Source organism: Xanthomonas dyei, from assembly GCF_002939865.1.
Lineage (GTDB): Bacteria > Pseudomonadota > Gammaproteobacteria > Xanthomonadales > Xanthomonadaceae > Xanthomonas > Xanthomonas dyei.
In genome coordinates, this window is sequence record NZ_MDEE01000039.1 from 1 (window position 1) to 46,049 (window position 46,049).

The 46,049-nt window shown below is 65.1% G+C and carries 38 protein-coding genes and 4 pseudogenes; 21 read left to right on the forward strand and 21 right to left on the reverse strand.

The genetic code is table 11. The annotated features are described in order from the left end of the window. The first annotated feature begins 491 nt into the window (after positions 1-491). Positions 492-1,415: a retron St85 family RNA-directed DNA polymerase gene (locus tag XdyCFBP7245_RS19200; protein WP_104617045.1), complete on the forward strand. Its 924-nt coding sequence runs from the start codon at positions 492-494 to the stop codon at positions 1,413-1,415. 69 nt (positions 1,416-1,484) lie between these two features. Here the strand turns inward: XdyCFBP7245_RS19200 and XdyCFBP7245_RS19205 are convergent, their stop codons facing one another. The 3 genes and pseudogenes from XdyCFBP7245_RS19205 to XdyCFBP7245_RS19215 all read right to left on the reverse strand — a co-directional run bounded on the left by XdyCFBP7245_RS19205 (position 1,485) and on the right by XdyCFBP7245_RS19215 (position 4,693). Then, a complete protein-coding gene (locus XdyCFBP7245_RS19205) occupies positions 1,485-2,318 on the reverse strand; it encodes a restriction endonuclease (RefSeq protein WP_104617046.1) in 834 nt (277 codons plus the stop codon). Between the two features lie 234 nt (positions 2,319-2,552). Beyond that, positions 2,553-2,945: pseudogene (locus XdyCFBP7245_RS24945) on the reverse strand (XVIPCD domain-containing protein); the annotation flags it as partial. Between the two features lie 1,256 nt (positions 2,946-4,201). Continuing rightward, entirely contained in the window at positions 4,202-4,693 is a 492-nt protein-coding gene (locus XdyCFBP7245_RS19215) for a hypothetical protein (RefSeq protein WP_104617047.1), read from the reverse strand. 385 nt (positions 4,694-5,078) lie between these two features. On the opposite strand from XdyCFBP7245_RS19215, the gene XdyCFBP7245_RS19220 reads away from it, so the two are divergent. Further along, entirely contained in the window at positions 5,079-5,957 is an 879-nt protein-coding gene (locus XdyCFBP7245_RS19220) for an RluA family pseudouridine synthase (RefSeq protein ID WP_170068714.1), read from the forward strand. 26 nt (positions 5,958-5,983) lie between these two features. Here XdyCFBP7245_RS19220 and XdyCFBP7245_RS19225 read toward each other — a convergent pair whose 3' ends face one another. Next, on the reverse strand, positions 5,984-6,229 hold the full coding sequence (locus XdyCFBP7245_RS19225; protein WP_014509625.1) for a helix-turn-helix domain-containing protein: 246 nt from the start codon (positions 6,227-6,229) through the stop codon (positions 5,984-5,986). Positions 6,230-6,340: 111 nt separating this feature from the next. Here XdyCFBP7245_RS19225 and XdyCFBP7245_RS19230 point away from each other — a divergent pair, with 111 nt between their 5' ends. Then, positions 6,341-6,634, forward strand: a complete 294-nt coding sequence (locus XdyCFBP7245_RS19230) for a hypothetical protein (protein WP_104617048.1) — start codon at positions 6,341-6,343, stop codon at positions 6,632-6,634. 47 nt (positions 6,635-6,681) lie between these two features. Here the strand turns inward: XdyCFBP7245_RS19230 and XdyCFBP7245_RS19235 are convergent, their stop codons facing one another. The 3 genes from XdyCFBP7245_RS19235 to XdyCFBP7245_RS19245 form a co-directional block, all read right to left on the reverse strand. Next, positions 6,682-8,016 carry an XVIPCD domain-containing protein gene (locus XdyCFBP7245_RS19235; protein ID WP_104617049.1) on the reverse strand — a complete coding sequence of 445 codons (1,335 nt, stop codon included), beginning with the start codon at positions 8,014-8,016 and terminating at the stop codon, positions 6,682-6,684. A 28-nt stretch (positions 8,017-8,044) separates the two neighbouring features. Continuing rightward, positions 8,045-8,803 (reverse strand): hypothetical protein, encoded by a 759-nt coding sequence (locus XdyCFBP7245_RS19240; protein WP_104617078.1) that lies wholly within the window; start codon positions 8,801-8,803, stop codon positions 8,045-8,047. A gap of 200 nt (positions 8,804-9,003) precedes the next feature. Next, a complete protein-coding gene (locus XdyCFBP7245_RS19245) occupies positions 9,004-9,435 on the reverse strand; it encodes a hypothetical protein (protein ID WP_211287747.1) in 432 nt (143 codons plus the stop codon). 231 nt (positions 9,436-9,666) lie between these two features. Here XdyCFBP7245_RS19245 and XdyCFBP7245_RS19250 point away from each other — a divergent pair, with 231 nt between their 5' ends. Then, positions 9,667-10,068 (forward strand): antitoxin Xre/MbcA/ParS toxin-binding domain-containing protein, encoded by a 402-nt coding sequence (locus XdyCFBP7245_RS19250; RefSeq protein ID WP_055852415.1) that lies wholly within the window; start codon positions 9,667-9,669, stop codon positions 10,066-10,068. A 403-nt stretch (positions 10,069-10,471) separates the two neighbouring features. Here the strand turns inward: XdyCFBP7245_RS19250 and XdyCFBP7245_RS19255 are convergent. Continuing rightward, a pseudogene (locus tag XdyCFBP7245_RS19255) lies at positions 10,472-12,078 on the reverse strand (alpha/beta hydrolase). A gap of 609 nt (positions 12,079-12,687) precedes the next feature. Between XdyCFBP7245_RS19255 and XdyCFBP7245_RS19260 the strand changes: the two are divergent. Then, the gene (locus tag XdyCFBP7245_RS19260) at positions 12,688-13,248 is read left to right on the forward strand and encodes a hypothetical protein (RefSeq protein WP_104617052.1); all 561 of its coding nucleotides are present in this window, start codon (positions 12,688-12,690) and stop codon (positions 13,246-13,248) included. A 125-nt stretch (positions 13,249-13,373) separates the two neighbouring features. On the opposite strand, the gene XdyCFBP7245_RS19265 is transcribed toward XdyCFBP7245_RS19260, so the two are convergent. From XdyCFBP7245_RS19265 to XdyCFBP7245_RS19280, 4 genes are all read right to left on the reverse strand, one after another. Continuing rightward, positions 13,374-13,790 (reverse strand): PIN domain-containing protein, encoded by a 417-nt coding sequence (locus XdyCFBP7245_RS19265; protein WP_104617053.1) that lies wholly within the window; start codon positions 13,788-13,790, stop codon positions 13,374-13,376. Further along, positions 13,787-14,041 carry a FitA-like ribbon-helix-helix domain-containing protein gene (locus XdyCFBP7245_RS19270; RefSeq protein WP_104617054.1) on the reverse strand — a complete coding sequence of 85 codons (255 nt, stop codon included), beginning with the start codon at positions 14,039-14,041 and terminating at the stop codon, positions 13,787-13,789. Before XdyCFBP7245_RS19270 ends, XdyCFBP7245_RS19265 begins: the two co-directional genes overlap by 4 nt. 138 nt (positions 14,042-14,179) lie before the next feature. After that, the gene (locus XdyCFBP7245_RS19275) at positions 14,180-15,292 is read right to left on the reverse strand and encodes a type II toxin-antitoxin system RelE/ParE family toxin (RefSeq protein WP_104617055.1); all 1,113 of its coding nucleotides are present in this window, start codon (positions 15,290-15,292) and stop codon (positions 14,180-14,182) included. Continuing rightward, entirely contained in the window at positions 15,279-15,485 is a 207-nt protein-coding gene (locus tag XdyCFBP7245_RS19280; protein WP_104617080.1) for a hypothetical protein, read from the reverse strand. The genes XdyCFBP7245_RS19275 and XdyCFBP7245_RS19280 overlap by 14 nt, the downstream gene beginning before the upstream one ends. A gap of 249 nt (positions 15,486-15,734) precedes the next feature. Here XdyCFBP7245_RS19280 and XdyCFBP7245_RS19285 point away from each other — a divergent pair, with 249 nt between their 5' ends. Continuing rightward, positions 15,735-16,259, forward strand: coding sequence for a CcdC protein domain-containing protein (locus tag XdyCFBP7245_RS19285; protein ID WP_104617056.1), 525 nt, complete (start codon positions 15,735-15,737; stop codon positions 16,257-16,259). Between the two features lie 33 nt (positions 16,260-16,292). Here the strand turns inward: XdyCFBP7245_RS19285 and XdyCFBP7245_RS19290 are convergent, their stop codons facing one another. Both XdyCFBP7245_RS19290 and XdyCFBP7245_RS19295 read right to left on the reverse strand, forming a co-directional pair. Next, positions 16,293-17,558 (reverse strand): phospholipase D-like domain-containing protein, encoded by a 1,266-nt coding sequence (locus XdyCFBP7245_RS19290; RefSeq protein ID WP_170068715.1) that lies wholly within the window; start codon positions 17,556-17,558, stop codon positions 16,293-16,295. A 168-nt stretch (positions 17,559-17,726) separates the two neighbouring features. Then, entirely contained in the window at positions 17,727-18,275 is a 549-nt protein-coding gene (locus XdyCFBP7245_RS19295; RefSeq protein ID WP_104617057.1) for an RNA 2'-phosphotransferase, read from the reverse strand. A 141-nt stretch (positions 18,276-18,416) separates the two neighbouring features. Here XdyCFBP7245_RS19295 and XdyCFBP7245_RS19300 point away from each other — a divergent pair. Together XdyCFBP7245_RS19300 and XdyCFBP7245_RS19305 are read left to right on the forward strand one after the other, a co-directional pair. Then, a pseudogene (locus XdyCFBP7245_RS19300) lies at positions 18,417-18,629 on the forward strand (YdeI/OmpD-associated family protein); the annotation flags it as partial. Between the two features lie 114 nt (positions 18,630-18,743). Then, on the forward strand, positions 18,744-20,105 hold the full coding sequence (locus XdyCFBP7245_RS19305) for an MFS transporter (RefSeq protein ID WP_104617059.1): 1,362 nt from the start codon (positions 18,744-18,746) through the stop codon (positions 20,103-20,105). A gap of 265 nt (positions 20,106-20,370) precedes the next feature. Here XdyCFBP7245_RS19305 and XdyCFBP7245_RS19310 read toward each other — a convergent pair whose 3' ends face one another. The 5 genes from XdyCFBP7245_RS19310 to XdyCFBP7245_RS19330 form a co-directional block, all read right to left on the reverse strand. Then, positions 20,371-22,542 carry an FUSC family protein gene (locus XdyCFBP7245_RS19310; RefSeq protein WP_104617060.1) on the reverse strand — a complete coding sequence of 724 codons (2,172 nt, stop codon included), beginning with the start codon at positions 22,540-22,542 and terminating at the stop codon, positions 20,371-20,373. Then, positions 22,539-23,999, reverse strand: coding sequence for an efflux transporter outer membrane subunit (locus tag XdyCFBP7245_RS19315; RefSeq protein ID WP_104617061.1), 1,461 nt, complete (start codon positions 23,997-23,999; stop codon positions 22,539-22,541). Before XdyCFBP7245_RS19315 ends, XdyCFBP7245_RS19310 begins: the two co-directional genes overlap by 4 nt. Beyond that, positions 23,996-24,919 carry an efflux RND transporter periplasmic adaptor subunit gene (locus XdyCFBP7245_RS19320; protein WP_170068716.1) on the reverse strand — a complete coding sequence of 308 codons (924 nt, stop codon included), beginning with the start codon at positions 24,917-24,919 and terminating at the stop codon, positions 23,996-23,998. The genes XdyCFBP7245_RS19315 and XdyCFBP7245_RS19320 overlap by 4 nt, the downstream gene beginning before the upstream one ends. After that, positions 24,916-25,134, reverse strand: a complete 219-nt coding sequence (locus XdyCFBP7245_RS19325; RefSeq protein WP_074052590.1) for a DUF1656 domain-containing protein — start codon at positions 25,132-25,134, stop codon at positions 24,916-24,918. The genes XdyCFBP7245_RS19320 and XdyCFBP7245_RS19325 overlap by 4 nt, the downstream gene beginning before the upstream one ends. Positions 25,135-25,235: 101 nt before the next feature. Further along, positions 25,236-25,691, reverse strand: a complete 456-nt coding sequence (locus XdyCFBP7245_RS19330) for a MarR family winged helix-turn-helix transcriptional regulator (RefSeq protein ID WP_104617063.1) — start codon at positions 25,689-25,691, stop codon at positions 25,236-25,238. A gap of 130 nt (positions 25,692-25,821) precedes the next feature. On the opposite strand from XdyCFBP7245_RS19330, the gene folE reads away from it, so the two are divergent. The 7 genes and pseudogenes from folE (at position 25,822) to XdyCFBP7245_RS19360 (ending at position 35,453) form a co-directional block, all read left to right on the forward strand. Further along, positions 25,822-26,424 (forward strand): GTP cyclohydrolase I FolE, encoded by a 603-nt coding sequence (gene folE / locus XdyCFBP7245_RS19335; RefSeq protein WP_104617064.1) that lies wholly within the window; start codon positions 25,822-25,824, stop codon positions 26,422-26,424. 197 nt (positions 26,425-26,621) lie between these two features. Then, positions 26,622-28,091: a DUF3375 domain-containing protein gene (locus tag XdyCFBP7245_RS19340; RefSeq protein ID WP_104617065.1), complete on the forward strand. Its 1,470-nt coding sequence runs from the start codon at positions 26,622-26,624 to the stop codon at positions 28,089-28,091. Next, positions 28,078-28,788, forward strand: coding sequence for a DUF4194 domain-containing protein (locus tag XdyCFBP7245_RS19345; protein ID WP_104617066.1), 711 nt, complete (start codon positions 28,078-28,080; stop codon positions 28,786-28,788). The genes XdyCFBP7245_RS19340 and XdyCFBP7245_RS19345 overlap by 14 nt, the downstream gene beginning before the upstream one ends. A gap of 58 nt (positions 28,789-28,846) precedes the next feature. Beyond that, on the forward strand, positions 28,847-32,245 hold the full coding sequence (locus tag XdyCFBP7245_RS19350; RefSeq protein ID WP_104617067.1) for an ATP-binding protein: 3,399 nt from the start codon (positions 28,847-28,849) through the stop codon (positions 32,243-32,245). A 4-nt stretch (positions 32,246-32,249) separates the two neighbouring features. Continuing rightward, the gene (locus XdyCFBP7245_RS19355; RefSeq protein WP_211287745.1) at positions 32,250-33,431 is read left to right on the forward strand and encodes a Wadjet anti-phage system protein JetD domain-containing protein; all 1,182 of its coding nucleotides are present in this window, start codon (positions 32,250-32,252) and stop codon (positions 33,429-33,431) included. A 178-nt stretch (positions 33,432-33,609) separates the two neighbouring features. Then, positions 33,610-33,813: pseudogene (locus XdyCFBP7245_RS24585) on the forward strand (TonB-dependent receptor plug domain-containing protein); the annotation flags it as partial. A gap of 107 nt (positions 33,814-33,920) precedes the next feature. Next, positions 33,921-35,453: a TonB-dependent receptor gene (locus XdyCFBP7245_RS19360; protein ID WP_244907859.1), complete on the forward strand. Its 1,533-nt coding sequence runs from the start codon at positions 33,921-33,923 to the stop codon at positions 35,451-35,453. Between the two features lie 25 nt (positions 35,454-35,478). Here XdyCFBP7245_RS19360 and XdyCFBP7245_RS19365 read toward each other — a convergent pair whose 3' ends face one another. Beyond that, on the reverse strand, positions 35,479-36,252 hold the full coding sequence (locus tag XdyCFBP7245_RS19365) for a sulfite exporter TauE/SafE family protein (protein WP_211287746.1): 774 nt from the start codon (positions 36,250-36,252) through the stop codon (positions 35,479-35,481). 85 nt (positions 36,253-36,337) lie between these two features. On the opposite strand from XdyCFBP7245_RS19365, the gene XdyCFBP7245_RS19370 reads away from it, so the two are divergent. The 6 genes from XdyCFBP7245_RS19370 to bphP all read left to right on the forward strand — a co-directional run bounded on the left by XdyCFBP7245_RS19370 (position 36,338) and on the right by bphP (position 44,285). Further along, complete coding sequence (locus tag XdyCFBP7245_RS19370) at positions 36,338-36,727, forward strand: YchJ family protein (RefSeq protein ID WP_104617069.1); 390 nt, start codon at positions 36,338-36,340, stop codon at positions 36,725-36,727. Positions 36,728-37,060: 333 nt separating this feature from the next. Next, positions 37,061-37,267 (forward strand): hypothetical protein, encoded by a 207-nt coding sequence (locus XdyCFBP7245_RS19375; RefSeq protein ID WP_104617070.1) that lies wholly within the window; start codon positions 37,061-37,063, stop codon positions 37,265-37,267. Positions 37,268-37,592: 325 nt separating this feature from the next. Then, positions 37,593-39,755 carry a lytic murein transglycosylase gene (locus XdyCFBP7245_RS19380; protein ID WP_104617071.1) on the forward strand — a complete coding sequence of 721 codons (2,163 nt, stop codon included), beginning with the start codon at positions 37,593-37,595 and terminating at the stop codon, positions 39,753-39,755. 730 nt (positions 39,756-40,485) lie between these two features. Further along, positions 40,486-41,745, forward strand: coding sequence for a TCR/Tet family MFS transporter (locus XdyCFBP7245_RS19385; protein WP_104617072.1), 1,260 nt, complete (start codon positions 40,486-40,488; stop codon positions 41,743-41,745). 105 nt (positions 41,746-41,850) lie between these two features. Beyond that, positions 41,851-42,444, forward strand: coding sequence for a biliverdin-producing heme oxygenase (locus tag XdyCFBP7245_RS19390; protein WP_104617073.1), 594 nt, complete (start codon positions 41,851-41,853; stop codon positions 42,442-42,444). Next, positions 42,441-44,285, forward strand: coding sequence for a bacteriophytochrome BphP (gene bphP, locus XdyCFBP7245_RS19395; RefSeq protein WP_104617074.1), 1,845 nt, complete (start codon positions 42,441-42,443; stop codon positions 44,283-44,285). The genes XdyCFBP7245_RS19390 and bphP overlap by 4 nt, the downstream gene beginning before the upstream one ends. 223 nt (positions 44,286-44,508) lie before the next feature. On the opposite strand, the gene XdyCFBP7245_RS19400 is transcribed toward bphP, so the two are convergent. Continuing rightward, the gene (locus XdyCFBP7245_RS19400) at positions 44,509-45,684 is read right to left on the reverse strand and encodes a benzoate/H(+) symporter BenE family transporter (RefSeq protein ID WP_104617075.1); all 1,176 of its coding nucleotides are present in this window, start codon (positions 45,682-45,684) and stop codon (positions 44,509-44,511) included. Positions 45,685-46,049 lie beyond the last annotated feature (365 nt).

Here is a 46,049-nt window from a genome sequence, read left to right on the forward strand (position 1 = left end):
CAGCGCTTGATCTGTTCTTCGTCCATCACTGCACTCATCGATGTCTCCTCTGAAAACTAACACCTGAGCAGAGTTTCAGTGGGTCATTACATTTCAGCGATTCGGGGATATGTTTCTCCTACGGGGCGCGAGCATATTTTTCGCAGGTCTGAGCCATCGCATGTTATGAGCCTAATATGTGAGTTATGCGATCTGTTCGGTGCATTGAGTGAGACAGATATCAGCGATTTTCTTTCTTTGCTCGATATCCCTGCAGAATCGACTGATCTGTCGCGCTATCTATTTCTTCTCCACAAGTGCGAACTTTTGTTCATTAAAGCTAAGGGGCACGGTCGCTACTATTATGCAGATGAATGGATTTCACGAGTTTCATTCGGACACAGCGCCGGCGCAAAGTTCAACAGGGAGCGAATAAAGATTGACACTGTGGCTTTTTATGAGGCAAGAATCCCGAGTAGAGCAAGTGTCGTGAAATCAATAAGGATAGCCAAATGATTGGCTTGGTTTCTAAGGTTTCTTCGCTAGTCGGGGTGTCAACATCGAGTTGCCGAATAATAGCGAGAGGCGCCTATCGCAGGTACAAAATCTTCGCCATTCCTAAAAATAATGGTGGCAGGCGTGTTGTGGCGCAGCCAGCAAGGGAGGTTAAGGCCGTTCAAAGAGCAATTTGCCAAATTCTCAGTGATAAGCTTGAGATCCATCAATCAGCGACGGCTTACAAGCCTGGAAGCTCCATCCTCGCTAATGCAGCGGTTCATAAAGGCGCGAAATACTTAACAAAGTTGGATTTTACAGATTTTTTTGGAAGCATTGACGGAGAGTCGATATTCCACTTGGTTGAATCAAGATGCCCTGATTTGAGTGCCGCTGAGCTCAAGTTTATTGTCGACGCCTGTACATGGAGACCGCAGGGAAGGGCTGTGCTTTGCATCGGTGCTCCAAGCTCACCATTTCTTGCCAACGCCATCATGTTTGAATTTGACGCGAAAGCGTTTGATTTAGCAAACCGCGTTGACGCGAAGTACACGCGATATTCTGATGATATTGCGATTTCTTCGTTAAAGCCAGACTTGCTGAAAGGATTGGAAGAGAACATTAGGAATTTGGTCAGGGGGTCTCGCCTGCCTTACATAAGGTTGAATGACCAAAAGCGAGTAGCGGTAGGTCGCTCTACATCAATGTCAATCACAGGCTTAACGCTCACAAATCAAGGTGGTGTGAGCGTGGGGCGTGAGCGAAAGCGAGGTGTCCGCGCAGGAGTATCTCGTTTTTTCAACGGTCAACTAAGTCCCGCTGAGATAGCTAAACTTAAAGGTGAAATCGCTTTTGTTTTAAGTATCGAGCCGAATTTTAGAGGGGTCCTTATAAATACATATGGGCTCCGTGCCTGGGAACTGCTGCCAAAGTCACAATAATGGTCTCAGATTCATGCAGCAGTTTCTGAGGACAACGGTGGCTGTTCTTACTAGGTGGCCCTGCACTTATTAGGTGGCCCTGCACTTAGGGAACTGGCTGCAACCTAGGAAGTTCTCGCTGCTGCGCCGGTTCCTTCTCTGCACAAGCGCGCTGCCGCAGCGCGGGCAGCTTGGTGTGGCGATAGTTGTAGAGGCAGTGGACTCAGTGGAAGCAAAGATAGGTTCGACGCGTGCTGCTTGTGGTGTCGGCTGCGCTGCAGCGTGTAGTTGCACCGCTCGTATCATTTCCAGCAGCTGTTCGCCGCTGATCAGTTCAATCGGCTTGCCTTGAGCAAAGCGCTCCGCGTCTTTTGTGTAGCTGCCGATACAGACGATCTTGGCCGCGTCAGCCTGGTGATGGGCGAGCAGGCCGAACATTTCTCTCACGACGCTGACGCCGACCTGCTGGCGTTTCCATTGCTTGCATTGCACCAGCGTGCGGCGGCCGTCCTTGCGCAGGATCAGGTCGATGCCGCCGTCTGCGCCGCCCAGGCCGGTTTCCTCGACGCGATAGCCTTGTCGGCGAAAAGCGTCGCCCACCAATTGTTCGAAGTGTCGCCAGCCGCCGGCCGCCAAGCTCTCCAGCGTTGTGCGTGTTTCCAGAAAGCGTCGCCGGCTGCGTGTGCCCAGGTAGGAGAACAGCGCGGCGAGCCAGCAGATGCCGAGCAGCATCCACGCCAAGGGCGCGAACATGCCATCTGATTGCTGGGCAATACCTTGCGACAGCATTCCGCCGTGCTGAGAGAACCACCAGCTGATGCCGTAGCGCACTGCGAGATACGCGGCAATCCCCGCAACGAAGGCGGCTGGCCACGGCAATGCGGCCAACGCTTCAAACCCGCTTTGCTTCTTTCTGCGTCCCATGCGAGAACCCCCGTTCCAGCTTCGACCATAGCCGCTGCAACAGGTTTTGTCAGTAGAGCATCTGCGTCGTTGCGAGCAACGTCTCACCAGATATCAGCGTCACGCGCTCGAATGCAAGAAGCCCAATTCTCGCTCCAGCGCTTGAGGCCGCTTATACATCAATCAGCGCGCCTGCTTGCATGGGCGTATCAATGCCATCGCGAAACCTCAGCGCCAGGGTCATTTCGTGCCATCTCATACCATCCGAGGCGGCGGAGCGATCGACTGGTCGCGCTGCTGCTCTTGTTGCTGGGACTGTTGCTGCCGCTGCGTCTCGCCTAAGGACTGCAATTGCGCCAGAGACTGTTCAACCGGCTGTGCGATGGCGTCGTTCGTCTTCATGTGCGCCATCTTGTGTGCGGGATCGTTCAACGCCCCCTCTACAACGAACAGGTTCTCGCCTTGTCGCACAGACTTATAGTTCTCGCTCAGCACGACATGATCGATTCTTGTCAGCCCATTCTCTTTAGCTAAGTAGGCGCTACTTGCTGCCAGCCGTGCGCTGTTGTCGTCGTACTCCCTGCCGAGACCTTGCTCAAGGCGGCGAACGGCATCTTCGGCTTGGCGATGGAGCGGATCCTGTGATGGAAGTAAAGAACCATGCCTAGGCACCACGGGCTGCTGATTATTCGGCGCTGGCTGCGCTGGTTCTTCAGTCCCGCGCAGTGGATTTGTACGTGGATCGACATGCAGCAATCTACGCGTCTGACCATTTTCGCTGATGTTCAGATCTGTAGTGCCGTCATCGTTGCGCACTCGCGCAAGATTTTGCCGCTCAACACCGCTCCAAACACCATTCAAGAATGCGTGACCCTGACCGGTCTTGTCCCAGGTCACCAAGTCGTTACCGGCAGCATAAAAGCCGGCACCATTGAATCGCGTTGGATCTGTCCGGTCTGTTGCCGCATTTTGATAGGTCGCGCCACGATCCAGCGCGCCCACGAATTCCTCTGCACGGTTGTAGTGCAGAAACAGGCTTTTCACCGCAGGGTATTCGTGCGCCAAGTTTTGGCCTGCCTGCGGCGCGTTGAGTGTTGTCGGGTCCACAAGCGGGTTGGCGACCACATTGGTCCATACTGTTGCAAGCGGGCTACGCGAATCCGCATTGCGCAATGCATTTACCACATCGGCGCCCTCCAGCGCCTTGTCTCGCCCAGCTTCCAGATAGTCGCCACGTCCAGTCGCCCTAGGATTCAGATCATCAATGGCGGCACTCACATCCGCGAGCGAATGGTACTGATTTGCCTCAATGTTGCGGATCATCGGTGCTGTGCGCGTTTCGTTCTGGTTGTAGGCTTTCCCAACCATCGTCGCCAACCTAACTTGGTCGTCCAGAGACGCATTCTGGTAGAGCTCACTCCGCTGCAAGGGCGCGATAGCGCGATCCATCAACTTGTCGATTTGCGCCACATCGCGTTGATGTACCCAGCTGATGCCTTCGTTAGAAGAAAGGAACGTGTCTAGCTTGGATTTCACTTCCGCATCGAGAGGCCGACCGGCATCAGCGCGGATAGCGCGGCCGTTACGGCCAAGATCGGCGATTGTCTGATCAACCTGCTGTTGACTGAGAACAAGATCTTGCTGCTGCCCATGCGCCCATTGTTGATAGGCATTCACGAGGTCCCTTGGAACGTTCTCCCCGTTAGGCATGTTCGGCTGATAGTGCTGCCCCAAGTCAGTTTGGATAGTGCCGATCGTGTAGCCACTGTTGTCGGCCGGCTCTAGCAACGGTGTCCTGAGATTGTCGCCAGCGACCTCCAATTGATAAGCGGCATATCCGCTTTCGGATGACACGCCGACAGCAAAGTACAGCGTGGCCCGCAATTCCTGATCTGTCAGCCTGCTCATGAGTCGCTCTCCGTGTCTGCACAGGTTTCGGATGGAATCTGCTTACCCTTGATATCAGGGTGCAAGGCGACATCTCGCTTATATGTATTGCCGAACTTCTGGTAGCGAACCAAGGCCCCCTTTTCAAGAACGAAGTAATCTTCTTCCCCCGAGAAGTTGGGGCATGCCTCATAGCCTGTCTCGCCATCATCGCTGCAGTAGCGAACGTAGAGCTTTCCGCTACGCACATCCCCTTCCAATTTTCCGCCACCTCCACGCGCGTTGGTTCCTTCGCTCCACTCTCCCGTGACCTGGCTCTTTTGCTGATTGAGGTCAACGCTGAGAAAGTGGCCAGAACCGCAGGCTGTGGCATACGCCCACTTGTTTGCAAAGTCACCGACCGTTGCACCAGCCGGTGGCGAAGCATTCGAGCATGCTGCACTCAGCGCGACTACGGTGAGTGACATGCACCGCATGATCTTCTTGTTGAATTTTCTTTGAGCTGTCATTGAACGCTTCCTTGATCTGCGCTATCGGCGACTCGGGCGTAGGACACAGCGACTTTACTGCAAGTCGCAATTTCTGAATTTGCCGACGGTCCAAAGAATCGCAGGTACGCCGTTGGCAAAAGGCACTACTGGGAAAACTGACGCTTTTCCGTGCGCCGATCACCAGTTGGTGTCTGGGAGCAACAGCGCATTCACATCTCCCTGGTGTAGAGCTGCAGCATTGACTAACGGGGCGTCATACCTATCGCCTGAAAGACCTGTTGTCGCTGAGGCGTTTCTGTTCACTTTGCAGAAATGAGGAGGAAACGGCAAACACGGGCAGGGTACGATTCCAGCCCTCTCCGTTTGAGCGCGCCTCGTTGTGGTCATACTTCCAGCACGCCCGATGCTTGATGGCCTCCCCGCCAGCCAGTTCCAGCTCCCGCCCGGACCTTGGCACACGGTGTGGGAGGCGCTGTGTACGTGCTTTCCGGTCGTTGGCGCTGACAAGTGGCGTGATCGCTTCGCGCGTGGGCGCGTACTGGATGCGCAGCAGCAGGCATTGGATATCGCTGCACCTTATCGGCTTGGTGCGGAGATCTATTACTTCCGCGAAGTAGCGGATGAGTCGATCATCGCGGCAACGGAAACGGTGGTGCATGCCGACGCGCATATCGTCGTGGCCTACAAGCCGCATTTCCTGCCCGTGGTGCCTGCCGGTGCGTATGTGCGCCAGACGCTATTGACGCGGTTGGTGCAGCGCTTGGATAACCCGGCGCTGGTGCCGCTGCACCGCATCGACCGCGATACCGCTGGGCTGGTGCTGTTCTCGGCCAATCCGGCCACGCGCGGGATCTATCAGGCGCTATTCCGCGAGCGACGCATCCGCAAGCACTATCTGGCGGTAGCGCCGCCGCTGCCGGGACTGGCGTTTCCGTATGTGCATCGCAGCCGGCTGGAGCCGGGCGAGCCGTTCTTTCGTATGCGCGAGGGCGTGGGCGAGCCGAACAGCGAGACGGTGATCGATGTGGTTGCGCGCGGCGCAGACGCGTGGACCTATCGGTTGGAGCCGGTCACCGGGCGCAAGCATCAGTTACGCGTGCATATGGCCGCGCTGGGCGCGCCGATCCTGCATGACCGCTTCTATCCCGATCTGGAAGATCAGCGGCCCGATGATCCCGAGCGGCCGTTGCAGCTGTTCGCGCAGACGCTGGCATTCGATGACCCGATCACGGGCGAGCCGAGACACTTCACCGCAACTGTCGGGCCAATGAAGCAGGCATAAAGCAACTGCGCCACGTTTCTCGGGTGCTACTTCAGCTCCTGCTCGAAGTCGGCCACGAACGTGCTGACCGATGCGCCGCACGCGTTGCAGAAGTCGCGCAGTTGGAGAAGATCCATCCGCCGTTCCCCCCGCTCGACATCACTGACATAAGACTGGGGACGGCCCAAGGCGGTACTCAATTCGACCTGGGTCAACCCGGCGGCCAGACGCAGCTCGCGCAGCTGCCGTAGCAGAATCGCGTAATCCTTCTTGTGGATAGACTTGGTGGGCATGGCTGCAAACGTGAAAGTCTGCCGCAACGCTATATCCCCTTTTCAAATATCCGAAAAAGGGATAAATTTGAGCGGCGGATATCTCATCCGCTCACGTCGAGGACGGATGCCATGACGACCACGAAAACCCGCAAGACGACTGCGCCAGAGGGCAGAACGCAAACGCGGGAGGAACACTTCACTTTCGGCGTCACCATCGAGCAGATGGATCGGTTCCACATGCTGTTGCGCACGATCACTGCACAGAGCGACATGGTGGCGGTGTGCAGCGGCAAGCCGCTGGACGCCACCAGCCTGTCGATCCTGGGTGAGAACATCTTCAATGCCGCCCGTGCGGTGCGCGCCATCGTCGATGAGATCGACGCGCAGCGGCTATATGATGGCGGGGCAGACCCAACTGACTGACGTGGCGCGGCAGGAAGGCATGCGGGTACCGGCTCCAACAACCAACATCAAACGCCCAGTGTGCGCGCACCGTGCGTTGGTGCATCTTGCTGTTGCGCCAGCGTCTGCGCGTTCTGCTGCTGCAACTGTTGGCGCTGATCGATCTGCGCCAGTTCGCGAAACGAGGTTTCCACTGGCGTTGTAACCGCCTGGTCGGTTGGCATGTGTGCGCGCAGATGCGCTGGGTTCTTTGGATCGCCTTGCACTACGAACACGTATTGGCCTGCCTGCGCATCGCTGCCGTCTTTGCTTAGAAACACGTGGTCCACACGGTCGAGCCCATTGGCTGCCGCCAGTGTGGCCAGGCTGGCGGTCATGCATGCGCTGCTTTGATCGGGTTGGCGCCCGAGTTGGCGGTCCAGCGCATCAACGCCTGCGCTGCATTGCTGATGCAACGCGAACCGTGGGTGGCCGGGTTGGTCGGGCGTGGCAACGGATGCGGCGGCCGCTACCTGCGTCGCCTGTTCCTGCGCATTGGACGGTGTGTTGTCGGACAACAGGTAAGGGCTGCGGACGATGGGCAGGTTGCGATACGGGTCATCGGGATGGAACTCGCGCCTTAGTTCCTGTCGCTCTAACCTGAGTTGGCGCGTGTCGTTGAGCTCCTGCAGTTGGTGGGGATCTCGAATCGGTTGAGATGTGGGCATTTCCCCTGTTGAGGTCACCTGGGTCCATTGTTTGGACCGCGCGTCGTATAGCGCATAGGAACTGACTGCCCCAATCCGGTCTGAATCCGTGTTGGGCAGCGCCTGGGTCGCCAATGTTCTTGCCCCAGCCATGTGCCCCATGTATGCCGTCGCATCCAGGTCCTGATCGTTGTAGGTGTGCATGGTGTCCCAGCTGGTCGTGCGCATGCGCGACAAGCCAAGGGCCGTGTTGTCCAGCATCATCGTCCAGGCCTGTTCTGCCTCACCTTCGCCACCATTGCGCCGTGCGGCTTGCAGAAACTCGCGTGGCGTCCAGGCGTTGGGATCGATCTGGTGCGCTTGGAAGCTGCGGTCATGCACGTCTTGCACGTCACGGACGGGGAGATTGAGCGCAAGATCCGGGCGCCCTGCATCCAGTTGGCCCCTGCGTTCGTCCAGATCGCGGCGCATGAGGTCAACGCCAAACTGGTTCCATTCGCGCTCGCTCATCCTGATGCCGCCCTCGCGTGCGCGGTTGTCGGCAAAAATGTTTGCGGTCGCTCCAGGCGCGTTGTCGTTGCGCACCACACCTAACGCAAGCAGGCCGTAGCCGTCGTTGCCATCCTTGTGGGCGAGGTAGTTCCAATACAGCTCGCGATTCTCCTCCCGCGCATAGGCAGAAAGAATCCTAAGATCGTCTTGCGTCAGTTCTGGCATGCATCACCTCCTTGTCGTTTGAAAGAACTCAGGTGCCGGTGCGGGGCGGCATGAAGTCTTTCAGTGCGTTCCGTGCGCGGTCCTGGATCTTCTTCCAGTCCTTCAATGCGACGCGCACATAATTGATCTCCACTGCGACCTTCAGTTCCGGAATGACGAACATCTGCTCGCAGGTGGGAATTTCCCGCTCCTTGCTGCGGACAAGCTTGCCCTCGCGGAACTCCACGCCGGAGTGTTCGACCTCGCGCGAGGTGCACTTGATGATGGTGTCGATGTTTCCTTGTGCATCGCGGCTGACATACCAATCCTTGTAGTAGCTTGCCTCCATGATGGAATTGGATGGTTTGAGCCCTTGCGCTAGATAGTGCGCGCGGTACGCAGCGACGTTGGCGTAGTACGGCGTGAGCCCGTCCTTTTCTTCGCCCTTGATGCGCGTGTTGATGTCCGCTTCGGGAGTGTCCTGCGTTGCGCTGTCCGGTGTGTATTGCCGCCGAAGGAATGCATCGGGGTCCACGCGGTCAAGATAGCGATAGCCGATATTGACGGTGCGGGTGGCCACATCCAGCTTCAGGTGGGCACGCTCGCCAGGAGCGAACGCATTCAACTCCGGGTATTCCAGATACAGCCCGAAGCTGCCATCGAAGTTCGGCCCCATCTGGTCATCGAAGTAATTGGCGGGAATCTGCAGCTTGTATGGGCCCAGGCATGCTTCCATCACCGGCGGCGGCTGGGTGCCGGGGTCTTGCGGGCCGCCACGTTGCCTCACGCATCCTTGTTCGTTGGTCATGGTGCTGGCGCTTTTCTGTGGTGCGCTGCAGCCCGGGATGGAGAAGCCCAATGCCATGAGCGCAAGGCCGGCCAGGGCCAATGGGTGTCTCATGCATCCTCCTGTGCAGCGTGCTGGAGTCGAGTCCAGGCAGAGCCCGGACTGCAGGCGACGGCGTTGCGTGCAGCCGGGCGAATCGGTACCGCTACCGCGCGTCAGCCTCAACGCACCTTGTACAACACCGCCGCACCCGGCCGGGGCTCGAACATCGGCACGGTCTGCTGCTTGAGTGCGGTGCCCTTGGCGTCCCACACCAGCGTTTCGACCGGGTAGTCGTCCTTGCGGGTCATGGTGTCGATCTGCTTGACGATCACGGTCTTGCCGGCGGGCACTTCCGGGTTCCAGGCGAACACGCCCAGGCGCCCGTAGAACACGGCCGGAGCGGTGGCATCCAGGCGGCGGTCGGGGCACATCACCAGGCCACGCTCCAGCATCACGCGCAGCGCGCCGACAGGCACGGCCTTGACGGTGGGGCTGGTGCGCTCGGTGCTGTGGCCGGGGCAGACATTGGCCGATCGGGTGATCATGTCTTCGGCGACTTGCCGGTCGGATTGCGCCAACGCCGGCACGGCGGTGGTGGACAGGGCAAGCAGGGCAACGGCGGACTTCCAGTTCATCGGCGACTCCTCATGAAATGACACTCCAGAAACGACGGCCCGGGTCACCCGGTGCCGCCAGCAACGCGCCCAGATGCTAGCAAGGCGGTTGTTAAAGACTGCCGATGGCAATGCCGGCTGACTGACGCAGCGGCTGTCGGGAGACTCCCGATTGAGCGCGGTCAGCCGCACCGTTAGCGTGCGCGCTAGACACTGCCGGACTGCACCGTGGAACGCGCCGACCTGATTGACTCATTGCTCATTGGCATGCGCCGGGCCGAAGCCCTGCGCGCGCAGCCGTCCAGCTACAGCACCGCGCACAGCGCGCAGATGGCAGTCGATCACGGCAAGGCCGCCGACGCCGAGCTGGTGCTGTCGCTGTTCAAATTCAGCCCGGAGCATCTCAAGTTGCTGGGCGGTGCCGGGATCGAGGCGCTGGGCGAGATCGTGTGCCACGCCTGGGCACTGCACGGTGGCAATAACGAGGCGCTGATTCGCTGGTTTCGCGAGCCGATGAACGCGCTGGATGGCCAGACCCCCGCCGCATTGGTCCGCTCCGGCAGCCTCAAGGTGCTGCTGCTGGTATTGCGCCAGCAGATGGAGTGGGAGCTGCCCAAGCGCTCGGCGTGAGCAGCTGAGAAACCGACTGTATTCACCGCCTGGCGGGCGTGGCCGGTGCGCGGTGCGCGCGTGCACACCGGTGATGGGTGCATCGTCCGGAGTCACCTGACGACTGCTGGATACGTGTTGTTAGCCGCTCTCAGTGGTAAGGCGACGATGCACGCGGTGTCGTCAGTGCGCGGTGTGGTCAGTGCCAGGCATCTTGCGCGTCGTGCGCTGCACGTTGGCGCAGGTATCGCGATGCGCAGCTGCGTTGCTGCACACAGCAGCCCTGCATGCGGTTGCACGAGCGCGCTGCTGGGCCGTGCGGTGTTGCACCGCAGGCGCAGATATCGCGTTAATCAACCGCGCGAAACCCCTCACGCACACCGCCGGGACGCCACGCGGCGGCCCCGGCAGTGCGTGGGCGCACTTACTGCTTCGGTCGCGCCACTGCGTACATTTCCGCGGCGATCTTCTTCATCAGGGCGTTGCCGTCGTCGCCTTCCTTGTACAGGTCGAAGTGGCTGCGGCCTTCCAGATAGCGGAAGTCGCTCTTGGCGCCCAGGCCGTCCAGCACCGACTGGAATTTATGCGCCGCGCCGTCCAGGTAGAACGTGTCGGCGGTGCCGACAATCAGGTGAATCTTGCCGTCCAGGTCCGGCTTGAGCGTGGGCCACTGCGCGGCCACGCGGGCGGCGATGTCGTAATGCGTGCGCCAGTAGGCTGCCACGGCCGGGTCGACCTTGCCGGTGTCGCGGTCGAACATCGGCACCGGGCGGCCGTCGGCGCCGCGCGGGGAGAACACCCATTCGAATGAGGTGAGCTGGCCGCCGTACGGGCCGAGCACGCGTTCGAGCTTGGCGAAGGTTTCCAGCTCGGCCACCACCTTGCCCCCATCGCGGACCAGCGGGAACTGGCTGCCGTCGGGGCGCCGGTAGACGTTGGCATTGGGCGCGTACAGATCCGGGCCGGTGAAGTCGCGGAAGTCGCTGGAATCGGGCGAGGTGGACCAGGTGCCGCCGAACAGTTTGGGGTAGCGCGTCTGCAGCCACAGCGTGGCCCAGCCGCCGGACGAGTGCCCGGTCAAGATCGGCCGCTGGCCTTGCCGTCCATCTTGTACTGGCGCTCCAGCGCCGGGAGCAGCTCTTCGGTCAGCGCGGTGCCCCAGGGGCCGTTGTTGACCGAGTCGGCGAACTCGTGGGTGCCGGTGGGCGTGGCCTGATCCAGGAACACCCAGATCATCGGCGGCATCTGCTTGGCCGCCATCGCGCTCCAGGTGGCGGCGATGCTGCCGGCAAAGCGGTTGTAGTTGCCGCCGAAGCCGTGGGTGACATACACGGTGGGGTAGCGCGTGCGGGCCTTGGCGTCATAGCCGGGTGGGGTGAGCACGCGTGCGCGCAGCGAGACCGGCCGGCCCCAGAACGCACTCAGCGACGGGCTGACCATCGAGGCATCGGTGGTGTGCAGCTTGGCCTCGGGCACGGCGTCGCGCACAGCCTGCGGTGCGCGTGGCGACACCTGCCACGGGTCGTCGGAGACAGGCAGCTGTGTGCTCAGCGTCAGTGCCGGCAGCGCTGCGCCTTTGCCCAGGGTGACCGGCGTCACCGCGCTCAGCAGATCGCCGCCATCGCGGCCGCTGTAGCCATAGCTGTGGTCCGCGTCCAGCACGGCCTGGAACAGATAGGCACCGGCCGGCAGCGCAGAAAACCCGTTCGGGTAGGCGATGTTGTCCAGATCGATCTGCACGCTGGCCCCCGGCGCAAGCCCGGCGACTTCCTGCGCTGCCACCGCGGTGGCACTGGGACGGAACGGGTTGGCATCCACCGCCTCCACCTTGCCGTCCTTGGCTTGCGCTTGCGCGTCCTTGGCCAGGGTGGCGAACACCAGCAGCCGCCCGGAAACGGGCTGGTCGGTGGCGCCACCCAGGGTGACGCGCAGCAGGCGATGCGCGGCCTCCGGCTCGGCGGCGTGCGCGGCGCAGGCGCACAGCAGGCCAACGGCCAGCCCAAGGCGAGGTGCAAGACGATGCAGGGACATGCGGATCCTTTGAGACGCAGATGGATGGAGTGGGCGTGGCAGCCCTGGGCGGACTGTAGCCAGTTTGCAGCGGGCTGCGGGCTCTTGGTGCGATGTCAGGTCAACGGATCCGATCTGCCTGCCCTGTGACCCTGTCCGGCCGCGCTGGCCAGCGTCAGCAACCGGGTGGCCTGACTGGCGTGTACGCAGGTTGCGCCGTGCAGTGATTCCATTGCTACGGCCGTGGATTTTCAGTATCGGTGGATCACTGAGATTGAGAACAGATCCGACCTTCTGTCGGGTTGAAAATAGGCGATGCATCACGCATCGAAGTGAATGAGACGATTTGTCGGGTTGTGAAACGACCGCTCTCCAAGATCGCTATATCAAGCGTTTCTCAGCGTGCCGAGTGACATATTCGTTAGAGCATGCGTTGGCGAGAATCGTGAGATCGAGATTGGAATCAAGCGAGAACGTAAACCGACGGTTTTTATTTGGATGGCTGAGTGAGACATATCACTTGTGCGGGATGCGCAGGAAACGTCGGGATGAACATGTTCGTCATGCCAGGCAACGCCGCCAATGCGCGTCCAGTGCCATTAACCCGCTTCAGACTCAGGAGTTTTCGACATGCATCAAACACTCAGCCTTTCTCGCCAACTCGTCGCATGCAGTGCATTACTGCTGACGACGGCGGTGTGCATGGAATCGACTATTGCGGCCCCGGTCAGCAACACCGAGCGGGTTACCTTGAGCCATGTCTTCGCCACGCTGCAGAGCGGGCAGGAAGACAAGAAGCCGGAAGACATTGCCGCATGTCGCAAGCAGGTTGCGGCGCCGAGTTCCAAATACCTGGGCGTGGTGGTCACCACCAAGTATTCCATCGATGCGCAGTCCATGATCATGACCGCCTCGTCGTCGCTTCCCTCACCCGTCGCGACACAGCCGCTGATGCTGACGGTGCCGCTGTCCCCGTTGGGCTTGTCTGGCGAATATGCCTTCGGTGCGTTTCGCCCGAGCGCGTTGCCCAATACCTATGTGCTGTTTTCGACCGGGCTGAATTTCAAGGGGCCGCAGTCGTCCGTGCTGGTGCTCAACAGCGACAAAACCTACAACTGTCTGGTGACCAGCAATCCGGCGCCGTTCAAGGGAGCACTGGGGACCAAGCTGGGAAAAGACCAGGGGAGCTGATGTCTGCGACCGCCAGGTAATCGACGCACGAGCCGAAGACAGCTTCGGCTCGTGCGGTCGCTGCTTTCAAAGCAGTGCGTTAGAGATCGGTGCCGGAATGACGGTGTATCACCGCACGCTCCAGATCAATTCCACGGGTTGATGACGTCCAACCTCATCGCCGCGAACGGTGCCGTGTCGCGCGTGGCAACGGCCAAGCCTTGCGCGGCTGCCGTTGCAGCGATGTAAGCGCCGGCGCGCCCGAGTGTGAGTCCTACGGTTCTGGCTTTCGATGCGAGTGTCGCGAATGCGTGCGATGCGTCCAGGTCGAACGCCAGCAGGCGCCCGTTGAACAGCGGCAATACATCGCTTTCCAATCTTGCATGCAACGTGGATCGCTTGCGGCCCTTGGGCATCACCGCAATACCAAAACGTAGTTCAGCCACCGCCACGACCGACAGGAACAGCGTCTCAACCGCCTGCGCATCGATCCAGGCGATGACCTTCAGGTTGGGCTGAGGCCGCCAAAGTTCGGAGATGACATTGGTATCGATCAGGATCACTTCAGACCGATTGGCTTGATCGCGGCCTTGTCGCGCAACGAGTCGAACGCGTCTGCCTGTTTTGCTGTCAGGCCAGCGTCGCGGCCGATATCCACCAGCAGGGAGCCGAGTTTGACCCGGTCTGCGGGTTTGGCCGCCGACGCAAGGATTGCGCGGATCTCCGCCTCGGTGCTGCGGCCGTGGAGTGCGGCCCGCGCGCGGATTGCGCGATGCACTTCCTCGGGGATATTGCGGACGGTGAAAGAAGGCATGTTGCCCTCCCGATGACATCAGGGTGCCTGCACTTTAGAGAAGTGCAAGCACTCAGGCAACGCCAACACGCCGGTTATCGATGCAGTCATTCCCGCACTAGCAGGTAAGTGGAATCCGGCCCAACCCAGACCCACCGCTTACCGATACGGCCCCGGCCCGCGCCAGACTGGCTCGCCCTGGCGGTAGACCTCCATCATGTTGATGACCTCGCGGGCGTCGCCGATGTTCTTCAGTTCCGGCGAATCCGGCGGCAGCAGGCGGCATTTGCTGGAGCCGCGTTTGAGCGCGACATCCAGCGGGCAGACCATGCGTTGCTGGGTGCCGGGCAGGATGATGGCGATCTCCTGCATGCCCTGTTCCTTCCACGCGCGCAGCTGGGTTTCGCTGCGCACGTCGTAATAGACCTGGAAGCCGCCGATATCCATGCTGGGCTGGGCGTTGCTGCGGTCGCGGCGGCGGCCTTCGCTGATGGTGGGCGTGTTGGCGCTGCCGTCTTCGGCGGCATCGGCCGGTTCGTCGAGCATGCCCGGTGGGCGGCCGGTCCAGGTTTCGGGGCGGCGCTGCGGCGGCGATGACGGTTCGGCCGGCGGTTGCGGCGGGGTGGGGCGCTGCACCGGTTGTGCACGGCGCTGCTCGGCCAGGCTGCCGCGGCGGGTGTTGCCTTGCGGCGGCACCGGATTTTTGGCGTTCTGCACCAGCGTGGATTGCAGCGGCGAGGCGGCCGGCGGCGGCTGCACCGGCGCAGGGGTCTGCGAGGGCGGTGTGGGCGTCGGCGAGGGCACGGGTTGCTGCGGCTGATCGGTGTCGCCGACAAAATCCACCTTGGTGCGGCCACCGCTGGCCGAGCCTTGCGGCGGGGTCATGCTGGGGGTGGAGGCGGACAGCAGGATCAACAGCATCAGCACATGCAGCAGCGCGCTGATCAGCGCGGCGATCCACGGCTCGATACGTTCGATCAGCGGTTCGCTGCGGGGCAGCCAGTCGCTGGGGTCCAGATGGACGTGCAGCAGTTGCAGCGCGTCGTCGCGCACGCGGTAAACCAGCACGTAGGGCGTGTGCTTGACCACCCACTCGCGGGTACCGGGCACGCGGCCGGCATGGCCACGCCCGGGCTGCTCGGCCAGGGTGCGGGTGGCGTCCAGCACCTGTCGCGCCATCGCCGCGGCAATGGTCGGGTTGAGCGCGTGGTAGTGATCCTGGGCGTGGGCGAGCTGCTTGGCGGCCGGGACGGTCCAGTCACGCCGCAACATCAACGCCCCATCTGGCGAACAGTGCGGTGACCTGGGCCGGTGCGGTGATGTCGCCTTGGTCGGCTGCGGCAATCCCGTCCAGCACCGCGGCCTGGAAGCTGGCCGCCTCCACGACGCGCACCACGTCCTGCCAGCCTGCCGTGTCGGGCAGGGTGTCGATCAGCGTGTGGGCGTGGTGCTTGATGGCGGACATGGCACTGCGGTGGGGGAGTACTGCCGCCAAGTCTACCGCCGCGGCCTTGATCCGCGTGTGGCAATGGCTGGCGTGCGCGTGTGCGGCGTTCACCGGGGGCGATGGCAGCGGCGGTCGGGAGAGCGACGCACCCAGGAGCCGGCCGCCGTGAGGTACGCCGCCGGCCGCAGAAAGTGACACTTGGCACCTTGTTCGCGGTGCCAGCGGGTTTCATCCTGCAGCCGTCACTGCACCCACACAGGATTGGTCATGCCCGCTGCTGCCATCGCACCGTTTACCCCGTACCTGTCGATGGCGGCCATCGCCTTCATTTACTACCGGCGCATCCGCCGCAGCTTCGGTCGCCAGCAGTGGAAGCCGGTCGGCACTGCGGTGCGTGCGGCGGTGCTGGTCATCGCCGCCGCCGCGCTGGCGTTTGCGGTCTACGGATTACCGCAGGTGCGGCTGGGCGTTGCGCTGGGTACGGCGGCCGGCATCGGGCTGGGCGCAGTGTCGCTGCGTTACACGCATGCCGAATGGGTGGACGGCCGCGGCTGGTACGCGCCCAATCCATGGATCGGCGGGGCGTTGATGCTGGTCCTGCTGGGCCGGCTGGCCTGGCGCTGGGGCGCCGGTGCTTTCAGCGAGGGTGCGGCCGCTGCCGGGTCGCAGGCCAGCCCGCTGACCTTGGGCATTGCCGCCGCGCTGGTGCTGTATTCGCTGGTGCATGTGGGCGGGGTGTGGTGGCGCCTGCGTCAGCTGCGGTTGCAGGCCGCGGCTTCCGCAGTGGTGTGAGCGGGTGCGGTGCGCGGCATCGGTGACGCCGCATCACACCTGCGAACGGAACGGGAACACCAGTTTTTCGCCCAGCTTCTGCCGCAGCGGCCGCGCCCGCCAGCGTTCCAGCGTGTACTGCTCGGCGCGTTGCAGGTCGCGCTCGAAGACCTCGGTCATGCGTGCGGCCAGCGTGGCGTCGTAGACATTCAGGCTGGCCTCGTCGTTGAGGCGGAACGAGCGGATGTCGAAGTTGGTCGAGCCCACCGACACCAGCAAGGTGTCGATGATCAGCAGTTTGGTGTGCAGCATGGTGGGCCGGTACTCGTGGATGGCGATGCCGGCCTGCAGCAGCGGCTCCCAGCTGGCCTTGGACGCCAACCGCACCGACACCGCATCGATATGTTTGCCCGGCAACAGCACGCGGATCTTGACGCCACGGCTGCGCGCCTCCAGCAGCGAGCGGGTGATCAGCGCATCCGGCACGAAGTACGCCGCGGCCAGATCGATGGACGTGCGTGCCGCGGCAATGGCGATCAGATACATCAGGTGCATGCTCTCGCTACCGCCGGCCGGCGAGGCCACGAACAGCTGCGCATCGCTGTCGCCGGCTGGCGCCAGCTGCGGGTAGTACTCGGCGCCGTTGAGCACGCGGCCGGTGGTCTTGATCCAGTTGTCGTTGAAGGCGGCCTGCACCTGCGCCACCACCGGGCCTTCGATGCGGTAATGCGAGTCGCGCCAGTGCTCCGGGTCCTGCGCATCGCCCATCCATTGATCGGCCACGCCCACACCGCCGGTAAAGCCGATGCGACCATCGATCACCAGCAACTTGCGATGGGTGCGGTTGTTGACGCGGTGCAGGTTGTACCAAGTGAGGGGACGGTAACGGTGCACTTCCACGCCGGCATCGGTCATCTCTTCGACCAACGACGGGTCCATCTTCAAACTGCCGCCCCAATCGATGGTGACGCGCACCTTGACGCCGGCCCGCGCGCGCTCGGACAGCGCCTGGCTGAACTCGCGGCCGATCTCGCCCGACCAGTAGATGTAGGTTTCGAAGGTGATCGTGTGCTGCGCACCGCGGATGGCGGCCAGCATCGCCGGAAAGATCTCGTGGCCGTTCTGCAGCACCTGGATCTTGTTGCCGGGCAGGATCGCCGGCCCCAGCAACACCGACATCTCACGTTTGAACTGCGGGTCCGAAACGTCGTAGCAATGGCTCGGAATATGCTCGAGCTTCTTCTCAGGCGTGGCGAAGTTGAGCAGCAGCAGCCCCACCAGCAAGGTGATGACGACGGTGGCCACGATGATCCATGTCATGCATCCAACTCCGATTCCCCTGCCACTGCGGCCACAAGCGGCCGGCATTCTGCCAAGGCGCGCGGCATGGGGGTTGTGAAGGCAGGCGCGTGCGCTGCGCTGCGAGGCACTGCCGTGGTGCCGTGCCACATGCCGCTGCGCGTAGCGGCAGTTGCCGGCCTGCGCGCGTCAGCTGGCCTGGGTCAGAAACGCCACCGGTACCGCGTCGATGAGCCACACGCCATTGTCAGCTTCAAAAAACTGCAGGCCCTGGTCATGCATCTGTCCGGCCTGGACGATCAGCAAGACCGGCGTGCCATAGCGGGCGCCCACTTGCATGGCGGTCTGCGGATCGGCCGACAGATGCACATGGTGGCGCTGGCCCGGGCGCAGGCCTTCGCGCAGGATCGCGTCGAGAAACCGCGTGGCGGTGCCGTGGTACAGCAGCGTCGGCGGTGTCTTTGCCACGTGCGCAAGGGCCACGCTCGCCGTCGAATGACCCTGCACTGCACGGATGCGCAGGCCGTCGGCAGACAGCGCAAAGCGCTGCTTGTCGCTGCTGGAGACCACCGCGCCGATCAGCTCCGCATCCAGCGCCTTGCCGTGGGCATTGGCTGCCGCAATCAACGCGTCGATGTCTGCCCAGCCGTCGCGATCCAGCACCAGCCCGATGGATTCCGGTGCATGCCGCAAGACGTAGCTGAGGAATTTACTGGTCTCGGTGTGATGCTTGCTCATGGTGATTGCGCTGGACGATCCGTGTGCCCTGGACGCTGGAGTTTACAAGCGGGGATGGAGGCGGCTGCCTGAGCGCCGGGCAGGCGCGTTTGCTGCTGCGGTTCGGCGGTGCGTCCGTTTCTGGTGCAGCGTCCGCGCTTCCCAAACGCACGTGCCACCTGGGGCGTCATCACCGCAGTGGCGCGGCGAGACTGGATCTTTTGGATCACCTCGGGCAAGAAGGCCGACACGCGGATCAAGCGCGTTGCCACTGCCTGCGACATGCTCGCCTCCGGCAAGCGGCGTGCGTGCTGTTTCGACCGGTCGGGTATGTACAGCACATCGCTTGCGGCGCCAACGCCCAAAGCGGGCTGAAGCGGGCGCGCGGCAGCCGGATCTGCGGGGTGTATATGCGCCGAAATGCTTACATGCGTCACACAAGTGCGCACCTATACTCCCAGGCTGCCCCACCGAAGAGGTTCTGACCGCATGAGCGCACCCCCCTCGTCTCCGATCGCCGCCGGTTCTGGCGCAGCACCCGGTAGCCTTCGCCGCTCGGTGTCCAATACGCTCAAGGGATCGGCCGGCAACCTGGTCGAGTGGTACGACGTCTACGTTTACTCGGTATTTGCCACCTATTTCGAATCGCAGTTCTTTTCCAAGGAAGACAAGAACGCCACGATGTTCGTGTGGGCGATCTTTGCGATGACGTTTTTGATGCGGCCGATCGGTGCGTGGTACTTCGGTCGCTTTGCCGACCGCTACGGCCGGCGGTTGGCGTTGACGATCTCGGTGTCGATGATGGCGCTGTGCTCGTTCGTGATCGCGGTGACGCCGACGGTGGTCACCATTGGTATTGCCGCGCCGATCATCCTGCTGCTGGCGCGCCTGGTGCAGGGCTTTGCGACCGGTGGCGAATACGGCACCAGCGCGACCTACATGTCCGAGGCGGCGATTCCAGGCCGACGCGGGTTCTTGTCGTCGTTCCATTACGTGACCCTGGTGGGCGGGCACGTGCTGGCGCAGACCACCTTGCTGGTGATGCTGCACTTCTTCGATGCCTCGCAGGTGTCCGAATGGGGCTGGCGTGTGGCGTTCGGCCTGGGCGGTATCGGTGCGCTGGTGGTGTTCTGGTTGCGTCAGACCATGGACGAATCGCTGAGCTCTGAATCCATCGCCGATTCGCGCACCGGCAAGGCCAAGGCGTCCGGCTCGATGCGCGAGCTGTTCGTCAATCAATGGCGCCCGCTGTTGCTGTGCTTCTTGATCACGGCCGGCGGTACCATCGCGTTCTACACCTATTCGGTGACCGGCCCGAAGATGATCCAGACCGCGTTCGCCGGTGGCGACGTGATGGCCGGCACCATCATCAACCTGGTTGCGCTGACGGTGCTGATGCTGATGCAGCCGGTGGGCGGTTGGCTGTCGGATATCGTGGGGCGCAAGACCTTGCTGGTGTTCTTCGGCATCGGCGGCGTGCTGTACACCTGGTTCCTGGTGACCGAGCTACCCAAGCAGACCGACTGGTTGACCGCGTTCGCGATCCTCACCGTGGGCTTTGTGATCCTGACCGGCTACACCTCGATCAATGCGGTGGTGAAGGCGGAATTGTTCCCCACCCATGTGCGCGCGCTGGGCGTTGGCCTGGGCTATGCGCTGGCGAACTCCGCGTTTGGTGGCACCGCGCCGCTGTTGTATCAGGCCTCGTTGAAGACCGGTCACGTGAGCGAGTTTGTGATCTACGCAACCGCGGTGATTGCGGTGTCGTTGGTGGTGTACATGTTCTTCCTGACCAACAAGGGCAGCAACTGGCTGGATGACGAAGCGGCGATGCGTGAGCGAAAGCGATGATGTGTTGATGCAACCGCAAGCTTGATAGCTAGCTCCCTTCTCCCTTCGGGAGAAGGTGCTCGAAGCGCGGATGAGGGGCGCCTCAGGCGACTAGCATGCCAGCCATGGTGAACGCGTCGCCACGCGTCGCCAAGGTGAAGCATCGATATTGCGGTCGTGCATTGGGACACCCCAACCCCAGCCCGGGCTCCGGCCCCGCGCCCCGGCCCGCGCCAGCAGCGCGGGCGCTCCAAGGCACGCGCGCCAGTGGCGCGCAGGCAGTGCCTTATCGCCCCGCAGGGAGAGGGGCTAAATCAGGCTTCTGGTGTCTGGCATTTGCGTCCTTCTGAGCCATCTCGGCAAACACGCTGTAACGCAGGCCGATCAAGCCCAGCAGCGCGTCATCGCGATGCGTTCCTGCCGGCACCTTGCCCACGCGCGCCAGCGAGGCATCCAGACGCGTACGTAGGGCATCCGGTGCAGGCAACGGACGCTTGTGCGCGATCTGTTGCCGGTAGTGCGCAGCGACGTCGGCCAGGATGGTGTCCACCGCGTCCACGCTCGATGGCGGCAAGCCGTGCCGCGCGCTGCGCAGCTGCAAGATGTTCAAGCCCACGCGGACTTCGCTGAGCATATCCATCGATGCCAGGTCGCTGCCTTCCGGCGCCAAGGCCAACCTGGGCGCGAGCAAGCCGAGCAGATCCAGCATGCGCGCGGCGAACTGGTGGCGGTCCTGCGCGCCATGGCCATCGGCGGCGTCGGCCAGCGTGCGCCAACCCTGGCGGACCAGGCGACGCGCGCTCCATTCGGCGCCGACCGAGCGGAACACCTTTGTGAGCACCACCGCGAATCCGATCCCCAGCACCATCGCCACGGCGGCGTTGACGAAGCTCTGGATGTTGGCGTTGTAGGTGTTCTGCAGGCTGAGCAGGGCGGTGAGATTCACCACCAGCGGCAGCGCGATCAACATGCTCTTGGGCCGATGCAGCAACGCGCCGATGGGCAGAAACACCGCCGCCAACAGCAGCACCAACATCGGGAAGTCGTGGATCGCAGGGAAGATGCCGAACAGGTAAATACCTGCGACCACGCTGGCGACCACCGCCCAGGTCAGAAACGACACCATGCTGGGTGCGGGGTCGTCCTGCGCGGCAAAGAACGCGGCTGTGACCGCAGCCATCATCGCGCCGTTGCCGCCGCCCTCCCAACCGATGCCGATCCACAACACGCAGTACGCCAGCAGCGCAAGGCCAGCGCTGAGCGCGGAAAACGCCGCCATGCCGAAGTCGATGTGGCGCGCGCTGCTGGCAGGGACGCCTGCATCGGCGGTCTGGGGTCGCGAGATGCCCAGGCGCTGCAGCAGCGAGGGGTGCATGCGCGAACGCACACCGGCATCGCCTTGCGCAGCGTCCATCGATTCGGCTGTTGCAGCCTGTCTCGCCGCCGGCAGCGCGGTGCCCTGCAGCAACGTCTGTTCCAGCGCGCGGCAGTCTTGCCAGAGGTCGAGCAATTCTTCCAGGCGCAGCAGCAAGCTCGCCAGTAGCAGATGCTCGATGTCCTGATCGACCACCGGGCGCAGCGCGGCGATGCGTGCGCGCATCGCGTCGACATCGGCATCGCTGCCTGCGTCCTCGCGCTGATCCACCCAACCGGCGACGTCGTCCAGCAGCGCCTTGAGTGCGGGCGACTGTGCAGACCCGCCGCGCTGCAATGCATCCAGCCGGTCGGCGATCGACGACAGCACCGGCAGCAGCATCAGCATGCGCGCGCGCAGTTGCTCCATCGCCGGCGCCGCACTGGCATGCCGTGGGTCGTCGTGACGCACGAAGGCGATCAAGGCTTCGAACTGCACCAGGTCTGCCGCCAACCGGTTGCGCGGCGTGTGCGAGTCGCCACGCTGCAGCACCTGCCGGCACCATTGCGCAGCGTCCTGCATCCAACCGCCGATGCGTGCGGTGACCATCGGCCGTACCGAAGCGGGGAACACCAGCGAGGCGAACAGCACCGCCATCACCGTGCCCAATACGATCTCTTCGCTGCGCGCTACCACGGTGTCGAAGATGCCTTCCGGCGCGGTCACCGCAGGAAAGCCGATAAACGCGGTGGTGTAGCCAGCCAGCAAAAATGCATAGCCGCGCGGGCCGCGATTGAGCAGCGCCAGAAACAGGCAGGCCGACAACCACAACGCCATCGCCGCGCTCAGCAGTAGCGGGGTTTCGACCAGATTCGGCAGCATCACCAAGGTGGCCGCGCCGGCCAGCACGGTGCCGAGCACGCGGTACACGCCCTTGGCGCGGGTGGGGCCGAGCAGCGGTTGCGAGACGATATAGACGGTGGCCATCGCCCAGTACGGCCGCGACAGATTGCCGGCCAGCGCCACGTACAACGCGGCGATCGAGGCGGCAAAGGTCTTGACCGAAAACAGCCAGGCCTGACGATCGCGCAGCAGTGCGTTCATGGCGCGGCAGTGGAAGCGGTGGCGTCGCTACGGGCATCGGTGTTCCAACCGCCGCCCAGTGCCAGAAACAGTTGGAGTTGATCCTGCGACACCTGTGCCTGCGCAGTGGCCAGGGTCATGTCGGCGGTGGCCAGGGTGCGCTCGGCATCCAGACTGGACAGATACGGGGTGCGCCCGCCCTGATACAGCCGGCGGTTTTGCGCCGACGCCAGTTCGGCCTGTTGCTGCGCCTGTTCCAGCAGGTGCAGGCGGTCCAGATCCTGCGCGTAGCGCGAGAGTGTGGTCTGCACCTCGCGCAGCGCCTGCAGCACAGTGTTGTCGAACTGCGCCAGCGCGGCGTCGGCGCCGGCTTCTGTGGCGCGCACGCGGGCACGCGCACCGCTGGACGGCAGCGTCCAGGAAATCAGCGGGCCGAACGACCAGGCATGTGTGGCCGGCTCACCGAAGTCCGCCAGCAGGCCGGTGGCGCCGATCGAACCGCCCAGGCGGATCTCCGGATACAGCTCGGCGGTGGCCACGCCGATACGCGCGGTGGCCGCGGCCAGCCGCCGCTCGGCCTGGCGCACGTCCGGGCGACGGGCGAGCAGGCTGCGGCCATCGCCAATCGGGATGGGGTGCTGCAAGGCCGGCGCATGCGCGCAGCGGTCGACACCGGCAGGCACTTCGCTGGGCGTCTTGCCGAGCAATGCCGCCAGTTGATAGCCGGCTGCCTGGCGGCGCGCGCGCAGCGGCGGCAGGGCGGCTTGCAGCATCGCCACCTGCGCGGTGGCGCGGGCCAGATCCGGTGGCGTGCCACGTCCGGCGGCGATCAAACGTTGGGTGATCTCACGGCTGCGCTGCTGCAATTGCAGCGAATGCTCGGCCACATGCAGCTCGTGGTTGGCATGGCAGATCTCCACATAGCTGCCGGCGACCTGCGCGGCCACATTGACACGGGCCAGATCGATCGCGGCCTGTGCCACCTGCGTATCGGCGTGCGCGGCTTCGGCGCCGCGTTGCAGCTTGCCGAACAGGTCGAACTGGTACGACACGCCGAACTTGCCATCGGCCAGGTTGAACACCGGCAGCTTTTCTTCCTGCAGGAAGGCTTCGGCCGACACCTGCGCGCGGCTGACGCCGGCCTCCACCTCGTAATCGAAGCCGCCGGCATCCATGGCCTGTTCGTACACCGCTGCGGCGCGGCGCAGGTTGGCACTGGCCACTTTCAACGCGACGTTGTCGCGCAGCGCCTGTTCGACCAGGCCATCGAGCATCGGGTCCTGATACAACGCCCACCAGCGTGCCGGCAGCGGCGCGCCGGGCTGCACCTGGTCGTTGCCGGTGTCAATGAACGCGGCGTTGGCGGCTGGCCGCTGGTATGCGGACTGGTCCGGCAGCGCGTAATTGGGGCCGACCGTGCTGCACGCCGCCAGCAACGTGACGGCCGCGCTCAGGCCGAGCAGACGCAGGCGCTTCATGGCGCGGCCTTTGCCTGCACATGCGCAGGCGAGCCAGCGGACGGCGACGGTGCGGCATCGGGCAGGATCGTCACCGTGGCGGTGCGCCCGGCAATCAGCTGCACGTGCGTGGGCACCTGATCCAGCGCAATGCGTACCGGGATGCGCTGCGCCAGCCGCACCCAGTCGAACGCCGGGGTGACATTGGGCAGTGCGCCGGCGCTACCGCTGCGATAGCGGTCTTCGATGCCGGCAGCGATGCTTTCCACATGCCCGTGCAGGGTCACTGGCTCGCCCATCAGGCGCACGTCCACGCGCTGGCCGGCATGCACGCCATGCAGGCGGGTTTCTTCGAAATAGCCATCGACGCGGAACGAACCGGTATCCAGCACCGCCACCACCGGGCGCCCGGCGCTAACGTAATCGCCCACGCGCACGGTGCGGTCGCTGACATGGCCATCGGCCGGGCTGCGCACCTGCGTGCGCTCCAGATTGAGCTGGGCCAGATCCACCGCCGACTGCGCGGTGGCCACCGCAGCCTGCGCCTTTTGCACGTTCGAGCGGCGCACCTCGGCATCTTCGGCCGCCACCAGGTCCTGCAGGCTGCGGTCGCGTGCAATCTCGCGGCGCAACTGGGTCAGCGTGGCCTGGCGCTCGGCCAGCGCGGCTTGCGCCTGTTCCAGCGCAATTGCATAGCGCGCGCGGTCCACCACAAACAGCAGCTGGCCGCGCGTGATCGCCTGGTTGTCGTCCACCGCCACCGATTCCACCAGTCCGGACACGTCGGGGGCCACCTGCACCACATCGGCGCCCACGTGCGCATCGCGCGTCCACGGCGCGTCCATGTAGTAACGCCACAACTGCTGCAGCACCAGCGCGGCTACCACCACCATTGCCAGGGTCAGCAGCGCCGGCCCCGCGGTCTTGATCAGCTTTTTCACGATTGCATCCAACGGGTAAGGAAAAACAGGCCGCCCAGCAGCGCGATGTACAGCGCCAGGTTGAACAGCGCCGGGTGCCAGACATGGCGATACGCACCGGCGCGGGTCAGCAGCGCGCCAATGGCGCTGTTGAGCAGGTAGGCCAGCGTCATCAACGCCAGCAAGGTGGGAACGAACACACCGTAGAGACTGAATTCGCCGTACATCGGGCACATCCTGGGAAAGGGAAACAACCACGCCCGGCGCAGCGCAGCACGCGCGCGAGGGCCTGCGGAACGTCACAACCGGCGTCGCAGCACGACGCCTGACAGCTGACTCAGTCGGGCTGACTCAGCCGCACATGCGCCTGCGCGATCTGCTCCCACAGCGTCAGCACTGTCTGCACCTGGGCTTCGCTGAGCGCGCCGAAGACCTCGGCGCGCAGCGCATCCAGGCGGATCTCGATGCGCCCGACCAGCGCCTGGCCTGCGTCGGTGAGCCACAACTGGTTGGCGCGGCGGTCGCTGCTGTCGGCCTCGCGCCGGATCAACCCCTGGGCTGCCAGCTTGTCCAGCAGCCGCACCAGCGACGGGCCTTCCATGCCCAGTTGCTGGGCGAGTGCGACCTGGCGGATGCCGCCGCCGGAGCGGCCGACCATCAGCAGCGGGCCGGTGCAGGCGCTGGACAGGCCGAATTCGGCGAACGCCTGGTCGGCCAGCCGCTGCCACTGGCGGGCGGCGACCAACAGGCCGGAGCTGAGCCGGGCGCGAGGTGTGATTGCCTTAGTCGTCATAATAGTTAGCATGCTATCAATTCAACAATGAATCAATAGTCACTGAACCCGGCCCAGCGGCCGCAACCGCCACTGGGGCCGCTGCCCCGTCCTCGGGTACCATGCTTGCCCCCTTTGGGTGCACCTGCGCATGAGCCAGTCCGACCAGCCCGATTCCTCCGTCACCCAGGCCCAGGCCGAAGACGCCGTGCGCACCTTGTTGCGCTGGGCCGGCGAAGATCCCAGCCGCGAAGGCCTGCTGGACACCCCGCGCCGGGTGGCCGAAGCCTATGGCGACTGGTTCAGCGGCTACCGCGAAGAACCGCGCGACTACCTGGAACGCACATTTGAAGAGGTGGCCGGCTACGACGAGCTCATCGTGCTGCGCGACATCTCCTACGAGAGCCACTGCGAGCACCATATGGCGCCGATCATCGGCAAGGTGCACGTGGGCTACCTGCCCAGCGTCAAGGTGGTTGGCATCAGCAAGCTGGCCCGCGTGGTGGAAAGCTACGCGCGCCGCTTCCAGGTGCAGGAAAAAATGACCGCGCAGATCGCCCAGTGCATCCAGGACGTGCTGCAACCGCGCGGCGTCGGCGTGGTGGTCGAAGGCTCGCACGAGTGCATGACCACCCGCGGCATCCACAAGCGCGGCGTCAGCATGGTGACTTCCAAGATGCTGGGCAGCTTCCGCGAAGACGCGCGCACCCGCGCCGAATTCCTGCAGTTCCTCGAAGTGGGCGGCAAGCGTTGAGGCATGCCGTGCCGGCGCGCGCTACACGCTGAGGCAAGCATGCGGGCAGTGCAGCAGACGGTGGGAGACCGCATGAACATCCCGGTGGGAGACCGTAACGCATCCGTCGGCCGGGCAGAGGTTTTGCGCACCCTGCCATTGGCGTGTCAGCGCGCTATTGGCCGGACCCCGCTGAGGCCGTGCCACGGTGAACCGGTATGAAGGTGCGCGCCCGCATCGCCCGCTACCGCAGCTTGCGCGACGAGCCGCTGTGGAAACTGCTGGCCGCCGACCATGCACCGGAGGTAATCGGTCTGTTGCAGGGGCTTTTGCTGGATGGAGAACGCGTGTTGCCGGCTGCGGTGCTGCACGAGCGCCTGCAGCGCCTGCTCGACGACATCAACGCCGAACATCTGGCGCGCGACCTGCCGCGCACCGCGCAAGCCTATGTCGCGCACTGGCTGGCGCAAGGCTGGCTGGAACGGCGCCTGCCCGACGGCGCGCAGCAGGAAGAGTACGAGCTGTCCACGCAGGCCGCGCAGGCGATCCGCTTTGTCGACGGCCTGGAGCACAGCCGCAGCACGGCCACCGAAAGCCGGCTGGCGTTGGTGATGCAGCAGCTCGCCCAGCTGGCGGCACTGACCGAAACCAACCCTGACGCGCGCCTGTCGGCGTTGCGCGACGAGCGCGACAGGATCGATGCGGAAATCGCGCGGGTGTCGGCCGGCAAGGTCGCCTCGCTGGACGGCAAGCGTGCGCTCGAGCGCACCCGCCAGGTGATCGCGCTGGCCGACGAATTGACCGAAGACTTCCGCCGCGTGCGCGACGATTTCGAACAGCTCAACCGGCAATTCCGCGAACGCATCATCGATGACGAAGGCGAGCGCGGCGAGGTGCTGACCAAACTGTTCGAAGGCGTGGATGTCATCGGCGACAGCGAGGCCGGGCGCAGCTTCCAGGCGTTCTGGGCGCTGCTCAACGATGCCGAACAGAGCGCGCAGCTGGATGCGGCGCTGGAGACGGTGCTTGCGCGTACGTTCGCGCGCAAGCTCGATCGCCGCGAACGCAGCTTCCTGCGCGGGCTCACCGGCACCATGCTCGAACGTGGCGGCCAGGTCCACGATGTGATGCAGCATTTCGCGCGCAGCCTGCGCGGTTTCGTGCAGAGCCGTGGCTATCTGGAACAGCGCCGGCTCAACCGGTTGCTCAAGCAGGCGCAGGCCGAAGCGCTGAGCCTGCGCGAGCACATTCCGGCCCAGCGGTTGATCGGCCGCAGCCTGATGCTGACCACCAGCCGGCTGCGGTCGCTCGCGCAATGGCGCCTGCACGACCCGCGCCAGCAGCAGGTCGATGGCAGCATCCAACGCAACGAGGCGGCCGCGATCTCGCTGGACAGCGTGGGCGATCTGGTGGCGCAGTCGGAGATCGATTTCCGTACTCTGCGACGCGATCTGTTCGAGCTGCTGGCCACCCAGCCGCAGCTGTCCATCGCGCAGGCATTGACGCAACGTCAGGCCACCCAGGGCCTGGGCAGCGTGATCGGCTACCTGTCGCTGGGCACGCGCCATGGCATCGTCAGCGCCGATCAATCGGAAGTGGCGCAATGGCGCGGCAGCGATGGTCAATGGCGTCGCGCGCGCATCCCGCTGATCTGGTTTACCCAGGAGAAACGCCATGAACTGGCCTGAGCACGATCCCGATACCGATACCGATACCGACATCGCCCCCGGGATCGCCGACCCCCAGCATCCGGGCGCAGACAGCACCGGCCTGTTCGCCGGCGATACCGGCCGCTTGCCGGTGGAGGCGCGCCGCGTGCTGTGCCAGTTGCTCAGCGGCCCCAGCGTGGACGCGCAACGGCATGGCCGCCTGTGGCCGGCCTTGCTGCGCAGCGAGGCTGGCATTCGCAGCGCCCTGGCCGAGGTGTTTCTGGAGTTGGTGCTCGATCGTGAGGCCGGTATCGCCTTCACCCGTCAGGCCGATACCGGCGAGCTGGAAGCGCCGGTGCTGCTGCGCTCGGCGCCGTTGACCTTCATCGATTCGGTGCTGCTCCTGCATTTGCGTCAGCAACTGGCCGAAGCCGATGCGCGCGGTGTGCGCGCGGTGGTGGAAGAAGCGGTATTGGGCGAGGCGCTGGCCGTTTACGAAAAGAACCTGTCCACCGACCGCGCCGGCTTTTTGCGTCGGGTAGCGACCGCGGTGCAAAAGATGAAGGACAACCATGTGCTGACCCGTCTACGTGGCGAAGACGCACGCTATGAAATCTCGCCCGCGCTCAAACTGCTGTTCTCGGCCGAAGATGTCGCCGCCCTGGGCCAGGTCTATCGCCAGCTGCGCGAAAGCCCGGCTGGCGACGAGGACGAGGCGGACCTGGCGCACGCCTAGCACCGCACCACCCGTTCGAGCGCAGACCTGCGCTTTTCTGGCTTCCCGGACCGTATCGATGACTTCCTCTGCCGCGCCTTCCAGCCTATTTGCCAACGGTCTGCCCGACGCGCGCCTGCAGCAGTTCCGCATGCGTCGCCTGCAGGTGCACAACTGGGGGACGTTCTCGGGACTGACCGAAGTACCGATCGCCGAGCGTGGTTTCCTGTTCGTCGGCCGCTCCGGCTCGGGCAAATCGACGCTGCTCGATGCGATGTCGGCACTGCTCACCCCGCCCAGCATCGTCGACTTCAACGCCGCCGCGCGCGAGGCCGAGCGCAGCGGGCGCGATCGCAATCTGGTGTCGTACGTGCGCGGCGCCTGGGCCGACCAGCAGGACAGCGCGTCCGGCGAGATCGCCACGCAATACCTGCGCAAGGGCGCCACCTGGACCGCCCTGGTACTGGAATACCGCAATGGCGAGGACCGCGTGGTCAGCCTGGTGCGGCTATTCTGGATCGCCGGCAACAGCGCGGCTACCGGCGATGTGCGCAAGCACTACATGGTGGCCGAGCGCGCCTTCGACGTGGCGCAGGACCTGGCCGGCTTCGACCTGGATCTGCGCAAGCTCAAGCAACGGCTGCACGACGTGCATCACTTCGACAGCTTTGCCGGCTACGCCGAACGCTTCCGGCATCAGCTGGGCATCAGCAACGAGATGGCGCTGCGCCTGTTGCACAAGACCCAATCGGCCAAGAATCTGGGCGATCTCAACGCGTTCCTGCGTGGCTTCATGCTCGAAGAACCCAAGACCTTCGATGCGGCCGAACGCCTGGTCGGCGACTTCGCCGAACTCGACGGCGCACACCATGCGGTGGTGACGGCGCGGCGCCAGGTAGAGACTCTGCTGCCCGCGCGCGCGCACCATGCCGAGCTGATGCAGCTGCGCCGCGAGCGCAGCGAACTGGACGAACTCAAGCTCGGCATCGATGCCTACCGCGAGCAGCGCCGGCTTGCCCTGCTGGACGCGCGCCTGCAGGAACTGGACGTGCAAGACCGCGGCCTTGCCGGCGAAGAAGGCCAGCGCCGCGCTGCGTTAGACAACCACACCCGCCACCTGGACGATCTTGAGGCGCAGCGGCGCGCGCAAGGTGGCGAACGCATCGATGCGCTGGAGCGCGAGCAGACCCAGCTGCAGGCCGAGCGCGACCGCCGCGCGGCCAAGCGGGTGCAGGCCGAACAGGCCTGCCGTGCATTGGAGCGGGCGCTGGCCGACAGCGCGCACGGCTTTGCCGAGCAGGTCGCGCAGGCGCGCGCCGCGCTGGAAGACGGCCAGCGTGCCGCCGCCCAGCTCGACGAAGCGATCAGCGAACGCCTGGCTGGCAAACACGACGACACCAAGCGCTTTGCCGAGGTGCGCGCCGAAATCGACGCGTTGACGCGCAACCCGTCCAATATTCCGGCGCCCATGCAAAGCCTGCGCGCGCGCATGAGCGCCGACACCGGCGTGCCGGAAGCGGCGCTGCCGTTCGTTGGCGAGTTGATCCAGGTGCGCGAGGATGCATCCGCCTGGCGTGGCGCCATCGAGCGCGTGCTGCACGGCTTTGCGCAATCGTTGCTGGTGGACGAGCGCCATTACGCCGAGGTCGCCGACTGGGTCAATCGCACCCAACTCGGCACGCGCCTGGTCTATTACCGGGTGCGCAACAACGAGCAGGCGTTGAGTGGGCGCGAGCCCGGTAGCGCTTCGCTGCTGCACAAGCTGGAATTGCGCGATCACCCGTACGCCGCCTGGTTGCGGCGCGAGCTGGGCAAGCGCTTCGATTACGACTGCGTGGACTCAGCCAAGGCCTTGCGCCACGCCGAACGTGCCATCACCCGCGAAGGTCAGGTCAAGCATCCGGGCGAGCGTTACGAAAAAGACGACCGCCATGCCGTGGGCGATCGCCGCCGCTGGCTGCTGGGCTTCAACAACCGCGACAAGCTCGCCTTGTTCGAGCGCGAAGGCCAGGAGCTGGCGCAACGCATTGCGGCCTGCGACGCCGACGTGGCCGGCCTGCGCGCGCGCCGCGAACGCGATGGGCAGCAGCGTCTGGCCCGCAACACCCTGGTCAATCTGGGCTGGGAGGAAATCGATGTGGCCGCAGCGCTGCAACGCCTGAGCCAGATCGCCCAGACCCTGCAACAGCTGCGCGAAGGCGACGCCAACCTGCGCGCGTTGGGCGAGGCGATCGACCGCACACGCGGCGACATCGCGCAGGCCACGCGTACGTATGAGGGCGTGCGTACCGAACGGATCGCGCTGGGCGTCGAACGCGCACGGCTGGAAAAGCAGCATCTGGAATGTGCCGATGCGCATACGCGCCTGGTCACGCCGTTGCAGCAGCAAGGCCTGGCCGAGCGCTTGCTCGGTTTGGGCGAGTTGAGCCTGGATAACCTGCAGGACCGCTTCCGCACTCTGGAGCGTGGTCTGGATGCCCAGCTTGGCGTCAGCAAGGACGAACTGACCCGCCTGCAGCAAGCGTTGATCGGATGTTTCCGCCGCTACTTCCAGCAATGGCCGGAAGACAGCGGTGATTTAAGCCCGACGCTGGAAGGCGCAGACGATTTTCTCGCTCGCCTGCAGCGGCTCGAACGCGACGGCCTGCCGCAACACGAGGCACGTTTTTTCGACCTGCTGCAAAGCCAGAGCAAGAACAATCTGCTGGCGCTGCAACGGCATACCGCCGAAGCGCGCAAGTCGATCTCCCAACGCCTGGACGAGGTCAACGCCAGCCTGGAGCAGGTGCCGTTCAACCACGGCACCTTGCTCACCATCGAACTCAGCGACCGCCGCCTGCCGGAGGTGATCGAGTTCCATCAGCATCTGCGCGATGTGCTCGGCCATCACCAGACCGAACAGCGCGAGGTGGCCGAGCAACAATTTGCGGTGTTGCGCGAGTTGGTACGCAAGCTCGGCTCGCAGGAAGGCGAAGACAAGCGCTGGCGCGAGCTGGTGCTGGACGTGCGCCTGCATGTGGAATTCGTCGGCGTGGAACTGGATGCGGCCACCCGCCAGCAGGTGGAGATCTATCGCAGCGGCGCCGGCAAGTCCGGCGGCCAGCGGCAGAAACTGGCCACCACCTGCCTGGCGGCGGCGCTGCGCTATCAGCTTGGTGGCGAGGACGGCGAACTGCCGCGCTATTGCGCGGTGGTGCTGGACGAAGCCTTCGACAAGGCCGACAACGAATTCACTGCGCTGGCGATGAATATCTTCGAAAATTTCGGCTTCCAGATGGTGGTGGCCACGCCGTTGAAATCGGTGATGACGCTGGAGCCGTTCATCGGCGGCGCATGCTTTGTGGAGATCAGCGGGCGCCACGATTCGGGCGTGTTGCTGATCGAATACGACGAAGCCTCGCGCAGGCTCAAGCTGCCAGAGCGTACGCGCACTGCATCTGCAGCGACCGGCATCGACCCGGTGGCCGACCAGGAGTGAGCTGATGGCGCGCGCCGATTGCATGCTGTTGCCGCCTGCCGCACTCCAGGCCTTGCGTGGGCAGTGGCAACGTCATCGCGGCGACTGGTTGATCGGTGCCGCAGCGCCACGGCCGATCGCCCTGCAGCCACCGATCCAGGCACAGGCCAGCGCCCGGTTCGATGCGTTCGGCGACTGGCTGCGGAGCTGGCAGCGCACTGCGCTACCGGGACGGGTGGAGTATCGCGACGTGCTGTGGTCGCAGCTGGGGCCGCAACGCTTGCCGCACAGCTGGGTGCTCGCCACGCCGGCCGATGCCGCCGCAGCGCTGCAGGAACACGACCGCTGGCAACGCGCCAGCGCGCGCTGCGCCGGTCTACAGGCGCACTGGCCGGAGGCGGCGGGATTGGCTGCGCGCCTGCGGCGCCAGTTCGATCTGCTCGCCGATAGCGCACAGGCCGATATCGACCGGCTGGTCGCCGTGGTCGACTGGCTGCACCGGCACCGCGACAGCGGCCTGTTCCTGCGTCAACTGCCCATTGCCGGCATCGACAGCAAGTGGGTGCACGCGCGGCGCGGCATCATCGCCGACTGGCTGGGCGGGCTGCGCGGCATCGCCGAGCCGCGCAGCTTCGACAGCTTGTCCGGCCTGCGCAGCGCACCGGATCGGGTGCGCCTGCGGCTGCTGGATCCGGAGTTGTCCCGGCACCTTGGCGGCCTGGACGATCTGACCGTGCCGATCCAGCAACTGGCCGCGCTGCGGCTGCCGGTCGAGCGCGTGCTGATCGTCGAAAATCTCGACACCGGCCTGGCCTGCGAAACCATGCCGGGCACGGCGGTGTTGATGGCACGCGGCTATGCGCTCGACTACGTACGCAGCATCGACTGGCTACGCACGCTTCCGCTGTTCTATTGGGGCGACATCGATACGCACGGGTTGGCGATCCTGCACCGGCTGCGCACGTATGCACCGCAGACCGTGGCACTGCTGATGGATGAGGCCACGCTGCTGTCCACGCCACGCGCCATGTGGGGGCACGAGCCCAGGCAGCATCGCGCCCACCGGCTCGCGGCGCTGACCCCGGACGAGCAACTGCTGTATACGCGCCTGCGCAACGGACACTTCGGTGCCGCGCCGCGGCTCGAGCAGGAGCGCATCGCCTGGAGTCATGCCTGGCCGCAGATCCAGGCAGCATTGCGACGCTAGTGGCGGGGTCTGCGCCTGGCATGGGCGCGATGCCGGCGGGGCGTCATGACGAGGTGCGCGATTGCCTTCTGAGTGCTCGCAGCGATGCCTGCAGGCGCATCTGAGAACCGCCGGCGCTACCCGCACGCAGACGCCGGTGGAGCGCATCCCGCAGGCGATCCAGGTGGTGCCGCGTTCGGTGATCGACGAGCAGCAACTCACCCGGTTGGTCGATGTGGTGGCCAATGTGTCCAACGTGCAGCCCGGCGGCACCCAGGGCAATCGCTCGGAAACCTTCGTCATTCGCGGCTTCGAAGCGTCGTCGTATGCGGTCGACGGCATCCTGCTCAACCCCGCGCAGAACTTCACCGAGACCGTGCGCGACCTGGCCAATGTCGCCCAGGTGGAAGTGCTCAAAGGGCCTGCGGCGGTGTTGTACGGGCGCGGCGAGCCCGGTGGGGTGATCAATCCGGTCACGTTGCGGCCGGACGACACGTTCGGCGGCAACGCATCGCTGCAGGTGGCCGAACATGGCCTGCGCCGCGTGCAGTCCAGCATCACCGGCCCGCTGAGTCCCACGCTGTCTGCCCGCGTCGGCGCCGCCGCGCAGCAGACCGGCAGCTTTCGCGCTGCGCAGGCCGCGTCTTCGTCTCGCCCTCGCTGGCATGGCGGCCCACTGCGCAGCTGCGTGCCGATCTGGATCTGGACTACACCCGCCAGACCAGCCCGGGCGATCGCGGTCTGGTCGTCATCGACGGTGTGGTGCGTGGTCCGGCAGAGCGCAGTTTCGGCGAGCCGTGGTCGCGCAATCGCGGCACCTCGCGCACTGCACGCGGCCGTATCGAATATGACGCGAATGAGTGGCTGACGCTGCGTCAGATCCTCAATCACCAGGACGGCGACAGCGGTCGCGACGTGGCCGACTTCACCGGCTTCAGCGCCGACCGTGCGTTTGTGCAACCTCGCGCCGTGCGTCAGGAGCAGCAGGTGCGCGCCACTACCTCGCAGACCGAAGCGCTGGCCCGTTTCGACACCGGCCCGCTGCGCTATCAGGTGCTGGCTGGCGCCGACTACGTCGATGCGCGTCGCCACACCGACGAAGCCCGCGCGCCCTTGGCCCGCATCAGCGTGAGCAACCCGGTGCAGGGCGCACTACCGGGCCGCTACGTGCCGGCGCGGCAGATCGAGGTCGATGCGCGCTACGCCGCGTTGTACGTGCAGGATCAGATCAGCATCGGGCAGCGTTGGGACGTGCTGGCCGGCGTGCGCTGGGATGACGTGCAGCAGACCACCGTCGATAACGGCGCGCGTACCCGCGAAGACGGCCGACGCGCCTCGCCGCGTGTGGGTGTGGTGTGGAAGGCCACGCCGCAGCTGTCGCTGTATGCCAATACATCGACGTCGTTTCGCCCGCGTAGCGCTACGCTGTTTGCCGGCGGCAGCGCACCGCCGGAGACCGGCCGCCAATACGAGATCGGCCTGAAAAGCGCGCTGCTGGACAACCGCGTGCTTGCCACTGCTGCGGCATTCCAGATCACCAAGGACAACGTCGCCACCAGCGACCCGGACAACAGCGGCTTTGTGCTGGTCACCGGTCAGCAGCGCGTGCGTGGCGTCGAGCTGGACATCACCGGCGAGCTCACCCAACACTGGCGGATGATTCTCGGCGCGGGCTATCTGGATGCGCAGGTCACCCGCGACAGCGTGATTCCGGTCGGTAATCGCCTGCGCGGTGTGCCGCGCGTCAGCGCCAGCTTGTGGAGTACTTACCATGTGGCCACCGGTCCGTTGTACGGCCTGACCCTGGGCGCCGGTGCGGTGCATGTCGGCGAGCGCGAGGGCGACTTGAACAACAGCTATCGCATTGCCGGCTACACGCGCTTCGATGCATCGGCGGCGTATCGGTTCGGCGGCCGTTATCAACTGGCGTTTATGCTGCGCAATGTCGCCAACCGTTTTTACATCGAGCAACCGGTGACGCAGACAACCAACTACCCGGGTGCACCGCGCACGCTGTCGGCGACGTTGAGCATGGAGTTTTAGAAAGGCGAGGACATCTGCAGCGTGATCAGTGCAGCAGATCCCAGCCCATCTTGCCGATCAGCACCACCACCAGCACCAGGAACAACGTGCGGATCAACGGCGTGCCACCGCGCAATGCCATCCGCGTGCCGGCCACCGCGCCGGCCACGTTCGCCACCGCCATCGGAATGCCCAGCGCCAGCATCACCTGGCCGCTGGGCAGAAAGAACGACAGCGCTGCCAGGTTGGTGGCCAGGTTCACCACCTTTGCCGCCGCCGAAGCGCGCAGAAAATCCAGCCCGAAAAAGCGAATGAACAGGAAGATCAAAAAGCTCCCCGTGCCCGGACCGAAGAACCCATCGTAAAACCCGATCGCTGCGCCCATCGCCAAGGCGGTGATCAACTCGCGTCGACCGATCTCGCGCGGCCGATGCAGCGCGCCGAAATCCTTCTTGATCAGCGTGTAGACCAACATCGCGATCAGCAATAGCAAAATCAGCGGCCGCACCGCCTGCTTGGGCAACAGGCTGACCGCCGTGGCGCCCAGAAACGAAAACGTAAACGCCGCCGCAGTGGCATACAGCACCGGCCGCCACGGGAAGCGCACCGTGCGCGCATACCGCCACGCCGACGCCCCGGTGCCGAACATCGCGCTGAACTTGTTGGTGCCCAGAATCAGCGACGGCGCCTGCTGCGGCAAGGTCGCAAACAATCCCGGCAACTGGATCAACCCGCCGCCACCCACCGCAGCATCCACCAGCCCGGCAACGAACGCGATGCACAGCAGCCACGGCAACTCGGTGGGAATCAGTTCCAGCACAACGGCGCTCCGCACGACGGGGCGACAGCATAGACGCGTAGAAACCCGCCTCCCAATTCCCAATCCCATCCCGCACAATCGCCAGATGCCGACCTCCACGCCCACCGATCCCTGTCCGTGCGGCCGCCCCGCCGATTACGCGCGCTGCTGCGGGCTCTACCACGCCGGTGCCGCCGCGCCGGATGCCGAAACCTTGATGCGCTCGCGCTACAGCGCCTATGTACGCCGCGATGTCGACTACCTGCTGACCAGCTGGCACCCGTCCACGCGCCCGGCCGAACTGTCGCTGGACGAAGGCGGCCGCACCACCTGGCTCGGCCTGACCATCCAGCGCACCAGCGTCACCGGCGAGGACACCGCCGAGGTGGTGTTTCTGGCCCGCTACCGCATCGGCGGCGGCAGCGCAGTGCGCATGACCGAACACAGCCGCTTCGTCCGCGAAGATGGCCGCTGGTATTACCTCGACGCCCGCTGAGCGCAGCCAGCGGCGCCGGAGTGTGTACAAGCCAGAAGATGCCCGATGCGCGGACGCGCGCTGGCGCACTTGCACGCCCACCCAGACCCATTCCCCAAGCCGTCGGCGAACGACAACCGCAAGCTCTGCCGTTGCAGCCCCGGGCTGACGTCTTCCAGCCGGGCACCGCCGCCGCCAACCGGCGCCGTCGCAAGCAGGCCATCGCGCACCTAGACCATCGCCGCCTGACCCGACCAACGGCGCCCGTCGCGCCGCTTTGTCGACACAGCGTTCGCAGCCGATCCGGGAAGCTTGCCGCGCGGCGAAACTCGCCGCGGGGGGCGGACAGCGATCATGGCAACCTTCAACTTCTGGCAATGGGCGCTGACGGCCTTGGTGGTCTTTGCAATCGTGTTGCCGGCGTTGCTGGCTACGTGCATGGTCCGTTTCGGTCCACGCCACGATGCACCGCACCGCACGCGTCCGCGCCGTGTCGCCGAGACCGGCGCGTCCAGCCCGGCACTGTCGCTGCTGAGCGGCATCACCGGCGACGGTCGCTGACGCGTCAACGCTGACGCCCGCTTTACCCCAGCTGCAATGGCAAGCAGGCCAACGCCGGCACACTCCTGATTGAAGCGGTTGACCGGTGAACAACTCCCGGTGCCGAGCGTATGCCGTTCGATGGCGGCAACAGACACCGGTCGCCAGCCCGCAGCCGCCGCGCCAACGCACCACACTCGCATCCTGCCGCCCGCGGCAGCGACCGCGTTGCTCCGGCGCCGCCGATTGCACGCCTCGATCCAGCCAGGTTGGCTATCCTTCCGGATCGATTCGTGACTGGAGCGCTCTACCGCATGACGTCCGTCCACCCGCCGGCCACCGCGCCATGACGCCGACCCGGCGCGCCTTGCCGCTGTTGATGGCCTTGCTGCCGCTGGCCGCCTGGGCCGACCCGGCCTTCGACCGCTGCCTGGCCGGGTTGCAGACCCAGGCCGCCGCCAAGGGCGTGGATGCCGCCCGTTTCCAGCGTTTTACCGCGGGGTTGGCGCCCGATCCCAGCGTGTTGCCGCTGCTGGACGCGCAACCGGAGTTCACTACGCCCATCTGGGACTACCTGGCCAGTCTGGTCGACAGCCAGCGCGTCACCGACGGCCAGGCCATGCTGGTCACCCACCACGACTTGCTCACCCGCCTGTCCGAGCAGACCGGCGTCGACCCGGCCACCATCGTGGCGGTCTGGGGCGTGGAGAGCGACTACGGCCGCGTCACCGGCAAGCGCCCGCTGCTGGTCTCGCTGGCCACGCTGTCGTGCGCAGGCCGCCGCCAGCCGTTCTTCCGCGGCGAATTCCTCGCCTTGCTCAGCCTGTTGCAGCAGGGCGATCTGTCGCCGGATGGCTTGACCGGCTCGTGGGCCGGCGCGTTCGGGCAGACCCAGTTCATGCCCTCGACCTATGCGCGGATTGCGGTGGACGGCGACGGCGACGGCCGCCGCAATCTGGTCGCCAGCATTCCCGATGCGCTGGCCTCCACCGCCAACTACCTGGTCAAGGCCGGCTGGGAACGCGCCCGCCCCTGGGGGATGGAAGTCACCCTGCCGCGCGGCTTCGATGCCAGCAAGGCCGGCCGCACCCGCCGCCAACCCTTGCAGGCCTGGCAGGCTGCCGGCCTGCTTGGCACAGACGGCAAGCCGCTGGCCCCGACCGGGCTGCCGGCCGAGACCGCTGCCGCCTTGCTGCTACCGGCTGGTGCCACCGGCCCTGCCTTCCTGGTGTTCCGCAACTACGACGCGATCTACGCCTACAACGCTGCCGAAAGCTACGCGCTGTCGATCGCGCTGCTGGCCGATCGCCTGCGCGGCGGCCCCGGCCTGGTTGCCGCCTGGCCCACCGACGACCCCGGCCTGGGCCGTCCGGAACGCCGCGACCTGCAGCAGTTGTTGCTCGCCCGCGGCCACCAGATCGGCGAGGCCGACGGCATGGTCGGCAGCGCCACCCGCCGCGCCATCCAGGTCGAGCAGACCCGGCTGGGCTTGCAGCCCGCCGACGGCCGCCCCGGCCAGCGCATCCTCACTGCTTTGCGTGCTGCGCCGCCGCTCACCGGCATGGCCGCCGTGCGCGGCACCGCCTTCAAGTTGCCGGCCGCGTACCCCGCATTCGCCCAATCTCCCATCGTCCACAAGGCATCCCCCATGTCCGACACCACCGGCCTGACCACAGGCGACTTCCACGGCTTCCCCTCGCTGCTGATCGACACCCCGTTCTCCACTGCCGCCATCAGCCTGTTCGGCGGCCAGTTGCTGTCGTTCGTGCCCAAGGGCGGTCAGGACGTCATGTGGCTGTCGCCGCTCGCCAAGCAGCCGCCCACCCCGATCCGCGGCGGCGCGCCGGTGTGCTGGCCGTACTTCGGCCGCCAGGACCAGACCGGCGACGTGCCCGCGCACGGGTTCGTGCGCACCGTGCCGTGGCAACTCACCGAGAGCCACCGCGAAGACGACGGCACCGTGGTGCTCACGCTCACCCCGCCGGCCTTCGACGACCTGGCGCTGCGCCTGCGCATGACCCTGCGCATCGGTCGCACCCTCGAACAACGCTTGATCACCGAAAACACCAGCGGCACCCCGGTGCGCTTCACCCAGGCGCTGCACAATTACTTCCGCGTCGGCGACGCGCTCACCGTCAGCGTGCAGGGCCTGGATGGCCTGGACTATCTCGATAAATACGAGAACTACGCCACCGCGCATCGCCAGCAAGGCGACTGGAGCCTGCGCGACCCGCGCGATCCCGGCCGCAGCGACCGCATCTACACCAACGCCGGCGGCCGCTACACCCTCACCGACCCGGTCCTAGGCCGCCGCATCGTCATCGCCACACAGGGCAGCCGCTCGCTGGTGGCCTGGAACCCGGGCGAGGAGGCCGGCAAGAAAATGGCCGACGTGGGCGAAGGTTGGCGCGACTACGTCTGCCTGGAAGCGGCCAACGCCGGCCCGGACGTCATCGAACTGGCCCCCGGCGCCATCCACACCCTGAGCCAGACCATCAGCGTCGAATAACCCGTCGGTGGTTGCCACGGCTGAGGTGGCGCAGGCCCGCCCAGCCGCGCGCGCAGATCGTTTACGGGCTGCGGCTCGTCGATGGATGCTTGGCGGTGAAGTCGCATCGATTCGGTTGAGCGTTGCGACGGAGCGCGCCCTGTCTGCTCGTCGTGCAGTGTCTTCGATTGCAACCTGCTCGAAGGAGGTAGCGGGCAAAAGCCAGCAGACGTCAGACCCAGCAGATGTCAGACGGGTAAAGGTTTTAAGCAGCGCAGCCTCACCACGGGGTAAGCAACGCAGCCTCACCAAACGCAGCCGCCGTACCCTCACCCCACCCCCTCTCCCGCAAGCGGGAGAGGGGCACTAAACGCACATCGCAGCACCCACTCCCTTCTCCCACCGGGAGAAGGTGCCCGAAGGGCGGATGAGGGCAAGGTGTCAGCCAGAGTTCCAGCCGAACGCCCACGCACCTCCAGCACTGCCCTCGGCCAAAAAGATCCGCTGACATCGTCCTTCAGGCATCAAGTCGCTCAAGCCCGATTCGCACAAGCCCCACCAAACCCACGCGATCCCCCAGATCGATCGCACGAATCTCCTGCGGTCGATCGCGCACACCTCCTGCGGTCGAGCCCAATCCAGCCGCTCGCACCGCTCCCAAGCCTCATACCCCACGCCTCGCCGCCGCACCCAGAGCCGATCCGGCCCAATCCGCAGCTACACTTCCCGCCTCGCCATCCTGGGCCGCGCGATGTCTCTCTCCGCCGATTCCGCTCCAGCCCCGGGGCGCCGCCGCGCCGCGTTGATCTTCATCTTCATCACCGTGCTGATCGACGTGCTGTCCTTCGGCGTGATCATCCCGGTGCTGCCGGATCTGGTGCGGCATTTCACCGGTGGCGACTACGTGGTGGCCGCCGGCTGGATCGGTTGGTTCGGCTTCCTGTTCGCCTCCATCCAGTTCGTCTGCTCGCCGCTGCAAGGCGCCTTGTCCGACCGCTTCGGCCGTCGCCCGGTCATCCTCCTGTCGTGCCTGGGCCTGGGGCTGGATTTCATCCTGATGGCCATCGCCCACAGCTTGCCGATGCTGCTGCTGGCGCGGGTGATCTCCGGCATCTGCTCGGCCAGTTTTTCCACGGCCAACGCCTACATCGCCGATGTCACGCCCGCCGACAAACGCGCCGGCGCGTTCGGCATGCTCGGCGCCGCGTTCGGCATTGGCTTTGTCGCCGGCCCGTTGATCGGCGGTTGGCTGGGCGGCATCGGGTTGCGCTGGCCGTTCTGGTTTGCCGCAGGCCTGGCGCTGTTGAATGTGTTGTACGGCTGGTTCGTGCTGCCCGAATCGCTGCCGCCCGAGCGCCGCACCGCGCGCTTGGAGTTGTCGCAGGCCAACCCGCTGGGCGCGCTCAAATTACTGCGCCGCTACCCGCAGGTGTTCGGCCTGGCCTCGGTGGTGTTTCTGGCCAACCTGGCGCATTACGTTTATCCCAGCATCTTCGTGCTGTTTGCCGGCTACCAGTACCACTGGGGCCCGCGCGAAGTGAGCTGGGTGCTGGCCGGGGTCGGGGTGTGCAGCATCATCGTCAACGCGTTGCTGGTCGGCCGGATCGTGCGCTGGCTGGGCGAACGTCGCGCCTTGTTGCTGGGCCTGGGCTGCGGGGTGGTGGGCTTCGTCATCTACGGGCTGGCCGACAGTGGCACCGCCTTCCTGATCGGCGTGCCGATCAGCGCGTTCTGGGCGATCGCTGCACCGGCTGCGCAAGCCTTGATCACCCGCGAAGTCGGCGCCGATGCGCAGGGTCGCGTGCAGGGCGCCTTGAGCGGCCTGGTCAGCCTGGCCGGTATCGCCGGGCCGTTGTTGTTCGCCAACGTGTTTGCCTGGTTCATCGGCAATGGCGCGCCGCTGCATCTGCCCGGCGCGCCGTGGTTGCTGGCCGGCGTGCTGCTCGCCGCCGGGTGGGGGATGGCATGGAAGCGTGCAGGGCGGGGCGGTGGCGTCGCACCGGCAACATAGGGCTGATGCCAACGCATTCATCCAACCCTCGCGCCCGCTTTATCTGATTTGCGCAGGCGCTGCTAGGCTGGTGCACTCCGTTCCGCAGCACCGCATCGATTGCTTATGTGTCCTGACACCCTGGCTGTTCCGCCATCGGCCGCGCGCGCGCTGCGTCACGCCACCCAGGACACCCATCGCCTGGTCGAAGCGGTGCCGCTGATGCAGGCCCTGGGGCAGGGGCAGGTCGATCGCGCCAGCTATGCGCAGATCCTGCGCCGCCACCACGCCTTGCTGGGCGGTTTCGAAGCGCATCTGGGCGATTGGCTCGGCACGCTGGTCGGCAACGGTTGGCACTATCGCCGCCGCGTGCCGGCCTTGCGTGCCGACTTGCGGGCGCTCGATCAACCCTTGGATCTGCCGATTGCACTGCCCGCCACGCGCACCGACGCCGCGCGCTGGGGCATGTTGTACGTGGTCGAAGGCTCGCAGCTGGGCGGCCGCGTCATCGCGCGCGGTCTGCGCAAGTCCCAGCCCGGCCTGACCGGTGCGCTGCAGTATTTCGAACTGGCCGACGAAGACCCCGCCGGCTGGCGCCGCTTCCAGGCGGTGCTCGATCGGCGCCTGAATTCGCCCCGCACACAGGCCGCCGCCATCGACGGCGCGCACGCCATGTTCGCCCACTTTCATACCTGCCTCGCAGCGGAGCCGCGTCCGTGAATCAGCCTACCGAACCCCTGGATATGGATGTCTGCGCGCGCGAGCCGATCCACATCCCCGGCATGATCCAGCCCTACGGCGTCCTGCTGGTGATCGACCCGGCCGATGGCCGCATCGTGCAGGCCAGCAGCACTGCAGCCGACCTGCTCGGCGTGCCGATGGAGGCCTTGCTCGGCATGCCCTACACCCAGGTGCTGGAACTGACCGACGCCCCGCCCGTTGCCGTGGACGACCAACCGCGCCACCTGCTGCATGCCGAGGTGCGCTTCCCCAGCCGCACCGTGCCTACCGACCACCCCTGGGTGGCGGCCTGGCATCTATATCCCGAGCAATGGCTGATCGAAATCGAGCCGCGCGACGCGCGCCTGATGGACGTTACCCTGCGCGAGGCGTTGCCGCTGTTGCGCAGCATCGAGCGCGACCCAAGCATCGCCGAAGCGGCCGTGCGCGCCGCCAAAGGCCTGCGCAGCATGATCGGCTTCGACCGGGTGATGATTTACCGCTTCGACGAAGAGTGGAACGGCGACGTCATCGCCGAGGCCCGCCAGCCCGACCTGGAGGCCTACCTCGGCCTGCATTACCCGGCCACCGATATCCCGGCCCAGGCGCGCGCGCTGTACCTGCGCAACCGCGTGCGCCAGATCGCCGATGTCGGCTACCAGCCATCGCCGATCGTGGTCTCGCCGGTGCACTTGGAATATCTGGCCAACATGGGCGTGACCGCCACGCTGGTGTCCTCGATCGTGGTCAACGACGCGCTGTGGGGGCTGATCGCCTGTCATCACTACAGCCCGCACTTCACCAGCCACGCCATGCGCGATGTCACCGATGCGATCACCCGTGCGCTGGCCGGCCGCATCGGCGCGCTGCAGGCGGTGGCGCGTGCGCGGCTGGAATCGGTGCTGCTCACCATCCGCGAAAAGTTGATCACCGACTTCAACGATGCCGAACATCTGACCGTGGACATGCTCGCGGACATGGCACCGGACCTGATGGACGTGGTGGACGCCGATGGCGTGGCGATCTTCCACGGCGACGACATCAGCCGCCACGGCACCAGCCCGGACGCCGCCGCATTACGCCGTATCCGCGACCATCTCGAGTCTCGCCATCATCACGCCTTGCGCGAGGACGCCGTTGGCGCGCTGCATGTCGATGCCATCGGCGAGGTGTTCCCGGAGCTGGCCGATCTGGCGCCGCTGGCCGCCGGCTTCATCTTTGTGCCGCTGATGCCGCAATCGCGCAGCGCCTTGCTATGGACACGCCGCGAACAGGTGCAGCAGGTCAAATGGGCCGGCAACCCGCAGTTGGCCAAGTTGCCGGATATCCCCAACTCACGGCTGTCGCCGCGCAAGAGCTTCGACCTGTGGCAGGAAACCGTGAGCGGCCGCGCGCGCCGCTGGTCGCCGCTGCATCTGGAGTCGGCACGCAGCCTGCGCGTGTTGATCGAACTGATGGAGCGCAAGCGCTTCCAGCAGGATTTCACTTTGCTGGAAGCCTCGCTGTCGCGTCTGCGCGACGGCGTGGCCATTATCGAGCGGGGCGCCGCCGCCGCCGCGCACCGGCTGATCTTCGTCAACCCGGCGTTTGCCGACCTCAGCCAGGCCGAGGTCGCCGACCTGATCGGCTGCGACATCCTCGCCCTGGTGGCCGACGATGCCGCCAGGTCCAAAGTCGAACTGCTCGAAGACGCCCTGCGCCTGGGGCGCGCCGCCTACGTCACCCTGCCGCTGCGCGCCCACGACGGCTCGCCCGTCTACCGCCAATTCCATCTCGAACCGCTGCCCAGCCCCAGCGGCGTCATTGCCCACTGGCTGTTGCAGCTGCGCGACCCGGAATAAGTGCCGCCCGACGCATTGACGTCGAGTTGCGGCTGCAGGCGGCCGCTGCTGCCGCATCCATCGCCCCGGGCAACATCACCAGCGCCCCGGGCAACGATGCGCCCCTTCGGCGTCTTGAGTCACTGCGTATCGATCAGTGGTGGTGCCGCCCAAAGCCTGAGGGAACACACCAAAGGACATCGAGCCCCGGCAGCGCTGCCAGCGCTGAGGTGCAATCGCCGCGTCAAGCGCGCGGCCGCAACAGCAACAGGGTGACGGTCCCGGCCACCAGCCCCCAGAACGAGGCACCGATCCCGCCCAAGGTCAGCCCGGAGGCCGTCACCAGGAAGGTGATCAACGCCGCCTCGCGTTCGCTGTCTTCGCGCAAGGCCGCCGCCAGGCTGTTGCCGATGGTGCCCAACAACGCGATCCCGGCAATCGCCATCACCAGCTCGCGCGGGAACGCCGCAAAGACCGCCGCCACGGTCGCCCCGAACAAGCCGATCACCACATACAGCACGCCCGCGCTCACCGCGGCGGCATAGCGCCGGGCAGGGTCTGCATGCGCCTCGCGGCCCATGCAGATCGCCGCGGTGATCGCTGCCAGGTTCAAGGCGTAGCCGCCGAACGGCGCCAGCAACGTATTGACCACCCCGATCCAGCCGATCGTCGGCGAGATCGGCACCGTGTAGCCGGACGCGCGGATCACCGCCACGCCGGGCACGTTCTGCGAGGCCATCGTCACTACGAACAATGGAATCGCCAGCCCGACCACCGCCGCCCACGACAGCGACGGCACCACCAGCACCGGATAAGCCAGCTCCAGCTGCACGCTATCCCAGTGCATCAGCCCACCGCCCGCCGCAATCGCAATGCCTACCAGCAAGGTCGCAATCACCGCATAGCGCGCAAACCAGCGCCGGCCGACCAGATAGGTCGCCAGCATCGCGATTGCCAGGACCCGCTGGCTCTGCATCGCCACGAACAGATCCAGTCCAAACCGCAGCAGCACCCCGGCCAACATGCCCGACGCCAGGGACACCGGCATGCGCTTGATCGCCCGCTCGAACAACCCGGAGAACCCGGCCACCAGTCCAAGCACGGCCGCGACCACAAATGCACCGACCGCCTCACGCAAGGGAACCCCTGCGGCGCTGCCGATCAGCATCGCCGCACCCGGCGTCGACCAGGCCGTCACCACCGGCACGCGGTAGCGCAGCGACAACCCGATGCACGTCACGCCCATGCCGATGCCCAGCGCCCACATCCACGATGCGATCTGCGCCTGGTCCGCGCCCAGATGTCGCGCCGCCTCGAAGACGATCACCGCAGAACTGGCAAATCCCACCAGCACGGTGACAAAGCCTGCGGCAATCGCTGACAGGGATAGATCGCGGAACAGGTTGCGGGCTGGCGGCATCGTGTGGCTCCTCCGGGCCCTGCATTCTTACCGAGCCAACCAGTCAGCGGTACCGAAGCGTGGAGCGCACCTCTCTATATAGCTGCGACCATAGAGCGCGCTGGTGTCCTTGCCGTGTTGGAGCCTGCGTAAGAAATTCGGCGCTTTGTCATGCGCGTGTCAAAAAGTGCTTGCACTTCTGCACAGGCTCGATAAACTGCGCGACCTCGCTCAGGACGGCGGCGCTTCTCAAAGCACCGCAACAACGAACGGGGCGAATCGGAAACATCGCAAGGTGTTGACGAAACGCAAAAGCCGGCTATGATGGGCGGCTCGCTACACGGAAAGACGCTACGGCGGATTGAGGTGCAGCGGCGGCAACGTCC

What these genes read in the sequence shown, in the direction of transcription:
- XdyCFBP7245_RS19350 (WP_104617067.1), top strand. Translation starts at nt 28,847, where the DNA reads ATGACTTCCTCTGCCGCGCCTTCCAGCCTATTTGCCAACGGTCTGCCC.
- XdyCFBP7245_RS19370 (WP_104617069.1), top strand. Translation starts at nt 36,338, where the DNA reads ATGCCGACCTCCACGCCCACCGATCCCTGTCCGTGCGGCCGCCCCGCC.
- XdyCFBP7245_RS19400 (WP_104617075.1), bottom strand. Translation starts at nt 45,684, where the DNA reads ATGCCGCCAGCCCGCAACCTGTTCCGCGATCTATCCCTGTCAGCGATT.
- XdyCFBP7245_RS19390 (WP_104617073.1), top strand. Translation starts at nt 41,851, where the DNA reads ATGTGTCCTGACACCCTGGCTGTTCCGCCATCGGCCGCGCGCGCGCTG.
- XdyCFBP7245_RS19240 (WP_104617078.1), bottom strand. Translation starts at nt 8,803, where the DNA reads ATGACCAACGAACAAGGATGCGTGAGGCAACGTGGCGGCCCGCAAGAC.
- XdyCFBP7245_RS19325 (WP_074052590.1), bottom strand. Translation starts at nt 25,134, where the DNA reads ATGTGCCCGATGTACGGCGAATTCAGTCTCTACGGTGTGTTCGTTCCC.
- XdyCFBP7245_RS19280 (WP_104617080.1), bottom strand. Translation starts at nt 15,485, where the DNA reads ATGTCCGCCATCAAGCACCACGCCCACACGCTGATCGACACCCTGCCC.
- XdyCFBP7245_RS19380 (WP_104617071.1), top strand. Translation starts at nt 37,593, where the DNA reads ATGACGCCGACCCGGCGCGCCTTGCCGCTGTTGATGGCCTTGCTGCCG.
- XdyCFBP7245_RS19230 (WP_104617048.1), top strand. Translation starts at nt 6,341, where the DNA reads ATGACGACCACGAAAACCCGCAAGACGACTGCGCCAGAGGGCAGAACG.
- XdyCFBP7245_RS19205 (WP_104617046.1), bottom strand. Translation starts at nt 2,318, where the DNA reads ATGGGACGCAGAAAGAAGCAAAGCGGGTTTGAAGCGTTGGCCGCATTG.
- XdyCFBP7245_RS19330 (WP_104617063.1), bottom strand. Translation starts at nt 25,691, where the DNA reads ATGACGACTAAGGCAATCACACCTCGCGCCCGGCTCAGCTCCGGCCTG.
- XdyCFBP7245_RS19310 (WP_104617060.1), bottom strand. Translation starts at nt 22,542, where the DNA reads ATGAACGCACTGCTGCGCGATCGTCAGGCCTGGCTGTTTTCGGTCAAG.
- folE (WP_104617064.1), top strand. Translation starts at nt 25,822, where the DNA reads ATGAGCCAGTCCGACCAGCCCGATTCCTCCGTCACCCAGGCCCAGGCC.
- XdyCFBP7245_RS19200 (WP_104617045.1), top strand. Translation starts at nt 492, where the DNA reads ATGATTGGCTTGGTTTCTAAGGTTTCTTCGCTAGTCGGGGTGTCAACA.
- XdyCFBP7245_RS19375 (WP_104617070.1), top strand. Translation starts at nt 37,061, where the DNA reads ATGGCAACCTTCAACTTCTGGCAATGGGCGCTGACGGCCTTGGTGGTC.
- XdyCFBP7245_RS19290 (WP_170068715.1), bottom strand. Translation starts at nt 17,558, where the DNA reads ATGACATGGATCATCGTGGCCACCGTCGTCATCACCTTGCTGGTGGGG.
- XdyCFBP7245_RS19260 (WP_104617052.1), top strand. Translation starts at nt 12,688, where the DNA reads ATGCATCAAACACTCAGCCTTTCTCGCCAACTCGTCGCATGCAGTGCA.
- XdyCFBP7245_RS19215 (WP_104617047.1), bottom strand. Translation starts at nt 4,693, where the DNA reads ATGACAGCTCAAAGAAAATTCAACAAGAAGATCATGCGGTGCATGTCA.
- XdyCFBP7245_RS19340 (WP_104617065.1), top strand. Translation starts at nt 26,622, where the DNA reads ATGAAGGTGCGCGCCCGCATCGCCCGCTACCGCAGCTTGCGCGACGAG.
- XdyCFBP7245_RS19345 (WP_104617066.1), top strand. Translation starts at nt 28,078, where the DNA reads ATGAACTGGCCTGAGCACGATCCCGATACCGATACCGATACCGACATC.
- XdyCFBP7245_RS19285 (WP_104617056.1), top strand. Translation starts at nt 15,735, where the DNA reads ATGCCCGCTGCTGCCATCGCACCGTTTACCCCGTACCTGTCGATGGCG.
- XdyCFBP7245_RS19385 (WP_104617072.1), top strand. Translation starts at nt 40,486, where the DNA reads ATGTCTCTCTCCGCCGATTCCGCTCCAGCCCCGGGGCGCCGCCGCGCC.
- XdyCFBP7245_RS19305 (WP_104617059.1), top strand. Translation starts at nt 18,744, where the DNA reads ATGAGCGCACCCCCCTCGTCTCCGATCGCCGCCGGTTCTGGCGCAGCA.
- XdyCFBP7245_RS19225 (WP_014509625.1), bottom strand. Translation starts at nt 6,229, where the DNA reads ATGCCCACCAAGTCTATCCACAAGAAGGATTACGCGATTCTGCTACGG.
- XdyCFBP7245_RS19270 (WP_104617054.1), bottom strand. Translation starts at nt 14,041, where the DNA reads ATGCCTTCTTTCACCGTCCGCAATATCCCCGAGGAAGTGCATCGCGCA.
- XdyCFBP7245_RS19275 (WP_104617055.1), bottom strand. Translation starts at nt 15,292, where the DNA reads ATGTTGCGGCGTGACTGGACCGTCCCGGCCGCCAAGCAGCTCGCCCAC.
- XdyCFBP7245_RS19315 (WP_104617061.1), bottom strand. Translation starts at nt 23,999, where the DNA reads ATGAAGCGCCTGCGTCTGCTCGGCCTGAGCGCGGCCGTCACGTTGCTG.
- XdyCFBP7245_RS19220 (WP_170068714.1), top strand. Translation starts at nt 5,079, where the DNA reads ATGCTTGATGGCCTCCCCGCCAGCCAGTTCCAGCTCCCGCCCGGACCT.
- XdyCFBP7245_RS19235 (WP_104617049.1), bottom strand. Translation starts at nt 8,016, where the DNA reads ATGCCAGAACTGACGCAAGACGATCTTAGGATTCTTTCTGCCTATGCG.
- XdyCFBP7245_RS19355 (WP_211287745.1), top strand. Translation starts at nt 32,250, where the DNA reads ATGGCGCGCGCCGATTGCATGCTGTTGCCGCCTGCCGCACTCCAGGCC.
- XdyCFBP7245_RS19295 (WP_104617057.1), bottom strand. Translation starts at nt 18,275, where the DNA reads ATGAGCAAGCATCACACCGAGACCAGTAAATTCCTCAGCTACGTCTTG.